This is a genomic window from Nocardia spumae (genome assembly GCF_020733635.1).
Classification (GTDB): domain Bacteria; phylum Actinomycetota; class Actinomycetes; order Mycobacteriales; family Mycobacteriaceae; genus Nocardia; species Nocardia spumae.
The window spans coordinates 6031885-6089555 of the sequence record NZ_JAJFZL010000001.1 but is presented as its reverse complement, the minus strand read 5'-3'; the positions used below and the strand labels follow the sequence as shown (position 1 = coordinate 6089555).

Annotated in this window: 54 protein-coding genes (2 of these 54 only partly in view); 31 read left to right on the top strand and 23 right to left on the bottom strand. The window is 67.8% G+C overall.

Annotated elements, in window-relative coordinates:
• The 7 genes from LKD76_RS27190 to LKD76_RS27160 all read left to right on the top strand — a co-directional run.
• Window positions 1-336, top strand: the 3' portion of a protein-coding gene (locus LKD76_RS27190; protein ID WP_227984252.1) for a hypothetical protein. Its footprint begins 1254 nt before the window's first position; only the last 336 of its 1590 coding nucleotides appear in the window; the start codon falls outside the window, past its left edge; the stop codon is at window positions 334-336.
• Between the two features lie 177 nt (window positions 337-513).
• Window positions 514-957, top strand: coding sequence for a 50S ribosomal protein L13 (gene rplM, locus LKD76_RS27185; RefSeq protein WP_227984251.1), 444 nt, complete (start codon window positions 514-516; stop codon window positions 955-957).
• Window positions 954-1466, top strand: a complete 513-nt coding sequence (gene rpsI, locus LKD76_RS32065; RefSeq protein WP_025347315.1) for a 30S ribosomal protein S9 — start codon at window positions 954-956, stop codon at window positions 1464-1466. Before rplM ends, rpsI begins: the two co-directional genes overlap by 4 nt.
• A 203-nt stretch (window positions 1467-1669) precedes the next feature.
• Complete coding sequence (gene glmM, locus LKD76_RS27175; RefSeq protein ID WP_227984250.1) at window positions 1670-3037, top strand: phosphoglucosamine mutase; 1368 nt, start codon at window positions 1670-1672, stop codon at window positions 3035-3037.
• A 290-nt stretch (window positions 3038-3327) separates the two neighbouring features.
• Window positions 3328-3729, top strand: coding sequence for a hypothetical protein (locus LKD76_RS27170; RefSeq protein ID WP_227984249.1), 402 nt, complete (start codon window positions 3328-3330; stop codon window positions 3727-3729).
• Window positions 3726-5084, top strand: coding sequence for a hypothetical protein (locus LKD76_RS27165; RefSeq protein WP_227984248.1), 1359 nt, complete (start codon window positions 3726-3728; stop codon window positions 5082-5084). The genes LKD76_RS27170 and LKD76_RS27165 overlap by 4 nt, the downstream gene beginning before the upstream one ends.
• Window positions 5071-6072, top strand: a complete 1002-nt coding sequence (locus LKD76_RS27160; protein ID WP_227984247.1) for a DUF8176 domain-containing protein — start codon at window positions 5071-5073, stop codon at window positions 6070-6072. The genes LKD76_RS27165 and LKD76_RS27160 overlap by 14 nt, the downstream gene beginning before the upstream one ends.
• A gap of 16 nt (window positions 6073-6088) precedes the next feature.
• Here LKD76_RS27160 and LKD76_RS27155 read toward each other — a convergent pair whose 3' ends face one another.
• Together LKD76_RS27155 and LKD76_RS27150 are read right to left on the bottom strand one after the other, a co-directional pair.
• On the bottom strand, window positions 6089-6523 hold the full coding sequence (locus tag LKD76_RS27155; protein WP_227984246.1) for a hypothetical protein: 435 nt from the start codon (window positions 6521-6523) through the stop codon (window positions 6089-6091).
• 64 nt (window positions 6524-6587) lie between these two features.
• Window positions 6588-8255, bottom strand: a complete 1668-nt coding sequence (locus tag LKD76_RS27150; protein ID WP_227984245.1) for an ABC-F family ATP-binding cassette domain-containing protein — start codon at window positions 8253-8255, stop codon at window positions 6588-6590.
• 148 nt (window positions 8256-8403) lie between these two features.
• Between LKD76_RS27150 and LKD76_RS27145 the strand changes: the two genes are divergently transcribed.
• From LKD76_RS27145 to LKD76_RS27125, 5 genes are all read left to right on the top strand, one after another.
• The gene (locus LKD76_RS27145; protein ID WP_227984244.1) at window positions 8404-8595 is read left to right on the top strand and encodes a PspC domain-containing protein; all 192 of its coding nucleotides are present in this window, start codon (window positions 8404-8406) and stop codon (window positions 8593-8595) included.
• Window positions 8596-8743: 148 nt separating this feature from the next.
• Window positions 8744-9052 (top strand): DUF6802 family protein, encoded by a 309-nt coding sequence (locus LKD76_RS27140; RefSeq protein ID WP_227984243.1) that lies wholly within the window; start codon window positions 8744-8746, stop codon window positions 9050-9052.
• A gap of 169 nt (window positions 9053-9221) precedes the next feature.
• Window positions 9222-9575, top strand: coding sequence for a hypothetical protein (locus LKD76_RS27135; protein WP_227984242.1), 354 nt, complete (start codon window positions 9222-9224; stop codon window positions 9573-9575).
• Between the two features lie 30 nt (window positions 9576-9605).
• Window positions 9606-11216: a WXG100 family type VII secretion target gene (locus LKD76_RS27130; protein ID WP_227984241.1), complete on the top strand. Its 1611-nt coding sequence runs from the start codon at window positions 9606-9608 to the stop codon at window positions 11214-11216.
• A gap of 33 nt (window positions 11217-11249) precedes the next feature.
• Window positions 11250-11576 carry a hypothetical protein gene (locus tag LKD76_RS27125; RefSeq protein WP_227984240.1) on the top strand — a complete coding sequence of 109 codons (327 nt, stop codon included), beginning with the start codon at window positions 11250-11252 and terminating at the stop codon, window positions 11574-11576.
• Window positions 11577-11850: 274 nt separating this feature from the next.
• On the opposite strand, the gene LKD76_RS27120 is transcribed toward LKD76_RS27125, so the two are convergent.
• The 8 genes from LKD76_RS27120 to LKD76_RS27085 all read right to left on the bottom strand — a co-directional run bounded on the left by LKD76_RS27120 (window position 11851) and on the right by LKD76_RS27085 (window position 22902).
• A complete protein-coding gene (locus tag LKD76_RS27120; RefSeq protein WP_227984239.1) occupies window positions 11851-12498 on the bottom strand; it encodes a hypothetical protein in 648 nt (215 codons plus the stop codon).
• A 327-nt stretch (window positions 12499-12825) separates the two neighbouring features.
• Complete coding sequence (locus LKD76_RS27115) at window positions 12826-13128, bottom strand: hypothetical protein (RefSeq protein WP_227984238.1); 303 nt, start codon at window positions 13126-13128, stop codon at window positions 12826-12828.
• 12 nt (window positions 13129-13140) lie between these two features.
• Window positions 13141-13416 (bottom strand): hypothetical protein, encoded by a 276-nt coding sequence (locus LKD76_RS27110; protein WP_227984237.1) that lies wholly within the window; start codon window positions 13414-13416, stop codon window positions 13141-13143.
• Window positions 13417-13538: 122 nt separating this feature from the next.
• Window positions 13539-14093, bottom strand: a complete 555-nt coding sequence (locus tag LKD76_RS27105; RefSeq protein WP_227984236.1) for a hypothetical protein — start codon at window positions 14091-14093, stop codon at window positions 13539-13541.
• Complete coding sequence (locus LKD76_RS27100; protein WP_504828449.1) at window positions 14093-21049, bottom strand: ADP-ribosyltransferase; 6957 nt, start codon at window positions 21047-21049, stop codon at window positions 14093-14095. Before LKD76_RS27100 ends, LKD76_RS27105 begins: the two co-directional genes overlap by 1 nt.
• Before the next feature lie 12 nt (window positions 21050-21061).
• On the bottom strand, window positions 21062-21376 hold the full coding sequence (locus LKD76_RS32435) for a WXG100 family type VII secretion target (protein ID WP_443678163.1): 315 nt from the start codon (window positions 21374-21376) through the stop codon (window positions 21062-21064).
• Window positions 21373-21897, bottom strand: a complete 525-nt coding sequence (locus LKD76_RS27090; RefSeq protein WP_227984233.1) for a YbaB/EbfC family nucleoid-associated protein — start codon at window positions 21895-21897, stop codon at window positions 21373-21375. The genes LKD76_RS32435 and LKD76_RS27090 overlap by 4 nt, the downstream gene beginning before the upstream one ends.
• Window positions 21898-22035: 138 nt before the next feature.
• Window positions 22036-22902, bottom strand: a complete 867-nt coding sequence (locus tag LKD76_RS27085) for a dienelactone hydrolase family protein (RefSeq protein WP_227984232.1) — start codon at window positions 22900-22902, stop codon at window positions 22036-22038.
• 130 nt (window positions 22903-23032) lie between these two features.
• On the opposite strand from LKD76_RS27085, the gene glmS reads away from it, so the two are divergent.
• A complete protein-coding gene (gene glmS, locus LKD76_RS27080) occupies window positions 23033-24901 on the top strand; it encodes a glutamine--fructose-6-phosphate transaminase (isomerizing) (RefSeq protein ID WP_227984231.1) in 1869 nt (622 codons plus the stop codon).
• Here the strand turns inward: glmS and LKD76_RS27075 are convergent.
• Complete coding sequence (locus LKD76_RS27075) at window positions 24888-26105, bottom strand: MFS transporter (RefSeq protein WP_227984230.1); 1218 nt, start codon at window positions 26103-26105, stop codon at window positions 24888-24890. The genes glmS and LKD76_RS27075 overlap by 14 nt on opposite strands.
• Before the next feature lie 138 nt (window positions 26106-26243).
• Here LKD76_RS27075 and LKD76_RS27070 point away from each other — a divergent pair, with 138 nt between their 5' ends.
• Complete coding sequence (locus tag LKD76_RS27070) at window positions 26244-26708, top strand: MarR family winged helix-turn-helix transcriptional regulator (protein WP_227984229.1); 465 nt, start codon at window positions 26244-26246, stop codon at window positions 26706-26708.
• Between the two features lie 6 nt (window positions 26709-26714).
• Here LKD76_RS27070 and LKD76_RS27065 read toward each other — a convergent pair whose 3' ends face one another.
• On the bottom strand, window positions 26715-27143 hold the full coding sequence (locus tag LKD76_RS27065; protein ID WP_227984228.1) for a cupredoxin domain-containing protein: 429 nt from the start codon (window positions 27141-27143) through the stop codon (window positions 26715-26717).
• A 184-nt stretch (window positions 27144-27327) separates the two neighbouring features.
• Here LKD76_RS27065 and LKD76_RS27060 point away from each other — a divergent pair, with 184 nt between their 5' ends.
• Window positions 27328-28782 (top strand): NAD(P)H-hydrate dehydratase, encoded by a 1455-nt coding sequence (locus LKD76_RS27060; protein WP_227985420.1) that lies wholly within the window; start codon window positions 27328-27330, stop codon window positions 28780-28782.
• A 28-nt stretch (window positions 28783-28810) separates the two neighbouring features.
• Here the strand turns inward: LKD76_RS27060 and LKD76_RS27055 are convergent, their stop codons facing one another.
• Entirely contained in the window at window positions 28811-29629 is an 819-nt protein-coding gene (locus tag LKD76_RS27055; protein WP_227984227.1) for an SDR family oxidoreductase, read from the bottom strand.
• A 185-nt stretch (window positions 29630-29814) separates the two neighbouring features.
• Between LKD76_RS27055 and alr the strand changes: the two genes are divergently transcribed.
• The 6 genes from alr (at window position 29815) to tsaD (ending at window position 35149) form a co-directional block, all read left to right on the top strand.
• Window positions 29815-30957 carry an alanine racemase gene (gene alr / locus LKD76_RS27050; protein ID WP_227984226.1) on the top strand — a complete coding sequence of 381 codons (1143 nt, stop codon included), beginning with the start codon at window positions 29815-29817 and terminating at the stop codon, window positions 30955-30957.
• A complete protein-coding gene (locus tag LKD76_RS27045; protein WP_227984225.1) occupies window positions 30957-32108 on the top strand; it encodes an alpha/beta fold hydrolase in 1152 nt (383 codons plus the stop codon). The genes alr and LKD76_RS27045 overlap by 1 nt, the downstream gene beginning before the upstream one ends.
• Window positions 32101-32595 carry a tRNA (adenosine(37)-N6)-threonylcarbamoyltransferase complex ATPase subunit type 1 TsaE gene (gene tsaE / locus LKD76_RS27040; RefSeq protein ID WP_227984224.1) on the top strand — a complete coding sequence of 165 codons (495 nt, stop codon included), beginning with the start codon at window positions 32101-32103 and terminating at the stop codon, window positions 32593-32595. The genes LKD76_RS27045 and tsaE overlap by 8 nt, the downstream gene beginning before the upstream one ends.
• A gap of 291 nt (window positions 32596-32886) precedes the next feature.
• Entirely contained in the window at window positions 32887-33588 is a 702-nt protein-coding gene (gene tsaB / locus LKD76_RS27035) for a tRNA (adenosine(37)-N6)-threonylcarbamoyltransferase complex dimerization subunit type 1 TsaB (protein WP_227984223.1), read from the top strand.
• Window positions 33585-34118: a ribosomal protein S18-alanine N-acetyltransferase gene (gene rimI, locus LKD76_RS27030; protein ID WP_227984222.1), complete on the top strand. Its 534-nt coding sequence runs from the start codon at window positions 33585-33587 to the stop codon at window positions 34116-34118. Before tsaB ends, rimI begins: the two co-directional genes overlap by 4 nt.
• Window positions 34115-35149 (top strand): tRNA (adenosine(37)-N6)-threonylcarbamoyltransferase complex transferase subunit TsaD, encoded by a 1035-nt coding sequence (tsaD, locus tag LKD76_RS27025; RefSeq protein ID WP_227984221.1) that lies wholly within the window; start codon window positions 34115-34117, stop codon window positions 35147-35149. Before rimI ends, tsaD begins: the two co-directional genes overlap by 4 nt.
• Window positions 35150-35165: 16 nt before the next feature.
• On the opposite strand, the gene LKD76_RS27020 is transcribed toward tsaD, so the two are convergent.
• Window positions 35166-36746 carry a DUF7159 family protein gene (locus LKD76_RS27020; RefSeq protein WP_227984220.1) on the bottom strand — a complete coding sequence of 527 codons (1581 nt, stop codon included), beginning with the start codon at window positions 36744-36746 and terminating at the stop codon, window positions 35166-35168.
• Window positions 36747-37383: 637 nt separating this feature from the next.
• Here LKD76_RS27020 and groES point away from each other — a divergent pair.
• Together groES and groL are read left to right on the top strand one after the other, a co-directional pair.
• A complete protein-coding gene (groES, locus tag LKD76_RS27015) occupies window positions 37384-37686 on the top strand; it encodes a co-chaperone GroES (protein ID WP_030513506.1) in 303 nt (100 codons plus the stop codon).
• 148 nt (window positions 37687-37834) lie between these two features.
• Window positions 37835-39442 carry a chaperonin GroEL gene (gene groL, locus LKD76_RS27010; protein WP_227984219.1) on the top strand — a complete coding sequence of 536 codons (1608 nt, stop codon included), beginning with the start codon at window positions 37835-37837 and terminating at the stop codon, window positions 39440-39442.
• Window positions 39443-39653: 211 nt separating this feature from the next.
• Here groL and LKD76_RS27005 read toward each other — a convergent pair whose 3' ends face one another.
• The 3 genes from LKD76_RS27005 to LKD76_RS26995 all read right to left on the bottom strand — a co-directional run bounded on the left by LKD76_RS27005 (window position 39654) and on the right by LKD76_RS26995 (window position 41244).
• Window positions 39654-39953, bottom strand: a complete 300-nt coding sequence (locus LKD76_RS27005) for an RskA family anti-sigma factor (RefSeq protein WP_227984218.1) — start codon at window positions 39951-39953, stop codon at window positions 39654-39656.
• Between the two features lies 1 nt (window position 39954).
• Window positions 39955-40530, bottom strand: coding sequence for a sigma-70 family RNA polymerase sigma factor (locus tag LKD76_RS27000; RefSeq protein WP_227985419.1), 576 nt, complete (start codon window positions 40528-40530; stop codon window positions 39955-39957).
• A 420-nt stretch (window positions 40531-40950) separates the two neighbouring features.
• Entirely contained in the window at window positions 40951-41244 is a 294-nt protein-coding gene (locus LKD76_RS26995; protein ID WP_227984217.1) for a WhiB family transcriptional regulator, read from the bottom strand.
• A gap of 647 nt (window positions 41245-41891) precedes the next feature.
• Here LKD76_RS26995 and LKD76_RS26990 point away from each other — a divergent pair.
• From LKD76_RS26990 to LKD76_RS26980, 3 genes are all read left to right on the top strand, one after another.
• Window positions 41892-42761, top strand: a complete 870-nt coding sequence (locus LKD76_RS26990; protein WP_227984216.1) for a hypothetical protein — start codon at window positions 41892-41894, stop codon at window positions 42759-42761.
• A gap of 141 nt (window positions 42762-42902) precedes the next feature.
• A complete protein-coding gene (locus tag LKD76_RS26985; protein ID WP_030513512.1) occupies window positions 42903-43481 on the top strand; it encodes a sigma-70 family RNA polymerase sigma factor in 579 nt (192 codons plus the stop codon).
• Window positions 43474-44667: an anti-sigma-D factor RsdA gene (locus LKD76_RS26980; RefSeq protein ID WP_227984215.1), complete on the top strand. Its 1194-nt coding sequence runs from the start codon at window positions 43474-43476 to the stop codon at window positions 44665-44667. Before LKD76_RS26985 ends, LKD76_RS26980 begins: the two co-directional genes overlap by 8 nt.
• 170 nt (window positions 44668-44837) lie before the next feature.
• Here LKD76_RS26980 and LKD76_RS26975 read toward each other — a convergent pair whose 3' ends face one another.
• A complete protein-coding gene (locus LKD76_RS26975) occupies window positions 44838-45251 on the bottom strand; it encodes a DUF5319 domain-containing protein (protein ID WP_025347353.1) in 414 nt (137 codons plus the stop codon).
• A gap of 392 nt (window positions 45252-45643) precedes the next feature.
• On the opposite strand from LKD76_RS26975, the gene guaB reads away from it, so the two are divergent.
• On the top strand, window positions 45644-47185 hold the full coding sequence (guaB, locus tag LKD76_RS26970) for an IMP dehydrogenase (protein ID WP_227984214.1): 1542 nt from the start codon (window positions 45644-45646) through the stop codon (window positions 47183-47185).
• 281 nt (window positions 47186-47466) lie between these two features.
• Window positions 47467-48630, top strand: coding sequence for a GuaB3 family IMP dehydrogenase-related protein (locus LKD76_RS26965; RefSeq protein ID WP_227984213.1), 1164 nt, complete (start codon window positions 47467-47469; stop codon window positions 48628-48630).
• A gap of 6 nt (window positions 48631-48636) precedes the next feature.
• Here LKD76_RS26965 and LKD76_RS26960 read toward each other — a convergent pair whose 3' ends face one another.
• Window positions 48637-49434: an alpha/beta fold hydrolase gene (locus LKD76_RS26960; protein ID WP_227984212.1), complete on the bottom strand. Its 798-nt coding sequence runs from the start codon at window positions 49432-49434 to the stop codon at window positions 48637-48639.
• Window positions 49435-49840: 406 nt separating this feature from the next.
• On the opposite strand from LKD76_RS26960, the gene guaA reads away from it, so the two are divergent.
• Entirely contained in the window at window positions 49841-51424 is a 1584-nt protein-coding gene (gene guaA, locus LKD76_RS26955) for a glutamine-hydrolyzing GMP synthase (RefSeq protein WP_227984211.1), read from the top strand.
• A gap of 80 nt (window positions 51425-51504) precedes the next feature.
• Here the strand turns inward: guaA and LKD76_RS26950 are convergent, their stop codons facing one another.
• Entirely contained in the window at window positions 51505-51729 is a 225-nt protein-coding gene (locus LKD76_RS26950; protein WP_227984210.1) for a hypothetical protein, read from the bottom strand.
• Entirely contained in the window at window positions 51722-53497 is a 1776-nt protein-coding gene (locus LKD76_RS26945) for a PspC domain-containing protein (protein WP_227984209.1), read from the bottom strand. The genes LKD76_RS26950 and LKD76_RS26945 overlap by 8 nt, the downstream gene beginning before the upstream one ends.
• A gap of 230 nt (window positions 53498-53727) precedes the next feature.
• Here LKD76_RS26945 and LKD76_RS26940 point away from each other — a divergent pair, with 230 nt between their 5' ends.
• Window positions 53728-55170 carry an ATP-binding protein gene (locus tag LKD76_RS26940; RefSeq protein WP_227984208.1) on the top strand — a complete coding sequence of 481 codons (1443 nt, stop codon included), beginning with the start codon at window positions 53728-53730 and terminating at the stop codon, window positions 55168-55170.
• A gap of 143 nt (window positions 55171-55313) precedes the next feature.
• Window positions 55314-55982: a response regulator gene (locus tag LKD76_RS26935; protein WP_227985418.1), complete on the top strand. Its 669-nt coding sequence runs from the start codon at window positions 55314-55316 to the stop codon at window positions 55980-55982.
• 25 nt (window positions 55983-56007) lie between these two features.
• Here the strand turns inward: LKD76_RS26935 and LKD76_RS26930 are convergent, their stop codons facing one another.
• Both LKD76_RS26930 and LKD76_RS26925 read right to left on the bottom strand, forming a co-directional pair.
• On the bottom strand, window positions 56008-57153 hold the full coding sequence (locus tag LKD76_RS26930) for a serine/threonine-protein kinase (RefSeq protein WP_227984207.1): 1146 nt from the start codon (window positions 57151-57153) through the stop codon (window positions 56008-56010).
• Between the two features lie 75 nt (window positions 57154-57228).
• A protein-coding gene (locus tag LKD76_RS26925) for a MerR family transcriptional regulator (protein ID WP_227984206.1) crosses the window boundary here: on the bottom strand, window positions 57229-57671 show its 3' portion. The gene runs 37 nt beyond the window's last position; 443 of the gene's 480 nt are visible here — the last part of the coding sequence; the start codon falls outside the window, past its right edge; its stop codon occupies window positions 57229-57231.

The window sequence follows — 57671 nt, the reverse complement described above, 5'->3', positions numbered from 1 at the left end:
AAGGACAATCTGTTCGGCGCGCCGGCCATCGCGGGTGCGGTCGCCCTCGCGGCGGTCGGCATCTACGCCGACAATGCCGATCTCGGCCGATCGGGTGCCGAATCGGCCGCATCGGGTGTGGTCGGAGTGGCCGATACGATCGCGATCGCGCCGTCGGCCTGGGCGGACGGCGCGGCGCCGAGGTGCGCGATGACCGCGAACACCGGCGGCGCATCCGGACGGGTCGCGCAGCCGGCCGCCGACAGCGGCTGTGCGCATCTCGCGATCGACAACCTGCGTTATCTGGTGCCGAACGTGCCCGGCAGCATCGACTCGGGCCCGCCGATGCACATCTGATCGCGACGAGGGCGATTACCGGGGGTCGATGCGGCACTGGTATCGTTCCTCTTCGGCGTGCGGTACGTCGCGGATTCTTCCGTGTCGTCCCATGAGCCCCGGGTCTCCACCGGCCGCCGGGATCACTCGACCGCTCGCCAGGCCGGCAGAAGCATCAACGACAGACAGGGAAGCACTGTGCCTACGTACAGCCCGAAGGCGGGTGACGTGACCCGGCAGTGGTACGTCATCGACGCCACTGACGTAGTGCTCGGCCGCCTTGCCGTGCAGGCAGCGAATCTGCTGCGTGGCAAGACCAAGCCGACCTACGCTCCGAACGTCGACGGTGGCGATTTCGTCATCATCATCAACGCCGACAAGATCGCGATCGCCGGTAACAAGGCCGATCGCAAGTTCATCCACACCCACTCCGGGTTCCCGGGCGGTCTGAAGACCCGGTCTGTCCGTCAGGTGATGGAGACCCATCCCGAGCGTGTGGTGGAGCGTGCCATCAAGGGCATGATCCCGAAGAACAAGCTGGGCAACCAGATCGCGCGCAAGCTGAAGGTCTACGCCGGCCCGGCGCATCCGCACGCGGCCCAGCAGCCCATTCCGTTCGAGATCAAGCAGGTGGCCCAGTGACCGCTCCTGAGGAATTCAACGAGGAATACGTCGAAGAGGCCGCTGTGGAGGTCGTCGACGAAGGTGCCGGCTACGAGGCCGAGTACACCGAGTCCGAGACCTTCGCCGCTCCGGTCCTGATCGACCGTCCGGTGCAGACCGTCGGCCGCCGCAAGGAGGCCGTGGTTCGCGTGCGCCTGGTGCCGGGCTCCGGTCAGTTCGTGCTGAACGGCCGCACCATCGAGGACTACTTCCCGAACAAGGTGCACCAGCAGCTGGTGAAGTCCCCGCTGGTCACCGTCGAGCGCACCGAGACCTTCGACGTGCACGCCCGCCTGGTCGGCGGCGGCCCGTCGGGTCAGGCCGGCGCGCTGCGCCTGGCCATCGCCCGTGCGCTGATCGAGGTCACCCCGGACGATCGTCCCGCCCTGAAGCGGGCCGGCTTCCTGACTCGTGACCCGCGCGCCACCGAGCGTAAGAAGTACGGCCTCAAGAAGGCCCGCAAGGCTCCGCAGTACTCGAAGCGCTGATCTTGCAGCGCGCGGCCGCTCCGTCCGGCGCCACTCGGTGGCACCGGACGGAGTCCGGTCGCCGCGACACCGGTACGAGAGCAGGCGCCCACCTCGGGCGCCTGCTCTCGTGCTGTATCCATCGACGGTAGGCCGGGGCGGGCAGCCTGCGTGATCACGCCGGGTCCCGCGCATACCGCAATGCAACCCGAGGGGCGAGAGAGATGGCGCGTTTGTTCGGCACCGACGGAGTCCGCGGTCTGGCCAACGAATCACTGAGTCCGGAACTGGCACTGCATATCTCGGCTGCCGCGGCACAGGTGCTGGGCCGGGGCAGGCCGCGCGCGGTGGCGGTGGTCGGCCGGGATCCGCGCGCCAGCGGCGAAATGCTGGAAGCCGCGGTGACCGCGGGCCTGACCGCCGCCGGTATGAGCGTGCTGTCGGTCGGCGTGCTGCCGACTCCCGCGGTGGCCTATCTGACCGCCGCCTACGACGCCTGCCTGGGCGTCATGATCTCCGCCTCGCACAACGCGATGCCCGACAACGGCATCAAGATCTTCGCTGCCGGCGGCCACAAGCTCGATGACAGCGCCGAGGACAAGATCGAAGAACTGGTCCGCGCGCGCACCTTCGTCCGGCCCACCGGCGCGGGTATCGGGCGGGTGCTCAGCCTGTCCGGCGCGGACGGCCATGTCGACGACCACTACAGTCTCGCCGGAACCCACGAGCGCTATGTCGAACATCTGGTGGAGGCGACGGGCCGGGATCTGTCGGGCATCACCGTGGTCGTCGATTGCGCACACGGGGCGGCCTCGGATGTCGGCCCCGCCGCCTATCGTGAAGCCGGTGCGCGGGTGGTGGCGATCAACGCCGAACCGAACGGGCTCAACATCAACGAGCGGTGTGGATCCACCCATCTCGAGCAGATCCAGAGCGCGGTGCTCGAACACGGCGCCGACCTCGGCCTCGCACACGACGGCGACGCGGACCGCTGCCTGGCCGTCGATGCCACCGGATCCGTCGTCGACGGTGACGCCATCATGGCGATCCTGGCGCTGGCGATGCACGAGTCCGGTGAACTCGCGCAGGACACCCTGGTCGCGACCGTCATGAGCAATCTGGGCCTGCACATCGCGCTGCGCGACGCCGGAATCACGGTGCGTACCACGGCGGTCGGCGATCGCTACGTGCTCGAGGAATTGCGCCGCGGTGGCTACAGCCTGGGCGGCGAACAGTCCGGACATGTGGTGTTTCCCGCGTACGGAACCACCGGGGACGGTGTCCTGACCGGCCTCAAACTCATGGCGCGCATGGTGGAAACCGGTCGCGGTCTGGCCGATCTGGCGAGCGTGGTGACCACCGTGCCGCAGGTACTGGTGAATGTTCCGGTTACCGACAAGGCCGCGGTCGCGGCGTCACCGGAGGTGCGCGAGGCGGTAGCCGAGGCCGAGCGAGCGCTCGGTGACAACGGTCGAGTGCTGTTGCGTCCGAGCGGGACCGAGCAGCTCATCCGGGTCATGGTCGAGGCCACCGAACCGCACCGGGCCAAGCAACTCGCCGACGACCTCGCCAAGTGTGTCGCCTCGGTGTGATCGTCGATGCGAACGGTCCGGACGATGGACGGGGTGCGCGAGCAGCGTAGGGGTGCGGCAGTGCCGTGGTCTGCCCCGGCCGCCGACGCGGCGCGTCCGATCGGATCCGGAGATGTCCGCGCTGGTCGAGGCGGGTCGTAACCGGCGGGAACGGGGAGTGCCGGAGGGCGTTGAACGGCGTCGCGGCCCCGGCGGTCCCGGAGATCGGGGCGCGACTGTCGGTTCCGGGAAGTATTGTGGGACGCGAATCATGATGCGACAGCGAAGCTTGATTTCCGTGAGGGGGAACAGTGGACCCGCTGAAGCTGGACCAGAATCCGACGCTCGACAATTCCACGAGTTCGCGGCCGCCCGAGCCCGTCACCACGCCGGATGCGGTGATGAGGGTCGATCCCGCGGCCATGGCGACCTATACCGCCATCGCGAATTCCGTTTCCCAGCAGCTCGCTTCGGCGGCCACCGTCACGGCGAGCGCGGTCGATCCGCAACAACTCGCGGCCGATCTGGGGCTGGTGGGTGCCGATTTCGCCGCCAAGTTCGCGGCCGCGGTCTCCGAGCACGCGGAGGCACTGTCCACCGCGGGGAAGCTGGTGTCGGCGTACGGGCATACGCTCACCACCTACACCGCGGGTGTGCAGGGCTCCGATGAGGATTCGGCCGCCGCGATCGCACGGACGGAGCAGCGGATATGAGGCGCGCGACAGGTCTGCGGCGGCGACCGTCCGCCAATCGTGGCGAGAGCGCCACGCCCGCAGCGAGTTCCGATCCGAATGTGGATCCGCCGATCGTCGCCACTCTGATGCGGCCATTGCTGGCCCTGCGCGCATCGCTGGGAACCGGTGTCGCCACTCCCAACGCGACCATCAGCGGCGCCCTGTCCAACGCGTCCACCCAGGCCGCCGATACCGAGGGTCCGCACCGCGACGGTGTGCACGCGCTCGAGTCGACCTGGACGGGCCCCGGTTCGGACGCGACCGTTCCGGCGTTGCGCACCACTCAAACTCAGATCGGTGATATCTCCGACCGCGGGCCCGCCTATCTGGGCGTGCTGTCGGATGCCCACGCCACCAGTGCGCGCGCGGCCGGCCGGGTGGATCGCATCATCGCCGATTTCCGGCGTGATGCGCGCACCATCCTGGGCAACGCCAGCTCCGCACCCGATACCGACGCGGTCATCACCCGGGCCACGCAGGCGCTGCGGGATGCCATCACCACCGTCACCTCGGCGCGCACCGAGATGGACGATCACTCGCGCCGGCTCGACGAGATGGGCCCGCTGACCGTCACCACTCCGGCCGGGCTCAGCTCCCATCAATCCCTGAGCGATACTCCCGACCTGCCGAGCTCCTACGGTGCGACTCCCGGCCAATACGCCGCGGTCCCCGGGCAACCCGGGGTTCCGGGGCAGCCGATCGATCCTGCTCAGCTCGCCCAGCTCCAGCTGCAGCAACTGCTGATCCAGGCGGGGGTCGACGTCGGCACCTCCGCGATCAACGCCGGGGTGGATATCGGTACCCACCTGATCGACAAGATCGCCGAGGTCGGCACGCACACCATCGATACCGTGGCCTCCTCGGTGGACCAGGCCATTCCCCAGCTGATCAACCCGGACAACGCCAACGGGGACAAGACCAATCCGGCGGGTACTTCCGGAAATTCGCAGGGGAAGCTCTTCGATTTCGGCCCCGGTGTCGGCCACGCCACGCCCGGAACGACCGGCCCCGGTTCGATCATCCCGGGAGCGAGTCCGCCCGCACCCGACAAGGGGGATAAGGCGCAATCGGACAAAGCGGATTCGGCCTCGCCTGCTCCGGCTCCGGCGCCGATGCCGAAGCCGTCCATCCCGGTACCCGCGCCGCCGCCCGCGCCGGCACCGGAACCACCGGCACATCCTGGCGGTGTGGCAGGGGGTATGGCCTTGCCGCCACCGAACAGTGGCGGGCAGGAGCACAAACCTCGCGACGGTCAGCTCGGTGTCACCGTGCCGGCGGCCGAATCCACTGTTCCCGCCGCTGTGATCGGCGACTTCGGCGATGACACGGTCTGAGCAGCAGGATCCGCAGCAGGACAACCCATTCGACCTCGGCCTGCCGATGGTCCGCACCCCCGTGGGGAAGCAGGGCCGCAAGCGGGGGCAAGGTCGGCGGACTTCGCGCCGCCCGGCCACCGCCGTACCCCGCGGTGCCGCGGCGGTTCCCACACCGCCCCGGCCCGTTCCGGGGTCACCGGTCTATCCGGCCGGGGATTGGGAACAGTGGCTCGAACCGGCACAGCGGGCGCAGGCCGAGCCGATCGTCGAGCCCGAGCCACGGCGCATACCGGTCGGTGGTCCGCTCGAGGATCCCGAGTTGGTGGACAAAGCGACACTGGTCCCGAAGATCGTCGATCGCTCGGGCGGGAATCCGGGTCCGGCGCTGCGTCATCCGCGGCAGCGGCAGACAGGACCCCGGCGCGACCGTCGTCGTGGTGAAAAGCTTCTGGCCGCACTGACTGTGGTCGGCGTGGGCATCGTGGTCGTCTCGGTGGTACTGACCGTCATCCACACCGGCAACCGATCCCAACCGGCTCCCACGAGGCCCCCGATGGTGGCGGCCGTCCCGGTGCCCACCTCCGCGCCTACGGCGTCACCGTCGGCCTCCTCGGCGCCGTCCTCGCCGATCGCCACCGACGGCTGCGAACAGCAGCGCTCCGCGGAGGTGGTGTCCGGGACGGATCCGGGCGGCACCGCCACCGGGCCCGACGCCATCCTGGCGTTCGAACGCGCGTATTACGTGCAGCGCTCCGGCTATGCCGCGCACGCCGTTGTCGCCGACGATTCATCGGTGCCGCCGGCCGACCAGATCCAGCGCGGCATCAATCAGGTTCCGGTCGGGACCCGCTACTGCGTACAGATCACCCGCACCGGGGACGAGGGGCAGTGGGAGGTTCGGCTCACCCAGCAGAAGCCGGACGAACAACCGCATGATTTCACCCAGATCATCAGCACCCGTAGTGAATCGGGCCGCACCCTCATCACGGGTATCGCCCCGGGCTGACGGCGGAGGCCGGCGATCAGAACCGGGCGTGTACGAATCCGGTGAACGGCACCAGGAAGCCGCCGATCTCGCACGCGATCAACGCATACATGGCCAGCCGTAGCGGCAGCGCGACCTCGCCGCGGAATTGGTTGGTGGTGTCACGGCGGAGGCCGTGCAGGCAATAGGAGGCGATGGCGCCGGCGAAGAACGTGAGCACGATCAGGGCCGCGACGAGATTCACCGCGGTCGGCCAGTCCGACAGTTCGACGAATACCGCGAGCAGCAATGCGGCGAAGCTGTAGAGCAGGGCGGCCCGATGTGCGATATCGACATAGGGATGGGCCTGTCCCCGCTCGGACGTCCGCATGCCGTGGTACTTCCAGACTCCCAGCAACAGGGCCCAGACGAAGAGGAGTCCGGCGATCAGCAGGGTGATCCGGGTGTCCACTCCCAGCGGGATCTGATCCAACGGGTTCTCCTGTGCGGCATTCGATGCGGGCGGACGCCCGGGCGGGGATTTCGATCGGTCGTGGTCAGTTGTCGTCGGCCAACCGTCCGCCGGTCATCCGCCAGCGCCGGGTTGCCCGCACCGTGTCGAGCATGCGGCGGTCGTGGGTGACCAGTATCAGTGTGCCGTCGAACGTTTCGACCGCCTGCTCCAGCTGTTCGATCGCGGGCAGGTCCAGATGATTGGTCGGCTCGTCGAGGATCAGCAGATTGACCCCGCGTGCCTGTAGTAGCGCCAGAGCCGCGCGGGTGCGCTCTCCCGGTGACAGGGTGTCGTTGGGCCGCAGCACATGAGAGCCGCGAAGTCCGAATTTGGCCAGCAGGGTGCGCACTTCCGACTCGGGCTGGTCCGGAACCTGAGCGCCGAATGTGTCGGCGAGTGGAGCAGTTCCGCGAAACAGCCCGCGCACCTGGTCGACCTCACCGATCGCGACACCGGATCCCAGTGTGGCGGTGCCGGAGTCCGGGGCGACCTTGCCCAGCAGCAGCGACAACAGTGTGGACTTTCCGGAACCGTTAGGACCGGTGAGTACGATCCGATCACCCCAGTCGACCTGTGTCGTCACCGGCCCGAGGGTGAAGTCGCCACGCGAGAGCACAGCGTTCGACAGCGTCGCCACCACCGATCCGCTGCGCGGCGCGGATGCGATCGACATCCGCAACTCCCACTCCTTGCGCGGTTCCTCCACCACCTCGAGGCGTTCGATGCGCCGCTGGGTCTGGCGGACCTTCGACGCCTGCTTCTCGGTCGATTCGGCCCGCATCTTGCGACCGGCCTTGTCCGAATCCACCTTTCGCGGGTCGCGCGCCTTGCGCCGGACATTGCGCACGCCGTGTTCGAGCCAGTTGCGTTGCATCACCTGCCGCGCCTCCAGACCCGCCCGGGTGTCGGCGTACTCCTCATAGGCCTCCCGCGCGTGCCGGCGCGCGATCTCGCGCTCGGTCAGGTACGCGTCGTACCCGCCGTCGTAGACGCCCACCTGTTGCTGGGCCAGATCGAGTTCGACGATGCGATTCACGGTGCGCGCCAGGAACTCCCGATCGTGGCTGATCACCATCAGCGGCGTGCGCACTCCGGTGACGAAGTTCTCCAGCCGGGCCAGACCGTCGAGATCGAGATCGTTGGTCGGCTCGTCCAGTAGCAGGATGTCGAAACGCGACAGCAGCACCGATGCCAGGCCGGCACGCGCGGCCTGGCCACCGGACAGCGCGGTCATGGGGGTTTCGAGTCCCCGCGGAAGGCCGGCGGAGAGGCCGAGTTCGGCGGCTACCTCGTCGGCCCGTGATTCCAGATCGGCGCCGCCCAACGCCAGCCAGCGCTCCAGTGTCGCCGAATAGTCGTCGGCCACAGGGCCATCCGGTGCCGTCGCGAGACGTTCGGCGGCGGCATCCATCGCCAGTTGTGCCGCGGCCACACCGGTCCGGCGGGCCAGGAACCCGGCCACCGTCTCCTCTGGCAGGCGTTCGGGCTCCTGCGCCAGATAGCCGATCGTCGCGTCCGGTGGGCTCAGGGTGATCCGTCCCACCTGCGGCCTGCCCTCGGCCAGCATTCGCAGCAGCGTCGACTTACCGGCGCCGTTCATCCCGACCAGCCCGATCACATCGCCGGGAGCCAGCACCAGGTCCAAACCTTCGAACAGCACCCGATCCCCGTGTCGCGCCGACAGGTCGTGCGCATGCAGAGTCGTACTCACTCATACGAGTCTGCCGGGTTCGGGGTACCACCCTGAGCCCGGCCCGGTGGAAATCAGGGTGCGGATGGGTCTCGCGCCCGATGTGGGTGGGGACGCGTGGACGGCACAGTGGAATCACCGCGAACGACCGTCACCGAAGGAGAGCGTCATGACCGCCCCCACCCGCCGCCTCACCCGATCGACCTCAGACAAGTGGATCGGTGGTGTCTGCGGTGGCCTCGCCGACTATTTCGGCTGGAACGCCAACATCATTCGCCTGCTCTTCGTCCTGTCCTGCCTGCTGCCGGGCCCACAGTTCATCATCTACCTGGTCCTGTGGCTCATCATCCCGAAGCAGTAGAACGGAACGCTAGTTATCCACAGGCAACCGTCCCGGCGCACCTCGTCTCGGCTGAGTTATCCACAACCTGACCGGCAGGGGATGCGCCGCACGGTCCCCGGATGCCAGGATGGAACAAATTCCCGCACGTCCCTCGAGGAGCACGCACATGATCCATTCGGGCGATCTGCCGGGCCTGGACCTGCCGGAGGTCGACGCACACTCCGACCTCGGCGGCATCGGCGCCGTGGAGCTGAACCATCCGTCTCAGGACATCAACGGTGACGGCATTCTGGATACCGAGACCTTCCACGGTGACCATTCCATGGAGGTCTGGTCCGATATGGACCACGACGGCTTCGCCGACCACGTCAGCATCGTCGACGACGGCGGGGACTACTCGGCCTGGGAGTTCCACCACTACCCGGACGGGAGGACCGAGTGGGTCCAGGTGGACAAGGGCAAGATGGGCAAGTGATTCGGAGCCGATTGTCCGATTACCGCATCGACCAGTAGATTCGCTCGTACGGTGAGTCGGAGGAGCGCTGTGGGTAAGCAGGGGAACCTGAGGCGCTTCGCCTGCGTCGAAAAATAGAGATGGCACAGCCAGGTTGCTGTGGCGGGCCGATAACGGAGGGGAAGGTCGGATGGCTTCGGGTGGTCACATCAAGGTCGATACGGTCGCGTTGCAGCAGATGGCGACGAATCTCAAGGGCTCCGCTGGCGTTGTCGACGGGAAAGCCGCACTGCTGACCTCACACACCTTCGACGGCCCACAAGCCGGTCGCGAGTACACCGCCGACGGCAAGAAGGTGCACAACTCGCTGAGTCGTCTGACGACATGGCTGAAGAATTGGCAGACCGCCATCGCGAAAACTGGCGAAACGATGAGCACCAGCGCAACAAACTATGGAACGGTAGACGACTCCAGCGTCGAGAAGTTCACTGCGCAGGGTGTCAATCTGACCGTACCGCCGCCCCAGACCACAGATCGAGTCTGATGTGCGTCTCTTCTGGTGGAGTGGGAACAAATGACGCTGAACGTTTCAAGTGATGCGAGTGCGAACAAGATCCTGGACGCAGGTTCTTCCGGGTTGATGTATTTCGAGGAATACCTGCCGCGCTACGAAAGAGTGCATCAGGACCTCGGTTTCGGCAGGGGTTCGTTGCCCACCCGGGACACTATGTGCGACCTCTACGACACCGAGCGGGATATGGACATCGCCGCTCTGGAAAGCCTCGCGCAGGATGTCAGCAGAGTGGTGTCGGAAACATCCGGCGAATTGGATCTACAGAAAACCCAGCTCGGGGCCTTGCAATCGATTTGGCAAGGTGGTGCCGGAGACGACGCGCATACGTTGCTGGATCAGCAAGTTCGACGTGCCCAAACCGACTACGACCAGGTGAAGCAAGTGGCGTCGGGTCTCTCGGTTGCTCCCGAGGCGCTTCGGAGGGCGGTAACGCACAAGGCGGATACGGTCAAAGCTTTCTGGAAGGACGACGGGCCGGATATCGACAACACCAGTCGAAACAATATCGACTGGCTCACGATGGTCGCCGTCGAATACAAGAAGCCAGGAACCTACACGGCTTTCGTTCCATTGAGCGCTGCGCAGCAACAAGGTCCGCATGCCCTGGATTGGCTGGAGCACACATTTGTTCCGCACGTCGAAAAGACCGTAGACAGCTTCAAGCTGCTGTGTACGACGACGAAGGCTCAGGTCCAGAATGTCTACAGCGTGATCTCGACCGCGCTCGAGCGAATGGATGTCTCGGCTTATCCGATGCCCGCGGGTACTCAGCAGCCCAGTCCGTCACCCTCGCCGAGCCCGAGCCCGAGCCCCAGCCCCAGCCCGAGCCCCAGTCCGTCGACGCCGAGCAACACCGTTCCCTCGTCGGTATCGCCGACCACCACCACGGGGCTGGATGGCCTGGCGCAGCTCAGCCAGGTCGCCAGTCAGTTGTCGCCGGTCGCCAGCACGATCGGACAGTCGTTGAGTCAGGGCGTCACCGCCTTGTCGACGGCGATCCAGCAGGGTGTCGACGGTGTTGTGCAGCAGTTGCAGAGTTTGACGCAGCCTCACGACGCGAAGGGGACGGACGACGGTAAGCCGAAGGCCGAATTCGATATCGCCGGAAGGCATCTCACATTCGAGATGGGCCCGAACGGCGAGCTGAAGGTGATGATGTCCGACGGTGCGGGCGACAACAAAACCTACAGCATGAAGTTGGACGAGCACGGTAATCCGGTGATCAACACGGAGGATACAAAGACGGGCGACGGGGGAGACCCTGGACGCGCCGGTGATCCCGCAGGCGAAGAACACAAGCCCGCAGATCCCGGCCAGCAGCCGGGCGGCGGTGCGGGGAATGCGGGCGGCGGTGAGCGGAAACCGGATCAGCTGGCGCCGAAGCCGGACGACCCGAGGCCGAACGACCCGCAGCCGCAGAACTCCGGCGGCCAGCCGGGCAACAGCGGTGGCGGGCAGACGAATCCGGCCACTCCGCCGACAACACCACCGCCTCCGCCCCGTCGTCAGTCCGACACCGAGCACAAGCCACAGGTAGTCCCACCACCACAGGGCCCGCCATCCGACCCCAGCGGTTCCGGCGCCGAACTGGCCGAGGCCGGTCCGCTGTGATCCGTTCACCGTTGAGCACCTGGGAGAACTGAGATGGATCTGGAACGCCACCTCGAAGAACTCATGTACGAGCACGACCGCTGGATGCGAAACCTCAGGGCCGACTACGAAGATGCCACCAGCCGGCTCGTCGGCGGTGGCGCGGAGTTGGCCGCTCAAATCGAGCAAAGCATCGCCGACGCGGAACGCCAGGCCAATGCCGAGGCCGATGAACGCGCGCGGGAGGAAGAGGAGGCCCGCGAACAACGCGAGGCCATCGCCCGTTCCGCCGCGGCACGAATGGCCAACCAGTCCGTCGCCCCGATCGACGACGAAGACGAGGACGACGCGTTCTACCGCCGCAAGAGCTGGTTGGTCTGAGCAACCGAGGCACCGAGCCCGTCTTCGAATGTGGCGTGCGGTGGGGCCGGATCGGTCAGCGGTGGGGTTCCTCTCCACGATGACTCTCGATCGCTTGATACGCGCATGCACGAGAGCACACCCACCTGCCATCTGTGACGAATGAGGCCGAGACCAGTTTCCCTTTCGACGCATCGATCCTGTCCGGCTTCCCTCCGCTCGTCCGCATCACAATCTTGCCGCCTGTGAGAAAGCGCACGACACTTTCTATTTCGGTCCGAACCTCGCCGTTTCGCTATTGCTGCGCCAAAGATGTCAGCTGCTCCAGCGATGGAAGTTCGCCGTACTCGGCGTTGGGCTGGATCATTCCCGAGAGGCGGTCTTCAGGATGGTGACGGTTGTCCTGAAGTGCTCGGAGTGGCGGGATGTGCTGCCCGTACCCCTGGCTGAGTCGCAATTGCCAGAGACCGGCTGCGGCTTGCGCTGTCTCGCCGGCCGCGCGAAGCGGGAGGTAGTCGGCCGCGTCGTTGTCGACCGATGCCCAGAGATAGCCGATGTGCCGGCCGTCCTTCACTATCGGAAGGAAGCGAACAGCGCCGGATGTGGTTGTCGCATAGCGGCGTAGAGGTGCGCTGACCAGCGGCCCCCAACCCTGCGAGCGGTCGACCGGCGTGCCGTCGGGGTACATGCCGTCCTGCACCAGCGGGTTCGGCGGGGGTGGTCCTCCGGGATTCACCAGTTCGTAGAGTGCGGTCAAGCTGTCGGCGCGTCGGACCCGGCTGTTCGATGAAATTCCGCCGCCCTCCGGATGTTCCGGTGCGCCGATCCACTGCTGTACCGCTCGCTGGGCCGGGAGCCCGTCGGCATACGCGGCGGCCAAGCGGTCGGCCCACGTGTCGATGGCGGTCCACGACGGGTCGGACAGTGGATCGCCGCCCGACATCTTGCGGATGAAACCGGCGGAATTGTGCGTCTCCGATGCCCAGAGGCAACCTAGGAATTCACCCTGTCGCGTGACAGTCACATAGATGACCGGTTGCCTGGTCCAACCGTCGTATGTTGCTCGGGGTGCGATCGGCGCACCCGGTCCGCCGGGCGGACCGTAGCCGGGCGGACCGGCGGTCGGTCGATCATTCGTCGGCGGCAGCGGAGGCTCGTAGGGACCGGATGGCCCCTGCGGCGACGCAGTCGCGGGATACGCATTCCACGGCTCTGCCGGCCAGGACGGGTCGGTCATCTGTCGGTCATTCCTCTCACAATGCCCTCGATCCTAGATGCGATCGGTGCCCGCATCGCCGTCGTCGATCTCGGACTTCCGGTAGTGTTCGCGAATTTCCCCCGGCTGAAGCATGTTCTCCGGAGTGTTGGGACCGAAACCTTTTGTGAACTTGGGATTGTTGTCTGTAATGCGCTCGTCCGTCGGCACCGTGTCCCGCGCACGGACATCGGCGGCCACCTCACGGTCGAGCTCATGGAGCTGCTCCACTGTGATGCCCATGCGCGTCGCGATCTTTTCGTCGATCTTGCGCTGTTCCTCGGGGCTTGCCGACTGTAGCCATGGTTGATCGGTCATGATGGCTCCGATTCAGAAGTAGGCGGATATCGCGTCGTCGAATTCGGGCGCCGAGGCGTCGACATCGTCCACGGGCCGGTAGTCGCGGCTTTGGACGTGGTCGAGAAATTCCTGGGGAATATCGAGCGAGTAGTGGCGAAGGTAGTGGACCGAGTCGAGGCGCCAGATCCACGCGCCATCCGATAGGAGCGTCGGACCGCTTCGGATCCACTCGCGACCGTCGACGAGGTCTACGACGTCTTCGAGGACATCGAAGACCGGAGTGCAGGCCTCCATGTAATCGGCCACTCTCTGGCGATCGCCTATTATGCGCATAGTGTATGAATCCGACAATCTAGGCAACTCGACTTTTGGTGTGGAATACATCTCCCGGTATATGCCCAATGGCTTTATCTCTCGCATTATGTGCCTCAGTCGTCGTATCGGGCGTCGGCCGCTTCTTTCGGTGTCGCAGAGGGTAAGCGCCACCACCAATGGCTATCGGGTATTCCGGGGGGAATCATGCTGGCCGGTAGTGGTTCTATGCTGGTCGCCAACTCTTCGAAGATCTCGTCGATCTCGTCGATAAATTCTCGATCTTCGTCGTCCAAGACTAGATCGATACCTTTGAAATTGTCCTGCAAGAACTGGATAGCGGAGCGGTACAGGCACGGTGTGCGCCATCCATCGGTGATAGCGCGGGAAGTTCTGTCGAATACCTCGAACAGGAAATTCTTGAACGTGGCCGCGTTGGCCTGCACTAGCTGGGACACCTGGTGTCTATAACTGAATATCTGACCATCGGAAAGCTGACTGTCGCGAGGTATCTGCGATTCCGCTCCTGTGAGCATGACCATAGCTCGAACGAAATAGGTGATACGGCGTGTGTTCTTCACTCCATCGCTCTGGAAGATCTGATCGGAGACTTCCAGGTCGCGGATGACCTGAGTAATGCATTCGGTTGTGGACGGAAATTCGTCGCTCATTACTTCACAGCCTTCGGCTCGCCGTAGGACGCCATCCGCGCACTACCGTCCGCTGCAACTTTCACGATGGCTTCCATCTTGGTGTTTTCGTCTCCGTCTATGATACTGCGGTGATATACAAGTTTAACGGTGCCGTCGGATTCCGTCTCTCTGGCGACCAGAGTTCCAGTTCGTACAGTTTGGGCCGCACTCGCATGGTATGCCTCTATGGTCGAAAGCCCGTCGCGCTCGACTATCGGTAATTCCTCGATGTGTTTTGCCGCGTGATAGGCGGCGCCGGCTGCTTCCTGGAAGCCGAGCTTTTCGATCTGTCGCACCGAGTCCTGTAGGCCATCGCCCATCGCATCTGGTTCGATGGTGGCAGCGTGAAACCCGAGTTCAGCTACTTCCTGCATATCGGCCGACAGGTCCGACGCAACGTCCGACAAATTGAACATGCGTGCCGCATATGCCTTGCCGGACTCGTTGGCTGGCTTTTCCGAAAGATCGATTTGCCGCTGAAATTCTGTGAATTTGGCTCGGGCATACTCATATCGGTCGACGAATGATATGGGATCTCCCGGCGTGCTGGAATCTGCGACAAACCGCGCTACTCGGGCAGGTAGATCCCCAGCTTGCCTCGGAAATCTGGTATTGGCGATTACACCGGCTAGGCGTACGCGCTCGGGGTGGTTGCTCGGCAGATCTCCGTGCACTGTGGTGGGATCGATTCCGGACTCACGGAGAAAGAGATCGGAATCGAGCACACGCTGGTGGGTCTTTTCGGAAAGTGTCGGGTAGTCCGGATCTTCGCCGGGGCGATGCTCGTTGCCGCCCGAATCCTCCGGCGGCGGCCCACTGTCCATGATGTCCCATTCATCAAGGCGACCGTCGGTGGTCGACCTGATGGACTCCCCATCGCTCGTCGGTTCATGGTGTGTTGGCTCAGGCGCCTGGGTGGGTTCGCCGGGATGGAAGGTAACCCAGTGCCCACCGTCGTGGACAACTGCGGGCGAATCGGGGGACTGCCGCACGCCGACCGTGTCGGACGGTGCGCGTACCGGCGCACCCAGCTCATTGGCGAGTTGCTGGGCCCAGCCGATTTCGTTTCCGGCGTGGCAGGAGACCAGCCGAACCGGGGTGCCGGGTTCGTAGTGGGGATTGTTGCGAATGGCCTCGGCGACGCGTTCTGGACTGGTCTCGTTCTCGTGGCCTGGGGTCGGGCGACCGAAGCGGTTTCCGTGGACGATGACGTCGTGTTCGCCTTCGTTGCGGAGGTTTTCGTAGACACGGCGGGTCTGTGGGTCGTCGCCGATTGCGGTTCGGTCGGTGCCGTGCGCAACCGGATGCTCGGGATCGGCGGGGTGCGCCGGCTGCTCGTCCGTGTGGTCGGCATCCGGCTGCTCGTGGTCGCCAGGGTGCTCCACGGGGTTGTCGCCCACGTGCGGCGGAGTCTCGTAGAGGTAGATGCGTGTGCGCCCGAACAAACCAGCGTTGGGGTCGTGGACGACGCCGCGAACCTCGAAGGTCGTATTTCGGTCGAAGAGGACTTCCTGTTCTCCAGGGCGCAGAGAGTGGCCGGAAATGTCACGGCCGGTACTGGAGTGGACGACGAACTCGACATTGCCGGTGAAGATGCGTCTGGGATCGCGTGACGTGCTGGTGAAGGCGGCTTCTGTCACGGTCTCGCCAGGTACGTACCTCGCGATCTCTTCGGGCGTCAGCGAGGTGCCGCGCCAGACGGTACCGGTGTGAGGCGGCAAATTGTCGAGAGCAGCCGAAATATCCTGGGCTAGTTGATGTTGTGCCGGGTCGAGATCGATGCCACCGCGCAGGCGGGTGTTCAGGTCGGTGTAGAGGTGGGCGTCCGGGTCGGTGTAGGCACGCAGTGCACGCCGTTGATCGCCCGTGGTTTCGTCGACTCGACGCGGATCCGCCTCGTTCGATGAACGATGTTCGGAACGCTCGGCTTCGGTTCGGCTCGGCTGTTCCTCTCGGTGTGCCGGCTCCGATGGTGAGCGCCCGGCCTCGTGATGAGCATCATTCCGGTTCGCGGGGTGATCATTTCGCGACGGCGTCTCGCCGTCGTGCCGCGCGGGTGGTTCCCGATGTGACTGTCCGGTGCTTGCCGGAGTTGTATCACTGTCCCGTCCATGTGGCTCGGGGCCGAGTCGCGCCGCGGAGTTCGGGTGAGCGGGTTCTATACCGCGTGTCGGTTGCTCGTCGATCGGGCTGGTCGTTCGCGGGGCCGCCGAGGGCGCAGACGCTGATGAATCGGATGCGTGCGATGCAGGTGGTTCGCCGTTGCGGACTGCCGGCGATTCGTGAGGCTGCCCGGCCGGAGTGGTCTCTGCGGGGGCCCGCCCGACTGGGTGCGTCGTCGTCGGACCGGGGGTGCGCGGTTGTTCGGTACGGCCGGGCTGCGGAGTGGTGTGCGGTGGATGACCGGTTGCCGACGGGTGTGGTGCTCTGTTGCCGGGGGTGGCAGGCGTGCCGGAATCGGGGTTTTCCGGCCGAACCAGCCTATGTGCAGGCGCGCTATCGGTGCCGCGTTCCGACGATTCGCGGCGACCAGCGGGATTCGTATCGGCGCGGTTCGTTTCCCGGCCTGGCGAATTCGAGTGGTTCGAGTGCTCCGTAGCTGATGCCGGCGAATGTTGTGGCTGGGAATGGGGGACGACTTCGGCGTGGATCTCGTATACCGGACGGCCGTTCGCCCAGCCGGTTTGCGTCACATCGAGAATTCGATACTGCGTCTGGCGGGGCAGTATCAGTTCACGCTGGTCCGGGTACGCACTCTCACGTCCCATCCAGAGCCCGTGCGTCCCGGCCGGAAGATCGAGTCGCACACGGTATTCGAACGGTTTGCCGTCCACGACAGTAGGGTTGGCGCCGAGCGAGGTCGACATATATCCCTGCTCGGTTTGCGTGGCGCCGATCAGCGCCCGAGGGTCGCGTCCCCCGAGAGGACGCCCGTCCGCGGCGGTGAGGAAAGAGACGTCGTGCACGCCGCGGATTGCACTGACGGGCTCCGGAAGTGGGTGGTTCAGTGCGTTGTCGATCGCCGTGATTCGGCGACGGAAGGCGTCGACAGTCGGTGGCTCACCGAAGTAGCTGTGCAGCTGCTGGTTTCGCTCGTAGTTGCCCCACATCTCGCGTAGTCGCGCATTGACATCTGGTGCGCTGAGGGTGTGATGCATCCACGCCCGCTGCGCGTCGGTGGCGTGCGGGTTGCGCCACATCTGCTCTAGTTCCGCGCGCGTTCCGGGCATTCTGCCGCCGTTCAAGGGCGCCAGTGCATGAACGCCATTGCTTTCGTTGTGCAGATGCTGAAAGTACTGTCCGACGCTGCCGATCGGATCCGGTGCGCGAAGAAAACCGTTCGGCAGCGATTGAACGGTGTAGGCGTGAACAGCTTGGCGCAGATGTTCCGGAAGGCCCGCGTATACGTGGCCGAGTTGGTGCTCACCGTACTGTTCGCCCGCGATATCGCTGGCGAAGTGACGATAGCCGTCTCTGCCCAGGTAGCCCTCATCTCTGGGTGCAGAGTGACTGTGCTGCTGATCGTGGCCACCGGCCGGGTGCGCTGGGGGATGGCCGTTCGGAGACGGATGCGTTGCGCCAACGTTCGGATCGGGGACTGGATTCGGATGCCGGGGCGGGTGACTCGCAGGATGCGAGGGATTGGGTTCCGGCCGCGTTCCTGTCGGCCGAGCCGACGGTGCGGCGTCTCTCGGGGGTGCGGCGGGATGCCGGCGCGGGGTGGGGTCCGGATGGGGCCGCCCCGTGTTCTCCGGGCGTGTCCGGGGACCGTGCTCCGGGCGGGGGGTGGTCGGCTCGCCCGGTCGGTGGTTCGGACGGGGGTTTTCCGGGTGGGTTCGGTTGGGCCGGGGGGTTTCCGGGCGTGGGGTTTCCGCGCGTGGGGTTTCGGGGCGTCGAGTTTCCGGGTGCGGGCGGTTCGGGTGAGGCGATCCCGTGTTCGGCCGATCGGTCGGCCGGTGGGCTTCGGGACGGGGTGCCGGGTGCGGGTGATTGCCGGCCGGGTCGTTCGCGCCGCGTCGCATGAACTCCGGTGGGCGCATCGAATTCGCCATGAAGTTCGGGTCGTGGTGGGCCCAGCGCGGTGGGGTGGCCGGTTCGGGCTCACGGCGCGGTGCGGTGGTCTCCGGACGGCGGGGTTGGTGTTCGGGATCGGTGGTGTGGTCGCGTGGGGTGGAGGCGTTTTCGTTCGGGCGGTCCGACGGGTGCGATGCCGGTCGGTCGGCGGCCGGATCGTGGGAATTCGGTCGTTCGGCCTCGTGCGCCGGCACGGTTTCCCGGGCCGGTGCGTGTGCTGCGGCCGGTGAGTTTTCCTGTGGGGCCGTGGCTTCCGGTGTTTCGGCGTGGTGGTCCTCCCAGCGGCGCACTTCCACGTCGTGCGGACTCTCGCCCGGTGGATGGGCGCGAGCCGCCGAGATCTCTTCCATGGTGGGCTGGTAGCGGTCGAGATGCGGGCTGTAGCCGCCGGCGTAGAACGGGTCGGGAAGGATGATCTGCCCGTTGTTGTCCCGGGCGACGTACTTGTGCACCGCGGGGTCGAAGCCGGGACGGTCCGGCGGCTGGGTGGGCGGATTGTGTTCGGGCGCGGGAGTTTCCGCCGGGGGTGTGGTGGCGGCTTCGCCGTGGGGGTGCGAACTCGGTTGATCCGGTTGCGGGCCCTCGGGGCGCGGTGCGGTGCCGGCCGGGTTGCCGTCGCGCGGCCCGGCTGCCGGACGGTCGGTGTGCGGCGCTGGGGCATCCGACCGAGGCCCCGGCGGGTCGGTGTGAGTTGTACTGGCCGGCGGGGCTTCCGGTGCGTGCGTGCTGTCGGCCGGTCGAGCGGAATCGGTGACCGGGGGGCGCTCCGGCGTCGTGGGCCGGCCTTCGTTCGCCCGTGGCGTGTTGTCGCTGCGCGGGGCCGGGCGCGGTTGCTCACCGTTCGGGGTGGGACGGGGGGTGGGCGCCGGGCGCGCCGGTTCCGGTCGCGCGGTGTTGTCGGGGGAGGCGCGGCCGGTGTCCGGGCGTGTGGGGGTCTCGGCCCCGCGCGGCGGAGTCCGGCCGTCCACAGCGGGGGTCTCAGGCTGGGAGGGACTGTGATTCGGCGTGCTGGACTTGTGCGTGCCTTCGCCTCCGGACGAGCCGAGGGAACCCATCGAGCCCATCGAGGGCGTTCCGGACGATGGTGTCGCGGCGGATGTGTCGGTGGTGGCCGCGTGGGTCGTCGCCGGTGCGGTGTCCGTCGGTGCTCTGGTGTCGCCGGCGGCGGATGAGCTCGGGTGGTCCGCCGAACCGCCCTGTGCCGGTACGGATTGCGCGTCGGTGGGGTGATTCGGCTGTCCGGCGGGGGCCTCCGGCGCGGAGGCCGGCGGCTGGGTGGGCGCGTCGGGATGCTGTGCGGGCCCGGGTGTGCCGGCGTCGGGCTGATGCGATGCCGGCTGATCGCTGTGCGCGGGCGGCGGGGTGCCGTTCGACGCCGGTTCGTGCGGCGTCGTTCCGGTGTCGGCCGGGCCGTCGGGAGTGGCGTTGCCCGGTTCGGTGTGTGCGGGGGTGTCGTAGTCCCAGTTCAGGCTCGAACCGCTGGGGGGCGACGGTTGCTCGGGGGTGGTCGGGTGAGCGGCCGACGGTTGGTCGTGCCCGCTGGGCGTGCCGGTGGAGTCGGGTGTGTTGTGCTCGGGCACCGAGCGGTCGGCGGGTGGAGTCGTGTCATGGTGTGGCGCAGCGGATTCCGGAGAGTGGCTACCGGATTCGGGTTGGCTGTCGCCGGTGTGAGCCGGGTTCGCGGGCGTGCTGTCGTGCGGAGGGGTGGCGCTGGTGCCGTCGGTATGGGCGGGATTCGCCGGAGCGCTCTCGTGCGGTGAGGACGGCGCCGAGCCGGAGCTGGGTGGCGTCGTATCGTGCTGTGCCGGTGGAGGGTTGTCGCCGGTGTGCGAATTGCTCGGGGTCTCGTGGGTGCCGCTCGGTTGCGTGGGAGCCGAATTCGAGGGTGAGTTCGGGTTGGGGCGGTCGTTGTCCGACGCGTTGGAGTCGCCGTTCTCGTGGCCCGCGGTGTTGGTATGTCCCTCTCGTACCTGGCCGACCGCGCCCTGTGCGGCGCCCGCGATCGACGAGGTCGCGAGCGTGGTGGGATCGACTTCGAATTTGCCGCCGAAGGGAACGCTCGCGGCGGTGCCGGCGACCGAGCCGACCGCACCGCCGACCGCATCGCTGGCCGTGCGGGCCGCGAATTTGCCCGCTGTCGATTCGGCTCGGTCCACCAAACCCTTCGCGAGTCCGTCGGAGCCGAGTTTGGCGCCCACGGCGCCACCTACCGCGCCCGAAACGCTCTCGGCGACCAGTCCTTTCACTTCTTCGCCGGTGAATCCGCCGCGCTTGCCCTGCGCCATCTGCAGCAGGCTGGCACCGGCGTCGACACCGGCGCTCTGTGCGACACCGATGATCGCGGCTTTGGCGAGAGCCCGGGTGGAGATCTTCTCGATCAGCCATTTGATGGCCTGCCGGATGGTGAGCCGGGTGGCGACCTGGGCGGCCGCTTCCTCCGCGGCCGCCACCGGTGCGCCGATTCCGGTGCAGGCGGTGGCGATCGCCTGGATCATCTGGATCGCGAATATCACCAGGGTCGCGATGATCACGTACTTCGTATGCTCGATATCGGTGGCGGTATCGCCGAGGTCCTTGCTCAGGCCCTTGGCCTCTTCGATGAGGCCAGGCCACAGCCCCTTCTCGCCCGCGACCTGATCCCAGAGCTCCTTGATCGCGTCGTGGGTCTGGCCGTCCACGGCGGCGAGGGCGGAATCGGTGACCGAACCCGCGTCCGTCTTGATCTCGGTCAGCGCCTCGGCGAGCTGATCCCATCCGTGCGCGAGCCGCCGCATCGCGGTCTCATCGCCCTTCGGCCAGTCACCCGCGCCGACAACGTATTTCGCCACCCACTGCAGTTCGGTGGGGATTTCGATACCCATGGGAGGTGCCGGTCAGAATTCGGTCTGAGCGATCGACCCGGCATTGGATTGATCCTGCTGCTGCAGGGTCTCGGCGGCCGACGCCATATTGCCCGCCATACTCGAGAGGATGGCGCCGAGATTGCCGCCGGTGGTGACGGCTTTCCCCGCGGGGTCGACGTAGCCCTTGGCGAACTTCTCGCCGATCTCGTCCGCCCCCCAGCATTCGCCCTCGGCCTCGACGATCTGCTTCAGGCTCTGCACGGCCGTGATCACCCGGTCCGAGACGTCGTTGTACTTCGGTTCGGTCGCCCGCAGTGCGGCGGGATCGACCTTGAACGTGCTCACCGGTTGTCCCCCTGGAGATATCCGCGATTGCGGTAGTAGTCGTCTTCGTCTTCGTCGTCGAAGGCCGGCGGCTCGGGCCGCTCGTCCGCCCCGGGGGCGGCCGGATCGGGAAGAAGTGTGCTCATCAGGTCTTTGAGGCTGGGCGCGCCCGGAACGATGTCGGACAGGTCGGGTACATCACCGGCGACGTCCTGGATCGGGGCGAAGGCGCGTTGCGACAGTTCGGCGGCCTGGCGGGCGGCGGCCTGGGCGGCTTCGGCCATCGACTTGCCGAGTTTGTCGGGAGTGGATCGCTTGAACGCTTCCGGAATCAGATGGACTTCCAGCACGACACCGGCGACGTTGGCGACCACCCGCACCAGACCGTCCGACGACCAGGCCTCGGCGGTCGTCTCCGCCAGTTGCCGCTGCACCTCTGCGAGTTCACGACGCTGCTGTTCGAACGTCTCCAGCAACGAGTCGACCTGCAGGCGTAGTGCCTCGTTGCGCGCCCGCGCCGCTTCCTGCTCGGCGTCGGCCATCTGTCCACCCCCTCCGTCGGGAAAATCCGGCTGTCAACATATCCGACGTGACGGCCCGCCGATCGGTTCCCTTCGACTCCGATCGACCCGGGAACGTCGCCGGGCCGGGCGCTGCGGATCAGCCGATCCGGACGGCTCCTATTTACGCAGCGCGCGGGCGACGTGAACCAGCTGGAGCGGTGACAACCGCTCGGGCTCGGGCTCTTCCGTCGCTTCCGGATCGACCACACGGGTGTGCGGGATATCGGCTTCCGGATCCGCGAAGGCCTCGTACTTCTTGTCGCCGAGAAGCTGGTAGCTGAGATAGCCGACCAGGAGGGCGCGGGTGATGCGCTCGGTCTTGGGCTCGTATTTGGCGGCGCCCAGCGCCGCCAGTGCCCGGCGGCCTTCGACGATGCCGTTGTGGGTGGCCTTGTCGACGGTGCGCAGCGAGCGCGGCCCGCCCCACGCGGCGGCCAGTTCCACGGCATCGCAATTGTTGGTGGACACATCGACCCCACCGGCCAGGATGAATGCCGGGGTGTCGATCTCCGGTGCCAGGCCCTCGGCGCTGGGCGCGGTGGGCGCGGGATAGAGCGCGGCGACGGCGGCCACCCTGCGCTGGGAGGCCGCGATGACGGCCGCGCCGGCACCCATGCCGTGCCCGGCCAGAGCCAGTTTGTCCGGATGCACGCTGATATCGCCGCCACCCAGGCGGACGCCGACGCAGATGTCGAGGGTGGTGAGCAGGTCGGTGGCCAGGTTCAGGTGCGAGGGCAGCGGGCCGCGTTCGGTGTCGGGCGCGGCCGCGACGAAACCCCAGGACGCGAGGTGTTCGAGCAGTCTGCGGTAGTTGCCCACACCGGCGAGCCAGCCGTGCGCGAAGGCGACCGCGGGCAGATTGTGGCCCGTTTCGGGGGTGTAGACCACGCCGGGCTGGCCGGCGATGCCGAGATTGCCGCGCTTGACCCGGTGCGGACCAGGGCTGGTCAGAATGCTCAGGAGCGATTTCACAGACACCGACACGAGGGTGAACTCTACCGATGCGCGCCCGGATTGCCGCACCGTCGGACCGCGGTACCCCGACAGGGCGCGCCACCAGTATTGATAGCAGTCCGATTCGCGTGTCCACGGCGCCCAAGTAGGCTGGGACACCATGTGCGGAATCGTTGGCTACGTCGGGTACCGGGACGCGCTCGGCGTCGTCGTGGACGCACTGCGCCGCATGGAGTACCGAGGCTACGACTCCGCGGGCGTGGCGATCCTGGACGGCGCGGGCACCATCGCGGTCGAGCGGAAGGCCGGTCGGCTGGCCAATCTGGAGGCCGAACTGACCGAGGCGGGCGCCGTCGCGTTCGGCGGGACCACGGGGATGGGCCACACCCGCTGGGCCACCCACGGTGCGCCGACCGATCGCAACGCCCACCCGCATCGTGACGTCACCGGCCGGGTCGCGGTGGTGCACAACGGGATCATCGAGAACTTCGCCCCGCTGCGGCGCGAACTCGAGGATGCCGGGGTCGAACTGCGCAGTGACACCGACACCGAGGTCGCGGTCCATCTGGTCGCGCGAGCCTATGCCGACGGCCCCACCGCGGGTGATTTCGTCGGCAGCGCCCTGGCGGTCCTGCAGCGGCTCGAGGGGGCGTTCACGCTGGTGTTCACCCATGCCGATCATCCCGGCACCATCGTCGCCGCGCGTCGTTCGACCCCGCTGGTGGTCGGCGTCGGCAAGGGCGAGATGTTCATCGCCTCCGATGTGACGGCCTTCATCGAGCACACCCGCGAAGCCGTGGAACTGGGCCAGGACCAGGCCGTCGTGATCACCGCCGACAGCTATGTGGTGACCGATTTCCACGGCGATACCGACAGTGTGCGGACTCGTCCGTTCACCATCGACTGGGATCTCGCCGCCGCCGAGAAGGGCGGTCACGACTACTTCATGTTGAAGGAGATCGAGGAGCAGCCCGCCGGCGTGGCGGAGACGCTGATGGGGCACTTCGACAACGGCCGCATCGTGCTCGACGAGCAGCGCCTGGCCGATCAGGAGTTGCGCGAGTTCGACAAGGTCTTCGTGGTGGCCTGCGGCAGCTCGTATCACGCCGGTCTGCTCGCGAAGTACGCGATCGAGCACTGGACGCGGGTACCGGTCGAGGTCGAGCTGGCCAGCGAATTCCGCTACCGCGACCCGGTTCTGGACCGGTCCACGCTGGTGGTGGCGATCTCCCAGTCTGGTGAGACGGCCGACACCCTCGAGGCTGTGCGCCACGCCAAGGAGCAGAAGGCGCGCGTGCTCGCGATCTGCAATACCAACGGCGCCCAGATTCCGCGGGAATCCGATGCCGTGGTCTACACCCGCACCGGCCCGGAGATCGGCGTCGCCTCCACCAAGGCGTTCCTGGCTCAGATCACCGCGAACTACCTGGTCGGCCTCGCCCTCGCGCAGGCTCGCGGCACCAAGTACCCGGACGAGGTGGCCCGCGAATTCGGCGAGCTGGAGGCGATGCCGAAACTGGTGTCGCGCGTGCTCGAGACCGCGCCTCAGGTGCGCGAGATCGCGCGCCGGTTCGCGCATCAGTCGACGGTGCTGTTCCTGGGCCGCCATGTCGGCTATCCGGTCGCGCTGGAGGGTGCGCTCAAGCTCAAGGAACTCGCCTACATGCACGCCGAGGGTTTCGCGGCCGGTGAGCTCAAGCACGGGCCGATCGCGCTGATCGAGGAGGGGCTGCCGGTCATCGTGGTGATGCCCTCCCCGAAGGGGCGCGCGGTACTGCATTCCAAGCTGCTCAGCAACATTCGCGAGATCCAGGCCCGCGGCGCACGGACCATCGTGATCGCGGAGGAGGGCGATGACACGGTGCGGCCGTTCGCCGATCATCTGATCGAGATCCCGGCCGCGCCAACGCTTTTCCAGCCGCTGCTGTCGACGGTGCCGCTGCAGATCTTCGCCGCGGAGGTGGCGCAGACGCGTGGCTACGATATCGACAAGCCGCGCAACCTCGCCAAGTCCGTCACGGTCGAGTAATCGCCGCCTCCGGTCGATCTCTCACCGCCACAAGCTCTTCGCCGGGAGCGACGATGGTCGCGGTGCGCCGTTCCAGCGCACCCGACCACACCGCCAGGGCGAGAGCGCTGGCGGCCAGGACCACTCCGACCCAACTCGGTGCGGTGTAGCCGAACCCCGCGGCGATGACCAGGCCGCCGAGCCACGCTGCCAGCGCGTTCCCGAGATTGAAGGCGCCGATGTTCAGAGCGGACGCCAGTGTCGGCGCCGCCGCGGCCTGATCGAGCACGCGCTTCTGCAGCGGCGGTACGGTCGCGAAGCCCAGCGCGCCGATCAGGACGACGGTGATCGCCGCCGCGATCTTGTTGTGCGCGGTGACGGTGAACAGCGACAACACCACCGCCAGGCCCGCGAGGGTGATGTACAGCATCGGCAGCAGATGCCGATCGGCATAGCGTCCGCCGACCAGGTTGCCGATCAGGAAGCCGAGGCCGAACAGCACCATGATCCAGGTGACCGATGTTTCGGCGTATCCGGTGACCTCGGTCATCATCGGCGCCAGATAGGTGATGGCGGCGAACACCCCGCCGAAACCGAGCACGGTCATCGCCATGGCCAGCAGGACCTGCGGGTTCCGCAGCACCGCCAGCTCACGGGTGAAGCGAGCGTCGCGCGGGGCGGGCTGATCCGGCACCAGTGCCAGCACTCCGGCGAAGGCGAGCGCGCCGACCGCGGCGACCAGCGCGAAGGCGAGCCGCCAGCCGAAGTGCTGGCCCAGCATGGTGCTCAGCGGTACGCCGACGACCGTCGCGACGGTCAGGCCGGTGAACATCATGGCGATCGCACCGGCCCGCCGATTCGGCGCCACAAGTGCTCCGGCCACCACGGCGCCGATGCCGAAGAAGGCGCCGTGGGCCAGCGAGGCGACGATGCGGCCGGTCAGCATCAGCCCGAAAGTCGGTGCGGCGGCGGACAGTACGTTGCCGCCGATCAGCAGGAGCAAGCTGATCAGCAGCATGCGTTTACGGGAGATACGGGTGCCCAGTCCGGTCATCACGGGTGCGCCGACCAGCACGCCGAGGGCGTATCCGGTGACCAGCCATCCGGCGGTGGGAATCGAGACCGCGTAACTGTCCGCGACCCCGGGCAGCAATCCGACCACGATGAATTCGGTGGTACCGATCGCGAAGGCGCCGAGGGTGAGGGCGAGGAGTGCGAGTGGCATGGGGTGAGGCCTCCACACAGAGTTGTACCAGGGCATTACAGGCGTCAACAATAATTGCAGACGCGGGATAATTGCAAGCGCTTGCTATTGCGGAAGCGGGTTATCCTGGTAACAGTCCCGCAAGACACAGGAGGGCCGATGACCGCAGACGCCGCGCTGACCGGGCTGGCGGACGGCTGGTACGCGCTGTCGGTGCTGCACGACCGCATCGAGGCGCGGATCGAGCGCGCACTGCAAACCGGACACGAACTGAGCGTGCGCGAGTACTCGCTGCTGACGGTGCTGAGCCGCCAGCACGATGGGCCGGGCGGTCATCTCCGGATGAACCAGGTCGCGGAGTCGGTCGCGCTGAGTCAGAGTGCGACGACACGCCTGGTGACCAGGCTCGAGGATCGTGGCCTGCTGCAGCGCTATCTGTGCCCCGATGATCGGCGCGGAATCTATACCGATGTCACGCCCGCCGGACTGGAATTACTGGACCGGGCGCGCCCCACCAACGACGCGGCGCTCTCGGAAGCGCTCGGCGAGGCCGCCGCCGATCCCGAACTCGCTCCGCTGGTTACCGCGGTCGAGGCGTTGAATCGGCAAGTAGCGCCGCGATAGCGGCGGCTATCGGACGGTGACGGTGCCGCGCATCTCGGGATGCAGCGGGCACAGATACCGATAGGTGCCCGCGACGGTGAAGGTGTGGCTCCATTCGCCGTCGGAGATGATCGGGCTGTTGATGCCCATCGCCGAATCGCCGATCCCCTGCACGGCATGCGGCACTTTATCGGAGAACTTCCAGGTCACGGTGTCGCCGACCTTCACCGTGATGTTCTCGGGCGAGAACTTCATCTTGTGGACGTCGACCGTGACCGCCGCGGGTTGGGTGGCGGTCGGCGTGGCCGCGACCGTCGTGGAGGGCGCGACGGTGGTCGTCGACGGCGTGGACCCGGTTGTGCCCGAACCGCATCCGGCGACCAGACCGGCGGTCGCCAGCGCTGCGACGATGAGGGCGAGGCGCGGTGCGCGGCGCAATGGGGTGCCGATCGACATGCGCACGAGCCTAGTCCCCGCGGCGGTGCCCGATCCGCCTGCCCGATCGCGCACCTGTCGTCGAAACGGCCGGATCCCTCTCGTCCGCCGCGATCGAGCCGTTCGATTCGGGCGTAATCTGCTGTGGATTCGCCCATCGTGAACGGATCGGCCGCAGAGGAGGATGCGAACCATGGCACCGGTACTGCGTGGGTACTACACCGCCGACGAGGTGCGTGCGGCGGAAGCCGGGCTCTTCGAACGAGTCGCCGAAGGAGTTCCGATGCGGCGCGCGGCCTACGGGCTCGCGAATGTGGTGGCCGGTGAACTGCGCGAACGGACCGGCGGCGTCGCCGGTCGCGCGGTGACACTGCTGGTCGGATCGGGCGACAACGGCGGGGACGCGCTGTGGGCGGGTGCGATGCTGCGACGGCGCGCGGTCGCGGTCACCGCGGTGCTGCTGTCGCCGGATCGGGCGCATCGGCGCGGACTGGCCGCACTGCGGCGGGCCGGCGGCCGGATCCACGACGCCGCAACCGGATCCGCGGCCGACCTGCTCGGGACACCGGATCTGATCATCGACGGCATAGTCGGTATCTCGGGGCGGGGATCGCTGCGTCCGCGGGCCGCCGAACTCGTCGCGGCGACCGAGGCCCCGATCGTGGCCGCCGACTTGCCCAGCGGGGTGGATCCCGATACCGGCGCGGTCGACGGACCGGCGGTGCGCGCGGCGGTGACGGTGACCTTCGGCGCCCGCAAGCCGGTCCACGCCCTGGCCGCGCCGTGGTGCGGCCGAATCGAGCTGGTGCCCATCGGGTTACATCTTCCGGATCCCGAACTGGCTGCGCTGGAACCGATCTCGATCGGCGCCGACTGGCCGGTGCCCGGATCGCGCGACGACAAGTACTCGCAAGGTGTGACCGGGATCTGCGCCGGCAGTGACGTCTATCCGGGTGCGGCCGTGCTGTCCACCGGCGCCGCGGTCGCCGCCACCTCGGGCATGGTCCGATACACCGGGACCGCCGCGGCGCAGGTGCTGGCTCGCTACCCGGAGGTGATCGCCGCCGACAGTGTGGCCGATACCGGTCGGGTGCAGGCCTGGGTGTTCGGGCCGGGCGCGGGAACCGGCACCGCGGCCCGCGACCGGCTCGCCGAGATCCTGGCGACGGATCTGCCCGTGCTCGTCGACGCGGACGGTCTGACGCTGCTGGCCGCCGAACCGCGACTGATCGCCGATCGGCGCGCACCGACCGTCTTGACCCCGCACGCGGGCGAATTCGCACGCCTCACCGGTCACGAACTCGGCCCCGACCGGGTGGCGGCGGTGCGTGCGCTGGCCGGCGAGTGGGGGGTGACGGTGTTGCTCAAGGGGCGGGCCACCCTGGTGGCGGCCCCGGACCGGCCGACCCTCGTCAACGAGGCGGGTGGTTCCTGGGCGGCGACCGCCGGTGCGGGGGATGTGCTGTCCGGCGTGATCGGCGCACTGCTGGCCGCCGGCCGCGAGCCGTGGTGGTCGGCGGCGGCCGGAGCACGCGTGCACGCCCTGGCCGCCAACCTCGCCGCGCATGCGAACGGCACTGTCGGAGCGCCGGTTTCGGCGTCACCGCTACTGCGGCACCTGCGGGCCGCCGTCCGGACCGTCCGCGAGCTTCCGGGGTGACGGCGGCGCCGCCGTCACCCGCCGCGAATCATTCGCCCTGTGCCGCCTTGGAAACCGGCTCCCATTCCCGCCAGGACGCCAGCCGCGACTCGTAGTCGGCGGTCGCGATCTGCAACGGAGCGGTACCCAGGAACAGCCGCAGCGGCGGCTGATCGGCGTCGACCAGGGCGAGGATCGCCGCCCGGGTGGCGGTCGGCTCGCCGGCCCGCTGCGCCGAACGGGTGCGGTTGCGTGCCTCCCGCACCTCGGCATAGGCCGGATTCTCCGTGCTGTGCACCGAGGAGGGGCCGGCCCAGTCGGTGCTGAACCCGCCCGGTTCGATCAGTGTGACGTGGATGCCGAAACCGGCGACCTCCGCGGCCAGCGACTGCGAGAACCCTTCCAGCGCCCATTTCGACGCGTGGTAGGCGCCCAGGTTGGGGAAGGCGCTGATCCCGCCGATGCTCGACACCTGGAGGATGTGCCCGCTGCCCTGTGCGCGCAGGATCGGCAGGGCTGCCTGGGTGACCCAGAGGGCGCCGAACACATTGGTCTCGAGCTGTGCGCGGATCTCGTCCTCGGTGAGTTCCTCGATCATGCCGAAATGGCCGTACCCCGCATTGTTGACGACGACGTCGAGACGCCCGAAGTGCTGTGCCGCCTCGGCGACAGCGGCGAAATCTCCGGCGCGATCGGTGACATCGAGTGGCAGCGGCAGGAACGTATCGGGATAGGCGGTGACCAGATCGTCGAGTGTGTCCAGTTTGCGGGCGGTACCGGCGACCCGATCGCCGCGTTCCAGGGCGGCCACCGCCCATTCGCGACCGAATCCGCGCGAGACGCCGGTGATGAACCAGACCTTGCTCATGAAAACCCCTTGCTCACGAAACTCTGCACACGGGAACCCTCTGGTCGAGGGTGGTGGCGGGCGTGGTCTGCCCGTGCCGACCACGCTAGTCAGCTGGAGTGCACTCCAAGCAACCGTTGATTTCGTCCGAATTCCGCCGGGCGCGCCGAGTGGCCCCGGCGCGCCGCGTGGCAGGATCGGTAGGCGTGAGTAGCGCTGATCCGCAGGTGGAGACCGTCGTCGATCTGGATGCCATCGCGCACAACGTGCGGATATTGCGCGCACACGCAGGCGATGCCGCGGTCATGGCAGTGGTCAAGGCCGACGCGTACAACCATGGCGCGGTCCAGGTCGGGCGGGCCGCGCTCGCCGCGGGCGCCACCGAACTCGGCGTCACCACGATCGACGAGGCGCTGGAATTGCGCGCCGCCGGGATCACCGCGCCGATTCTGAGCTGGCTCAACACCTCCGATGCCGACTATGCCGCCGCGATCGCCGCCGGGATCGAGATCGGTGTGTCGTCGACCGCGCATCTACGGGCGGTGGAGCGCGCCGCTCGTGCGACCGGCGCCAGCGCGATCGTGACGCTGAAGGTCGACACCGGTCTCAATCGCAACGGCGTCTCCGCGGGGGAGTATCCGGAGGTGCTGACACTGCTGGGCCGACTCGTCGCCGAGGGCGTGGTCCGCTTCCGCGCGATGTTCTCCCACCTCGCCCACGCCGATCAGCCCAGACATCCGGTCATCGATGTACAGCGCGATCGCTTCGTCGAGGCCATCGCCACCGCCAAGGATCACGGTCTGCAGCCCGAACTGGTCCACCTGGCCAACTCGGCGGCCACTCTCACCCGTCCAGATCTGGCGTTCGACATGGTCCGGCCCGGTATCTCGGTGTACGGGCTCAACCCCGTTCCGGATATCTCCGACGCCGACCTGCGCCCGGCCATGACCTTCCGGGCGCGGGTCGCCCTGGTCAAGCGGGTGGCGCAGGGGGAAGGCGTGTCCTACGGCCACGAGTGGATCGCCCCGCACGACACCACCGTGGCCCTGATTCCCGCCGGATACGCCGACGGTGTTCCCCGCGGTCTCGGTGGCCGCATCGCGCTGCGGATCGGGGATGCGGACTATCCGAATATCGGCCGGGTCTGCATGGATCAGCTGGTCGTGGATCTGGGCGAGAATCCGCACCGTGTCCGCGAGGGCGATCGCGCGGTGCTGTTCGGCGGCGCGCCCGGAGATCCGCACGCACAGCAATGGGCCGACCTGATGCACACCATCCACTACGAGATCGTGTGTTCCCCCCGCGGTCGAGTCGTGCGAGGCTATAGCGGACAGGCAGGGGTGGTGTGATGAAACCGGAACGGCCACAGCATTTTCGGGAGGGCCGGCGAACGCACTGGTCGGCACCGCTGCGCTCGCGGGTGTTCCGGGGCGGAGTTGCTTCGGCGAGTGTGCTGGCCGCGCTGGCGGGTGCGCAGGCCCTGCGGCGGATGGGCGCGGCGGTCGCGTGGCCCGCTCGCGGCGACGATCTGCGCGACGAGGATTTCACCCTGCTCGATCGCGACCCCGCGCGCCGGGTGCTGACCGAGGACGGCGTGCCGCTCGCGGCTCGTGTCGTCGGCGCCGAGAATGCCGATGCCACCGTCATTTTCGTCCACGGCTTCTGTAACAGCATGCAGTCGTTCCACTTTCAGCGCCGCGATCTCGCCGAGCTGTGGGGGCCGCGAGTGCGCATGGTTTTCTTCGATCTGCGAGGACACGGCAGTTCCGGCACCCCGAGCAGTGCCAGCTGCACGGTCTCGCAACTGGGCCGCGATCTGGTGCGGGTGATCGAGGAGTGCGCGCCGTCGGGACCGCTGGTGCTGGTCGGGCACTCCATGGGCGGGATGGCGATCCTGGCCGCCGCCGCGCAGTTCCCGCAGCTCTTCGAGAGCCGGCTGCTCGCCACCGCACTGCTGTCGACCACCGCGGCCGGGGTCACTCGCGCGGGCGCGGCGCAGCTGTTGCGCAGCCCCGCCATCGACGGGTTCCGCATGCTCGTGCACACCTCGCCGGCCCTGGTCCAGGCCGGGCGCGTGACGGCGCGCCAGGTGATCACCCCGGTTCTGCACGTCAGTTCGTTCCACGGCGACGTGAGTCCCACGCTGTCCCGGTTCACCACCTCGATGATCGATAGGACTCCGGTCGAGACCATCGTGAAATTCCTCGAAGCCCTGGAAGTGCACGACGAATCGGCCGCGGTGCCGATGCTCGCGCCGTGCCCGGCGCTGGTCGTCGGCGGCGGGCACGATCTGATCATCCCGTTCCGCAACTCCCGCGAACTCGCCGCCCGGCTGCCCGGAGCCGATCTGGTCCGGGTCACCGATGCCGCGCACATGGTGCATCTGCAGTATCCGGAACTGGTCAACGCCGCACTCGATCGGCTGTTGTTGCGCGCCGGGGTTTTCGGCGCGGCCCCGGCCGCATCCGGAACGAGCGACCGAGAGGTGAGCAATGGCTGATCAGCGTGATGCCACCCCGGCCACGGCCGACGATTCGCCGACGGCCCAGCGCCGGCAGCTGCCGACGGTCGCCGACACCGAGGCGCTCGGGCGTGAGCTGGCCGCCGATCTGCGGCCCGGTGACCTCGTGGTTCTCGACGGTCCACTGGGCGCTGGTAAGACCGCGCTGACCCGCGGTATCGCGGCCGGGCTGGGCGTCGAGGGCCGGGTCAGCTCGCCCACCTTCATCATCGCCCGGCAGCACCGTGCCGGCGCGCGCGCGGGTTCGATCCCGCTGGTGCACGTCGACGCGTATCGACTGGGCGGTGATCTGGACGAGCTGGACGCGCTCGACCTCGACGCCGATCTGCACGAGGCGGTCGTGGTCGTGGAGTGGGGGCTCGGGGTCGTGGAACATCTCGCGGATCGCCATCTGCGGGTGCGGTTGCGGAGGGAGCCGGAGTCGGAGATCCGCACCGCGATCTGGGAGTGGGTCGGGCCCTACTGACCGTCATCGGCGCGCTGTGATGCTCGCCACGGTGCCGCCCCCCGCGTGCGTACGGGCGAATACCCGGCAGTGCCGAATCGGTTCCGCCGTCCGCGTGCGAATGTCGTCGCCGTGCCGCCCCGCTATGGCAGTTGTTGCGGCACTTGATTGTTGGCGCGGGTCGTGAACCCGCCGCATCCGGACCTGGTGACATCGGTCGGCGGGCGGGTAGCCGGACGGTCGCGACATGCGGATACACCGGCGGCGCTGATGGCATACGGGAGGTGACCAACCGGTATCGTTGAGGCAATCATGCTTGTACTTGCTGTCGACACCGCGACGCCTGCCGTTACAGCAGGACTGGTGGAACTGGAGCAGGCCGCCACACAGCCGCAGGTCCGTACCCTTGCCTCCCGGGTGACCGTGGACGCACGTGCCCACAACGAGGTGCTCACGCCGCAGATCCTCGCCTGCCTCGAGGAGACCGGTCGTTCGCGAACCGATATCGCCGCGGTGGTGGTCGGCATCGGCCCGGGCCCGTTCACCGGGCTGCGGGTGGGGATGGCCACCGCCGCCGCCTTCGGCGATGCGCTCGGCCTGCCGGTGCACGGTGTCTGCAGTCTGGACGCCATCGCCGCGGAAGCGTGGCCGGAGGTGCCCGTCGGTCCGGAACCGGTGGCGGACGGCGAATCCGGCGCCGAACTGCTCGTGGTCACCGACGCCCGCCGCCGCGAGGTCTACTGGGCGCGGTACCGGCGCACCGGCCGCGTCGACGGACCCGGCGTGTGCAAGCCCGCCGATCTGGATTCCGGTGACGCCACCGCTATCGCCGGATCGCCCTCGCACGTCGATTTTTTCGATCTGCCGGTGCTTCCGGTGGAAACGCCGTCGGCCGCGGGACTGGTGCGCTGCGCCGCCCACGACATCCTCGCGCGCGCGACGCCGGAGCCGCTGGTTCCGTTGTATCTGCGCCGTCCCGATGCGGTCGAACGCAGCTATCAGGCGGTGCGATGAGTACCGCGTCGTCGTCGGCGGTCCGGATCGAGCCGATGGGCCCGGCCGACATCGCGCGCTGCGTCGAGCTGGAGCTGCTGTTGTTCCCGGAGGACGACCCCTGGCAGGACGTGGCCTTCCGCTCGGAGCTGGCCGGATCCCACAACCGCTATCTGGTCGCACGCGACGCCTCCGGCCGCATGCTCGGCTACGCCGGTATCGCCCTGCTCGGTAACGGAGAACATCCGGAAGCGGAGATCCACACCATCGGTGTCGATCCGCAGGTGCACCGCGGAGGTATCGGGACCGCTCTGCTGCGGGCCCTGCTGTCGGAGGCCGGTCAGCGTGGTGGTCCGGTCTTCCTCGAGGTGCGCACCGACAACGCACCGGCGATCGCGCTCTACGAGAAGCACGGCTTCCACATCATCGGCCTGCGCAAGAGCTACTACCAGCCCAGCGGTGCCGACGCGTTCACGATGCGCCGCCCCGCGATGACCGGATTCCCGCATCCGGGCACCGCGTTCGCACCGGATTCCGAGGTCGTCTCATGATCGTGCTGGGCATCGAAAGCTCCTGTGACGAAACCGGAGTCGGCATCGTTCGCCGACATCCGGACGGTACCTGTGAGCTGCTCGCCGACGAGGTGGCCTCCAGCGTCGATCAGCATGCGCGATTCGGGGGTGTGGTTCCCGAGATCGCCTCCCGCGCACATCTCGAGGCCATCGTGCCCGCCATGCGCCGCGCGCTGTCGACGGCGGGTATCGCGAAGCCGGACGCACTGGCCGTGACGATCGGACCGGGTCTGGCCGGAGCGCTGCTGGTGGGCGTGGCGGCGGCGAAAGCCTATGCGGCGGCCTGGGATATCCCGCTGTACGCGTTGAATCATCTGGGCGGACATGTCGCCGTGGACACCCTCGAACACGGTCCGATGCCGCCGTGTGTGGCATTGCTGGTCTCCGGTGGGCACACCCATCTGCTGCACGTCACCGATCTGGCCCAACCGATCGTCGAACTCGGCAGCACGGTCGACGATGCCGCCGGTGAGGCGTTCGACAAGGTGGCGCGGCTGCTCGGCCTCGGCTTCCCGGGCGGTCCGGCATTGGATGCCGCGGCTGCGCACGGCGATCCGGCCGCGATCGCGTTCCCGCGCGGTATGACCGGTTCGCGCGATCCGCGCTACGACTTCTCGTTCTCCGGACTCAAGACCGCCGTCGCCCGATATGTCGAGGCGGCGCAGCGGAACGGAACCGAACTGCCTATCCCGGATATCGCGGCCTCGTTCCAGGAGGCGGTCGCCGATGTGCTGACCATGAAGGCGGTGCGCGCGGTACAGGATGTCGGGGTGGACACGCTCGTGCTCGGCGGTGGCGCCACCGCGAATTCCCGGATCCGCTCGATGGCCGAACAGCGTTGTGCTGCGGCCGGTCTGACCTTGCGGGTGCCGAAGCCGCGGTTGTGTACCGACAACGGCGTCATGATCGCCACTCTCGGTGCCCATGTGATCGCGGGCGGCGCTACGCCCGCTCCGCTGACCGTCGCCACCGATCCCGGACTGTCGGTGTCCACCAGCTATATCGCCTGAACCGGATCGCGGCCACTCAGTCCTCGGGCTGCACCGTGGTGGTGGACTGCGCCGGGGTGGTCGGCTCGGCGGGCGAAACCCGTTCGGAATCGGCCGAACCCGAACTCGAACGGGGGAGTACCGGTACACGGGAGTGGCCGGGGGTGGTGGGCTTGGTCGGCGCTGCCTCGGGCGTCCGGTTCTGTGCCTCGGGCGAGTCGGGTTGTTCCGGTGTGCTCGTTCCCAGCAGCGGGCCCAGCAGATGCGGCAGGTTCGGCAACGGAATCTGCGGCAGATTCGGATCGGGTCGCAGCGTCGGCCCGCTCGTGGTGGGTGTGACCGTCGGCGGCTGATCGGTACTGCTGGTCGGTGCCGAGCCCGGTGTGGTACCGGGCGCGGGGCTACCCGGTGTCGTTGTGCCGGTGACGGTCCCGGCGGGCAGCCGATCGGTCCGGCTTCCCGGAATGCTCGTCGGAGTGCTCGCCGGACCCTGGCTCGGAGTGGGCGCGACGGTGGTGAGCTGGGCGGTATTTGTCGTTCCCGCCGGTGTCACATCCTGATGGGCCGTTGGCACCAATTCCTTGACGCCGTAACCGACCACCAGCCCCACCACCACGATGGCGCCGGCCAGCGTGCCGATCAGTTTGGTGAACGTACCGGCCGAGCCGTCGCTGCCCAGGGTGATCGGGGAGAAGGGCGAGGGCTGGACGGAATCGGCGACCAGCGCAGCGCCTTTCGCGGTCGCGGACTCCGGTTCCGGTACCGACAGCACCGGGATGTCGAGCAGTGACTCGAGTCCGTCGACCACCGCGGTGATATTGGCACCACCGCCGATCACGGTGACGGCCGCGGGGGATTTCGGCGCCCGGGCGAAGACCGCGCGAGCGTAATCGGCCGCCTCCTGCAGCAGACCGGCGATCAGTTCCCCGAAATCGGCCCGCGTCAGCTTCAGTGGCTGTCCGGCGACGTGATCGATGGTCACGGCCGGTGCGATGGACAGGTGCTCCTTGGCGGCGCGGCTCCGGTTGATCAGCATCTGCCGGTTGGGGCGGGTGCCGCGACGGGAGAAATGGCAGTCCAGCAGATGGTGGTAGATCAGTTCGTCCACGGCGGCACCGCTGATCGCGTCGGTGCGCTCGGACCGCAGCACGGTGTCGTCGGCGAGATCGGCCACCGTGACGGTCATTCCGGAGGCGCCCAGATCGATGACCGCCACCGTCTCGTAGCGATCGAGCAGACCGGTGTGGCGCAGATAGGTGAGGGCCGCGGTGCTCTCGGGGATGAGTTGCACATCACGGCGTTCCCGCCCGATCGCGGCACGAATCGCCATGGCCTGCTCGCGATCCCGGTAGGCGACCGCGATGGCCCCGGGCGGCACCGGCTGGGATTGCGGCACCAGAGCGCCGGGAGTATGCGTGCCGACGCGGTGCAGGTAGTCGCGAGGCATCTGCGTGGTCATCAATTCGATCGACGAGGCCACCAGATCACCGGGGTCGGAATGTGCCACATCCGCCGAGACGACGCGATAGTCGAACGTCTGGGCGCCGTTGGGCGCGGTGGTGACGACGGCCGAGCAGACGACCTCGTTCCCCGCGGAGATACCGAGGGATGTTCGCATGTTCACCTCCCTTCTCGAGCTGGTCGAGCGCGGACGGTCCTGGTGTGCCGACCGTCTCGAACGGACATCACGGGCATTCGCTGTGTGGCGAAGGCTCCGCGCGCGGATCGGATCGGTGATCCGCCGCCGGGGTGCGTTCCCGGATGGGGTGCGTTCCCGGCAGGGGAGTCGGTCCCATCAGTTGCGATCCGTTTCGGGTCGGGACCGGCCGTCGATCACGTGCGGTCTGGTTCTCGTCTCAGGCGTGCGCGAGGTCGTCGCGCGGTGGGTGAAGCGGTTGTGGTGCTGTTCGGCGGATCGCGTGACGGTCACGGCCGATGGCAATGCTGAAGGCATGACCGATCACGGAACCGTCTTACATATTGTCACATTCCGTTATCCGAACGTTACAGATTTTTCCGATCAATTGCCACGGCTTCGGGTGTGTCGCCGTGTCAGCACTGCCCACCCTTGAGCGCTGGCACTCTCGTGTATAGAGTGCTAGTCGGCACTGGTTGTGCTCAGGTGCCATCGACTTCTGGGCAGGTGTCCCGGCACCCGCGACGACGGGGCTATGCCACAGGGTCGGCAAGACCGAAACCGTGAGTCCGGGGAACGGCCCCGGACGACCGAATCCCCTGAAAGTGGAGGGCTCAACGTGGCGAGCGTGAACATCAAGCCGCTCGAGGACAAGATCCTCGTCCAGGCCAACGAGGCCGAGACGACGACCGCCTCCGGCCTGGTCATCCCCGACACGGCGAAGGAGAAGCCCCAGGAGGGCACCGTCGTCGCAGTCGGACCCGGCCGGTGGGACGAGGACGGCGAGAAGCGCATTCCGCTGGACGTCAAGGAAGGCGACGTCGTCATCTACAGCAAGTACGGCGGCACCGAGATCAAGTACAACGGCGAGGAGTACCTGATCCTGTCGGCGCGCGATCTGCTGGCCGTCGTCGACAAGTGACGATCGACCGATGATCCACGCGGTCGTCGCACCGTAACGACCACTGCCCCGGTGCCCACGCGTGGGCGTCGGGGCAGTGGCCGTCAAGGGCCGGCGCGGGGTCGTCGCGAGGCTCGTCCACCACTCCCACCCCAAGGACATCCCAACCATGGCAAAGCAGATCGAGTTCGACGAGAAGGCTCGTCGGGCAATGGAACGCGGCGTCGACAAGCTGGCCGACGCCGTCAAGGTCACCCTCGGCCCCCGTGGCCGGCACGTGGTGCTCGCCAAGGCGTTCGGCGGCCCGACCGTCACCAACGACGGTGTCACCATCGCGCGTGACATCGACCTCGAGGATCCGTTCGAGAACCTCGGCGCCCAGCTCGTCAAGAGCGTCGCCACCAAGACGAACGACGTCGCCGGCGACGGCACCACCACCGCGACCGTGCTCGCGCAGGCGCTGATCAAGGGCGGACTGAAGAACCTCGCCGCGGGTGCCAACCCCATCGGCCTCGGCGTCGGTATGAGCAAGGCCGCCGACGTCGTCTCCGAGGCGCTGCTGGCGGCCGCCACACCGGTCTCCGGTGAGAAGGCCATCGCCCAGGTCGCCACCGTCTCCTCGCGTGACGAGGAGATCGGCGAGATGGTCGGCAAGGCGCTCACCACCGTCGGCAAGGACGGCGTGGTCACCGTCGAGGAGTCCTCGCTGGTCAGCACCGACCTGGAGATCACCGAGGGCGTGCAGTTCGACAAGGGCTACCTGTCGGGCTACTTCGTCACCGACCACGACAAGCAGGAAGCGGTCCTCGAGGACGTCCAGGTGCTGCTGCACCGGGACAAGATCTCCTCGCTGCCGGACTTCCTGCCGTTGCTGGAGAAGATCGCCGAAGCCGGTAAGCCGGTGCTGATCATCGCCGAGGACGTCGAGGGTGAGGCGCTGTCCACCCTGGTCGTCAACGCCATCCGCAAGACCCTCAAGGTCGTCGCGGTCAAGGCGCCCTTCTTCGGTGACCGGCGCAAGGCGTTCCTCGACGACCTCGCGGTCGTCACCGGTGGCACCGTCATCAACCCCGACCTGGGCATCAGCCTGCGCGAGGCCGGACTGGACCTGCTGGGCCAGGCCCGCCGGGTGGTCGTGACCAAGGACGAGACCACCATCGTCGACGGTGCCGGCACCCAGGAGGCCATCGACGCCCGCGTCGCGCAGCTGCGTGGCGAGATCGAGGCCACCGACTCCGACTGGGACCGCGAGAAGCTCGAGGAGCGGCTGGCCAAGCTGTCCGGCGGCGTCGCGGTGATCAAGGTCGGCGCGGCCACCGAGACCGCGCTCAAGGAGCGCAAGTACCGGGTCGAGGACGCGGTCAGCGCGGCCAAGGCCGCGGTCGAGGAAGGTATCGTCTCCGGCGGTGGCACCGCGCTCGTCAAGGCGGCCACCAAGCTCGTCGAACTGCGTGATTCGCTGACCGGCGATCAGGCGGTCGGCGTCGAGGTCGTGCGGCAGGCGCTGCAGGCGCCGCTGTACTGGATCGCCACCAACGCCGGTATCGACGGCGCGGTCGTGGTGAACAAGGTCAGCGAAGGTAAGGACGGCTTCAACGCCGCCACCCTGACCTACGGCGACCTGATCACCGACGGCGTCGTGGACCCGGTCAAGGTGACCCGTTCCGCAGTGCTGAACGCCACCTCCGTGGCCCGCATGGTGCTCACCACCGAGAGTGCCGTGGTCGACAAGCCGGTCGAGGAAGAAGCCGACGACCACCACGGTCACGCGCACTGAGGTATCGGCCGCGGCTCCGCCGCGGCGGGTTGTGGCCCGCTAGGGCTCAGCGCGGGCGACCACACGGTCGAAAGACGACGGCCCGTTCATGTTTCATTCGAAACGTGAACGGGCCGTTCGTATTCGGTGATCGTGGCCGCGGCGCGGATGCTGCGGCGTGTGTCCCCGCGCTACTCGCCACAGCGGGTGCGTGGACCACAGCGGCCGCGGTTCAGCCGATGGCGGTCGGATCCGCCTCGTCGCGCGGATGGGGGCGAGGGTGGCGGGCGGCGGGTGCGCTGCCGTCGGCAATCGCGGCCAGCAGGCCGGCACGCAGGGCGGCGGGCGGCTGGACCGCCGACGCCGAGGCGAACAGGCTCAGAGCTTCTCTTGTCAGTTGCACTTCCGTGTCGAAGTCCGCGCGCAGTACCGGATCCCCGGAATCCAGGAGGTCCTGCACCGCACGCTGGTCCTCGTCGCCGATCGATCCGAGCGCGACCGTATGCGCGAGATCGATCTGGCTCTCGTTCATCTCAGGTCACTCCCAAACTCTTTTTCAGTCGTGTCAATCCGTCCCGAATGCGGGACTTGACGGTCGGTAACCCTACGCCGAGGTAGGCAGCCACCTCGGCGTACGTCCGGCCGCCGAAATACGCCAGCGTGATGGCCTCTCGCTGCGTATCGGTCAGGGTGGCAAGGCTGTCGCGCACGGCCTGTTGGTCGAGCCGGCGACCGACTTCCTCGGTGACTTCGTCGAATTCGTTGCCCAGGGTGCTCGCGCCGTAGGTGACCTCGCGTTGCGCGTGGGCTTGCTCGGCACGGACGCGGTCGACGGCGCGACGATGCGCGAGCGTCATCAACCAGGTCACGGCCGTGCCCTTGGTGGAGTCGAAATTGGCTGCGGTGCGCCAGATCTGGAGATAGACCTCCTGGGTCGTCTCCTCCGCGTAACCGGAATCGTGCAGTACACGCAGTACCAATCCGAATACGCGGGCGCAGGTGCGGTCGTACAGCTCGGCGAATGCCTGCTGGTCGGCCTGGCCGCAGCGCTCGAGAAGGGCGGCTAGTTCGAAACTTTCGGCTGCGCGTGCCGTGATCGCAGAGTCCACACTCGGTGTGGCCACCCGACCGTCCCTGATGGATCCTTGGAACGAGTCGCCCTCTGCGGCCGGCGGCCGCGTTGTCACAACGCTCCATACTGTGTCATCGGCCACTACCGTAGCGTGCCGCTATGACCTCCTTTCGGGTGGGGTGCGTCAAGCAAGGCACCTGTGGCCCAATCGATTTCGCGCGAAATTCGACACGCCGGGCGGTGTGCGGAGACACGCCGTGACACGCCGATGGCATTACGAATCGCTGAGGCTTGGGTGCGGCTGCTGGCAAAACATGCGGCAGGCGGATCGGGGTGGCCGAAGACCTGCGGCTGTACCGGTGTCGCCGGCCCTGTTCAGTGGCCGGTTGTTTGCTAGGTATTCGGCGCCCCGGCGGATTCGGATTGGACGGGTGCGACCGAATTTCGCGGGCGCCGCTCAGACGGCCAAGCGGCGGCGATTGCGCCGCGCGTGGAGCTCGCGTTCGGTCTCCGACATGCCGCCCCAGATGCCGTACGGCTCGCTGACCTTCAGGGCGTGGCTGCGGCACTGCATCAGAACCGGGCAGGTGCGGCAGATCTCCTTGGCGCGCAGCTCTCGCTGGGTGCGCGCGCGCCCGCGTTCGCCGTCGGGATGGAAGAAGACGGAGGAGTCCACACCGCGACACGAGCCGCGCATCTGCCAATCCCAGATGTCGGCATTGGGACCGGGGAGGTGGGTGGGCATGGGCATGGTGAACTCCTATGGTGCGAGCTCGTCGGCGTTGTCGAGCGGTGCTTGGCAGCAGCGGTCTGTCCGGACCCTGGGCGGGGGCGGCAGTGACCTCGCCGAGATCGGGCTCGGACCGTATCGCCGATCTCCGGCGATCGCAGTACGCGGTCGCCGCAATTTCACACGGCGCCGACGACGGCGATGAAGTACGTTAGGTCGCGCGGTGAAATTACGTCAATAGTTACCCCGTCGGTGATCGCAATTCCGGCAGATCTCAGATTTAACCTGCATGGTGTTTACTTTCTGCCTCGGGAAAGCGATACTGTCCGGTTGGCTGTGTTTCGCCAGCATTGCGACATGTCTGTCATTCTCCATGTTTTCCCAGCTAGTGGCGTATTTAGCGGAAGAAATGACATGTAATGCTTGCCAATGCTGGGAGGTGTGATATGTGATCCGGCACACTGTCCGCTGTGGCGCCGGAGAAGCTCGGATGGCCGTGTCGGGGCGCGTAGGTTAATAATCCGAAAAGGATCCGAATTTCTGTTCGGCGCGCTGATGGTTAGCTCGCCGCAGATTTACGAGATCGAAACACAGCGCGGTCCCTTTTTCGCTGAGAAATAGCTTGTGCTGCGTGCCGTGCCCGGTCGGTATCCGGATAAGGTGCGCTGGTGTTGGATTCGTCCCCGCGGGTGGAGTGGTTGCTGGACCCGCGGCATGCGCTCTTGGCCGAGGCAGCCTTCGGCTCCCGTCCCGATATCGGTATCCCGGACCTCCCGCCCGGCACCGACCCCGCCGCGATGTGGTTGCGCGCGGTCGTCCTCGGTGGTCGTGGATGGTATTCCGCGGCGCGCGCCGAACTGCTCGACGCGGCACGGCGCACCCGCGATCCGGTACTGGCCTCATTGCTCGCGTCGACCGAAGCGTCGCTGCTGCGCCAGCTCGGCTGGCATGCGCGCGCCGCGGTCGTGGACGGGCGGGCATTGGCGCTGGTCATGGGCGTATCGGCGGGAGACGATGCCGGCTCGATGCGCGGTGAGGCGGTGTGCGACGCGCTGATCGGGCTGGCCGCCGATGCGCTCGGAACCGGTCAGCCGCAGGTTTCCGCGCGGTTGCTGCGGCGGTGCCGAGCCGAGATCGACCGGCTTCCCGACAGTTCGCGGTCACTGGTGCGCTGGCACTGGGTCAGCGCCGAAACCGCCCTCGCCGCCCCGGGCGCCGGGCTGGTGGCCGAGCCGGCGATGGCCCATGCCGAGGCGGCCGTCGCCGCGGCCGGGGAGCTGCGGTCGATCCGGCATCAGGTGAAATCCCGGTTACTGGTTGCCGCCGCGGCGGCCGGCGCCGGTGACATCGATCGCAGCCGGACTGTTGCCGGACAAGTGGATTCGGACTGCGCGGCCTACGGCTTACTGCCGCTGCGCTGGGCCGCCGCGATGTTGCGCTCCGGCGTGTGCGAACCGCGCGTCGCGGGGCGTGCGGCGCTGGATGCGGACGAGTACGCGCGGATTCTGGCTGGTCGCGGGGGACTGCTGCGGATCTGAGTCGATTTCGTGTGAGCAGTGATCCCCCATGTTGTCCGACTCACATAGCCGAGCCGCTATTGTTGTTTCCGTTCCGCCTACCGGCGGAAGCACTTGCCGAATCCGGCCGTGCCACTTGTAACGCCAGGAATATCTCTGACGATGACGCACTCGGGCGAGGAGTTGGACGCCGCCGTAGCTGCCGCAGCTCAGGGCGACCGTTCGGCTTTAGCTCAGGTACTGGAAATCATCCGCCCGTTGGTAGTGCGCTATTGCCGTGCGCGGATCGGCTCTGCGGAGCGTGGGCAGCTCTCCGCGGACGACGTGGCGCAGGAGGTCTGCTTGGCTGTGATGACCGCCCTGCCGCGTTATCAGGACCAGGGGCGGCCGTTCATGGCTTTCGTGTACGGAATCGCTTCACACAAGGTTGCCGATGCACATCGCAACGCCGCCCGTAACAAGGCGGACGCGATGGCCGAAGTACCAGATGTCATATCCACCGACCAGGGGCCGGAGCAGCGCGCTCTCGAATCCGAAACGAGCCGGCAGATGAACAGTCTGCTGGCGACACTTCCGGAGAAGCATCGAGAGATCCTGATCCTCCGCTTGGTCATGGGTTTGTCAGCAGAAGAAACTGCTGTCGCCGTGGGCAGTACGGCGGGAGCTATACGAGTGGCTCAGCATCGGGCGCTCGCGAAACTGAAGTCACAAGTGGCGAGGGCAGGTGAAATGTATGGCTAGGGATGGCGAGCGCGGTCGGGGCGACTGGAAAGCGCGACTTGGATCGCCGAACAGCGGTCCCTATGCCGAGGCGTCCGGAGCGTCCGGTGATACCGGGCCGGTGGACATCGCCGCGGTTCGCCGCGACGATGCGCTGATCGACGCCATTGCCGGTGATGGTCCCGTCGCAACCGACAGTGCGGAGGAGTACCAACTCGCGAGCCTGCTCGCCAATTGGCGAGCGGATATCGTCGAGACTCCGATGCCGGCCGGTCCCGATCTCGACGCCGTGGTAGCGGCCGTCAATCAGGAGATCGGTGCGCGCGAGGCAAGGGTCAACGCCAACCGGCGCGGCAGGTTGCGATTGGTTCGTCCGTTGATGGGCGCCGCGGCTGCGGTCGCGGTCATCGCGGGCGGTACCACGGCATTCTCCTACGGCGCACAGCCGGGAGATCCGTTGTGGCGGGTGAAGGAGGTCGTGTTCAGCCAGCAGGCGCAGACCACGATCGCCCAGCGCGCCGACGACGATATGAGCAAGGCGCAGACACTGATCGATCAGGGTCATCCGGAACAGGCCAAGGCGCTGCTGGAGAGCGCGTCCACCAATACGACCCAGGTCGACGACCACGGGCGTAAGCAGGATCTGCAGGTGCGCTGGCAGCATCTGCTCGATCAACTCCGCACGAAGGCGCCCGAGGTGGCCTCCGCGCTGGAGTCGCTCGAACCGAAGCCGTCGGCGACGCCCACCACACCTCCCGTGGTGGCACCATCGATTCCGGGCCGCACGGTTGAACCGGGCCGGCAGGAGACCACCGGTTCCAAGCCGTCGACACCGGGTCCGGAGATCATGCGCAGCCAGACCGCGCCGGGTACGAACGAGAACGGTTCCGGCCCTGGGATTCCGGGCTCCGAGACCGGTGCCAAGCCGCCGACTCAGCAGCAACAGCCGCCGACGACAGCCGAGCCGCCGATCACCGCCCCGCCGACGCAGCAGCAGCCGCCCAGCGAGGATTTGCCGACGCACGAGCAGCCGCCGACGATTCAGCCCACCGCCGCCCCGCCGACCACCGTCGGTGGGGGGCCGGTGGTGCCGCCGACGCATCAGCAGCAGCAGACCATCGCTCCGCCGGTGTATCCGACGGGTCCGGCGGTTCCGACCGTCGCGCCTCCGGCCGGTGGTGGGATGCTGCCCGGCGGCATCAAGTAGGAGCTGAGTTCCGAAACAGGAGAGCCGATCGCCGAATTCTGGCGGTCGGATTCTTTTTGTCTGCTGACGATCAGCACTCTCGGGCGCAGCAGAGACTCCGGCGGTGCCGAATTTCACACACGAGCCAGCCGCGTGCCACCGCTGCAGCGGGCACCGCGTGCCGTGACGACTCAGGCGTCGAATCCGTCGAATCCGTCGCCGTGCAGGGCCTCGTTCATCGAGGCATCCGCGTAACCGCGGCAGTAGTCCCACGTGACGTAGGCTTCCGGCGTCGGATCGTAGGCTGGCTCGTGCGGGCGGACCGTGCCGTCGACCAGCAGTTGCAGCAGGTTGGCGCGCAGCATGTCCCAATCGTGGTAGTGGTCCTGCCTGCAGTCCTCGCAGCTCACCACGAGACCGCGGATACCACGGTGGGACAACAATGCCTCGTAGACCGCGAGATCGGCGAGATCTTCCTCGACCGCGAGGCGCTCATGGGGATCCAGCGGCTCCCCAGGCTCAATGGCATCGAGCGCGGCCGACGGGTCGGAGGGGTCTCCGGCGAAGGGGTCCGGCGGCAGGCCAGGTGGTAGATGGTCACGCACATTCCCACGGTACGCAGAACCACCCCCTCCGCGCCAGCGCTGAAGGTATTTCGACACGCTTGTGGCGGCGTTTCGACGGATCATCCTACGGATCCGCACACCGGTTCGCCGACCGGGTGGCGCGCCGTACTCGCCGTGGGGCGCGGCCGGTTCCGGTGTCCGGTGACTGCCGTGGACGTGCCTGATCGCGACCGTGGCGAGGCCCGGCCGCGAGTGTGTCGGAGGCGACGAGGTCCACGCAGTGGGGGGCCGATACCATGGATACACCGGCGCCGGATAGCACACTTCGGCTCCACCATCCATCAGTTGTTCTCGATTCGGTACCGAGGTTCCGGGATCTCCGGACCGCCGTACCGCATCGGTGCTTTCGAGGTCCAGGAGGGGTCGATCAGATGAGTAGTCCCGTGATGGGCGAAGCCGTCCGCCCGCATACGGGTGGCGACGATCCGAACAAGATCGCCATGCTCGGCCTCACGTTCGACGACGTGCTGCTGCTGCCGGCCGCCTCCGATCTGATCCCCAGTTCGGTCGAGACCTCCAGCCGGCTGACCCGTGAGATCACCTTGCGGACGCCACTGGTGAGTTCTGCGATGGATACCGTCACCGAGGCCCGGATGGCGATCGCCATGGCCCGGGCCGGCGGTATGGGCGTGCTGCACCGGAATCTGGCGGCCGCCGATCAGGCCGCTCAGGTGGAGACGGTCAAGCGGTCCGAGGCCGGAATGGTGACCGATCCGGTCACCTGTCGCCCGAGCGACACCCTCGCCGAGGTCGACGCGATGTGCGCGCGGTTCCGGATCTCGGGTCTGCCGGTCGTGGACGAGACCGGTGCGCTGGTCGGCATCATCACCAATCGCGATATGCGCTTCGAGGTCGATCAGAACCGCCGGGTCGCCGACGTGATGACCAAGGCCCCGCTGATCACCGCTCAGGAGGGCGTCACGGCCGAGGCCGCGCTCGGCCTGTTGCGCCGCCACAAGATCGAGAAGTTGCCGATCGTCGACGGTAACGGGCGGCTGCGCGGCCTGATCACCGTCAAGGACTTCGTCAAGACCGATCAGTACCCGAACGCCACCAAGGACCGCGACGGCCGGCTGCTGGTCGGCGCCGCCGTGGGTGTCGGCGAGGATTCGTGGTCGCGCGCGATGAGCCTGGCCGATGCCGGGGTCGATGTGCTGATCGTCGATACCGCGCATGGCCACCAGGCACAGGTGCTGCAGATGGTCGCCAAGGTCAAGAACGAGGTCGGGGACCGGATCCAGGTCGTCGGCGGCAATATCGCGACCCGCGAGGGTGCGGCGGCGCTGGTCGAGGCCGGCGCGGACGCGGTCAAGGTCGGTGTGGGACCGGGTTCGATCTGTACCACCCGGGTGGTCGCCGGTGTCGGCGCGCCGCAGATCACCGCGATCCTCGAGGCGGTGGCCGCGTGCCGGGCCGCCGATGTGCCGGTGATCGCCGACGGCGGCATCCAGTTCTCCGGTGACGTCGCCAAGGCCATCGCCGCCGGCGCGTCGACGGTCATGCTCGGCTCGCTGCTGGCCGGAACCGCCGAATCGCCGGGTGAGCTGATCCTGGTGGGCGGCAAGCAGTTCAAGAGCTACCGCGGCATGGGTTCGCTGGGCGCCATGCAGGGGCGCGGGCAGGGTAAGTCCTACTCCAAGGACCGCTACTTCCAGGACGACGTACTGGCCGAGGACAAGCTGGTGCCCGAGGGCATCGAGGGCCGGGTGCCGTTCCGCGGTCCGGTGAACCAGGTGATCCACCAGTTGGTCGGCGGTCTGCGGGCGGCCATGGGGTACACCGGTTCCCAGTCGATCGCCGATCTGCAGCAGGCGCAGTTCGTGCAGATCACCGCGGCGGGTCTCAAGGAGAGCCACCCGCACGACATCACCATGACGGTCGAGGCGCCGAACTACACCGGCCGTGGCAAGTAACGGTCCGCTGATTCCGTAAACCCTTCCGCGGCAAGAACTGTCGCCGGCGTCCCGACGGGAACGCCGCTCGGACCGGATGCGGGTGCGGATGCGACCCGGCGCATCCGCCCACCCGGGGTCGCCGCATGCGCCACGCGCGGACCGCCCCGGGCGTATGGCGTACGCCGAGAACTGGGAGGATAGGGGTGCGTCGGCGTGCGATCGCCGGGACGACGGCGGGTACCGAGCACCACGGCGCGGCAGTACCCACTGCGGCAGTACACACTAAGGAGAGACATCAAGTGCGCGACATGGTCGAGATCGGAATGGGTCGGACCGCCCGGCGTACCTACGAGCTGGACGATGTCGACATCGTCCCGTCGCGGCGCACCCGGTCGTCGAAGCAGGTGTCGCTGGCATGGCAGCTGGATGCCTACCGATTCGACATCCCCTTGGTTGCGCATCCGACCGACGCGCTGGTGTCGCCGGAGTTCGCCATCGAACTGGGCCGTCTCGGCGGACTGGGCGTCATCAACGGTGAGGGTCTGTGGGCGCGCCACGCCGATGTGAGCGCTCGGATCGAGCAGTTGGTCGAGGTGGCCGAGCACAAGGGTTCCGAGGCGGCGGTCGAACTGCTGCAGGAGCTGCACGCCGCACCGATGCAGCCCGATCTGCTCGCCGCCGCGGTCGCCCAGGTCCGGGCCGCCGGAGTGACCGTCGCGGTCCGTGTGAGCCCGCAGAACGCGCGGGCGCTGACCCCGAGTCTGGTGCAGGCCGGAGTCGACCTGCTGGTGGTGCACGGCACCATCATCTCCGCCGAGCATGTCGCCGGTGCGGTGGCCGCACAGGACGACGGGTCGCCGGTGGAGCCGCTCAACCTCAAGACCTTCATCGCCGAACTCGATGTGCCGGTCGTCGCGGGTGGGGTGAGCGATCACCGCACCGCGCTGCATCTGATGCGCACCGGCGCCGCCGGAGTGATCGTCGGCTACGGCTCGATGCCCGGCGCCACCACCACCGGTGAGGTGCTCGGTATCGGGGTGCCGATGGCCACCGCGATCGCCGATGCCGCTGCCGCCCGGCGCGACTATCTGGACGAGACCGGCGGTCGCTACGTCCACGTGATCGCCGACGGCGATATCGTCACCTCCGGTCAGCTGGCCAAGGCCATCGCCTGCGGTGCGGATGCGGCCATGCTGGGAGTGCCGCTGGCGCTGGCGCAGCAGGCTCCCGGTCGCGGCTGGTACTGGCCCTCGGCGGCGGCACATCCGTCGGTGCCCCGGGGCGCGATGCTGCAATTCGCCGAGCCCGATGAGCAGCCGTCACTGGAGAAGGTGCTCTACGGACCGTCCAACGATCCCTGGGGCTCGGTGAATCTCGTTGGCGGCCTGCGTCGTTCGATGGCCAAAGCCGGCTACTGCGACCTCAAGGAATTCCAGAAGGTCGGCCTGAGCGTGCGCGCCTGACCCGGATCAGTTGGTCCGGGTCAGCACATCACCGCGCAGGAAATCGCGGATCACCGCGTTGACCTGCGCGGGATGGGTCATATTGACCGCCTGCCGGGCGCCCTCGATCTCGAGGAATCGCGATCGGTGCAGCCGCCGCGCCATTTCCAGGACGTGCGGCCGCGGAACACCTGCCCGCGCGGGATGGATGACCAGTGCGGGACACGTGATTTCGGTCAGCCGGTCCAGAATCGAGTCACGTGCCAGCAGGCATCCGGCGGCGACCTCCAGTTCGTGCGGATCGCGCGCGAGCCAGCGCTCGGTCCAGACTTCGCGGTGCCCGGCGTCGTCGCCGATCAGCCAGCGCGCCAGGTGTTCTGCCAGTGCGTGCCGGATATTCGGCTTTCGCCAGTGGTCGAGGAAGCGGCGTGAGGTCTCGAGTTCTTCCCGGGTCGGACTGTGCGCCTCTGTTGAGATGAGGATCAGCGCGGCCACCCGCTCGGGAGCGAGCAGCGCGGTGCGCATAGCGCTGAATCCGCCCTGGGAGGTGCCGCCGACCACGGCACGCTCGATGCCGAGCTGATCGAGCACGGTCAGCGCGTCGCGCGCGGCGGTCCAGTACGTGAACGGCAGCCCTTCGTCGCGGGTGCGGCCGTGTCCGCGCGCGTCCCAAGTGACGATGCGAAACTCCGGTGACAATGCGGCCGCCTGCGAGGCGAACATCGTTCGGTCCATGAAGAATTCGTGCCCCAGTAGGACCACCGGACCACGACCGCCGGTGTCCTCGTAATGGATCTCGGCATCGATCGCATGGGCGAATGGCACGAGCACGAGGATAGCTGGCGTCGCCACCCGTTGCTCCGGCTTCGGCTCCGGCGAGGGCGGACATGCGGTGTGCCAGGTGTTTTCCGGGCGTTGCGCGCGGCTGTCCGCCGCGGCGACCCCGATGATCGCGGCGTCGCGGTATCGGAACACGTTGCAGGATAGTTCGTTTCGCAATATTGCGTTCTGCGGTCGACGCGGTACCGAGGGCGGGAGCGCGGGGGTGCCGCGGCGCCGTCACAGGTGGCGTTTTCCCGCCGCCGAGGGACGCCGATGGGCGCACCGGCAGCTCCGATCGGGCCGATCCCGGGGGGCACTCCGAGACGTCTGCGAGTGGGGTCGGTCACCGCCGCGGGTATCGAACTCGCCCGGCCTCGAGGTGCGCGAATGCGCTCACTAAACTGGGCGGGTGGCAGAAACCCAGCGACCAGTCCTCGTCGTCGACTTCGGGGCGCAATACGCGCAGTTGATCGCGCGGCGCGTGCGCGAAACCAGCGTCTACTCCGAGGTGGTACCGCATACCACGACCGTGGAGGAGATCGCCGAGCGCCGGCCGCTCGCGGTGATCCTGTCCGGCGGTCCGGCCAGTGTGTACGCCGAGGGCGCACCGCGGCTGGATCCCCGCCTGTTCGATCTCGATATCCCGGTCTTCGGCATCTGCTACGGATTCCAGGCCATGGCACAGGCCCTCGGGGGGACCGTCGCCCACACCGGCACCCGCGAATACGGCCGCACCGAGTTGAATATCGACGGCGGTGTCCTGCACGGCGGACTGCCCACCGTGCAACCGGTGTGGATGAGCCACGGCGACGCGGTGACCGACGCTCCGGCGGGTTTCGAGGTCACCGGCACGACCGCCGGTGCGCCGGTGGCGGCCTTCGAGAGCCGGGAGCGGCGACTGGCGGGTGTGCAGTATCACCCGGAGGTGCTGCACTCCCCGCACGGTCAGCAGGTGCTGAGCCGCTTCCTGCACGAACTGGCGGGAATTCCCGCGTCCTGGACTCCGGCCAATATCGCCGACGCGCTCGTCGAACAAGTACGCGAGCAGATCGGTGACGGGCACGCGATCTGCGGCCTGTCCGGCGGCGTGGACTCCGCGGTGGCGGCAGCGCTGGTCCAGCGTGCCATCGGTGACCGGCTGACCTGTGTCTTCGTCGATCACGGTCTGCTGCGCGCCGGCGAGCGTGAGCAGGTGCAGCGCGATTTCGTGGCGGCCACCGGAGCCAAGCTGGTGACCGTCGACGCGGTCGACAAATTCCTCGGGGAGTTGAAGGGGGTCACCGATCCGGAGGAGAAGCGCAAGATCATCGGCCGGGAGTTCATCCGGTCCTTCGAGGACGCGGTCGCCGAGGTCGTGAAGGCCACCGGCGCCGAGACCGGTTCCGACGGGTCGGCTCTCGCGGTCGAATATCTGGTGCAGGGCACGCTGTACCCGGATGTGGTGGAATCCGGTGGTGGTTCCGGTACCGCCAACATCAAGAGCCACCACAATGTCGGCGGGCTGCCCGAGGATCTGGAATTCGAGCTGGTCGAGCCGCTGCGGTTGCTGTTCAAGGATGAGGTGCGCGCGGTCGGCCGCGAGGTCGGGCTGCCGGAGGAGATCGTTGGGCGCCAGCCGTTCCCGGGCCCGGGGCTGGCGATCCGGATCATCGGCGAGGTCACCCCGGACCGGCTGGACACCCTGCGTCAGGCCGATGCGATCGCCCGGGAGGAGCTGACCGCGGCCGGGCTCGACGCGCAGATCTGGCAGTGCCCGGTGGTCCTGCTGGCCGATGTGCGCAGTGTCGGTGTGCAGGGGGACGGCCGTACCTACGGTCATCCGATCGTGCTGCGCCCGGTGTCCAGCGAGGATGCCATGACCGCGGACTGGACCCGGCTGCCCTACGAGGTCCTCGAGCGGATCTCCACCCGGATCACCAACGAGGTCGCCGAGATCAACCGGGTCGTCCTGGATGTGACGAGCAAGCCGCCGGGCACCATCGAATGGGAATGAGCCCGCTGCCTCGGTGACGAGTCGCGACGACGAGGGGCCCGCCGAATGCCGGCGGGCCCCTCGTCGTTCGAACGGCTCGTCTACTTCTTGTTCCGGCGCGGCGAGACCACCAGGGCGACGCCGACGACGATCGCCGCTCCCACCACGATCCAGCCCACCGGGATCGCGGTGTGGATCGGCCAGGACGTGGGTCCGATGAAGGCCCAGACGCTCACCAGCAGGGCGAGTGCCCCGGCCAGCAGCAGGGAGAACGACGGTCCGCGACGGGTTTCGGCCCCCGTGTCGGCCTGAGTGTTGTCAGCCACGTTTCACCTCCGCGTTTCCGGCGTGGACATCGACATCGAGAGTGAGGACCGGCCCCTCGGCCGGGCCGGTGAGGCCCTGTGGGCACTGCACATCGCCCATGGTGGCGTTGCAACTGGTGTGCAGGCGCATCGTTTCCGGCACCAGCACCCGGAAATCGCCCATCTGTACCCGCACGTGGACCGTGCGATTCTCGGTCAGCGGCAGTTGGCGCAGGTCCAACGTGCCCGAACCCATCGTGATCGCGTAATCGGAGGCCAGCTCGGTGGCCGCCGTCGGGGTCCAGACGTGCTCGCCCATCGCGCCGCGGTCGAATTCGACGGGACCGACCATCGAGGCCAGGATCACGAAACCCGCCAGTGGGGCCAGTACCACCATCAGGCCGTATCCGCGTCGCAGGAAGGCGCCGATGATCAGGCCGATACCGACCACCGCCAGCGCCACCGCCGCGATCCTGGCCGGGGTCATCCAGTCCGCGCCGGCGGCGGCCAGCGCGCCGGCGGCGGCCGCGGCCAGCACCGCCAGTCCGATCACCACCGGGGTGAGCCGGGAACGGGGTCGTGGTGTGGGCAGCACCGCGACCGGGCGTTGCGGGGCGGAGGCGGGCAGATCCCACGCCAGCGGCGCTACGCCGAGCGGATCCCAGCCGGATGGGGTCGCGGCGAAATGCGCCGGATCCGGTGTCCTGCGGGCGGTGCCGGTGACCGGGTCCGGTGTCGGGGTGGGCCGATCGAGCGGTGCGGTGCCGAGGCCGAGGCCGTCGCCGCTGTCCGGGTGCGTGGGATCGTCTTCGGCCGCTGCGGTTTCCGTGTCGGGCGCCTCCGGCTCGGCGCGCGGAGTCGCCGGCCGGGTGAGTGCGGCGGTGGGGCGATCGTCGCCCGCCGGTTCGGCGGCGGTCGCCGAATCCGGTTCGGCCGCCGCGTGTTCGGGGGAATCGCCGGCCGCGGGGGCGTGCGGTACCTCGGTCGTCGCGGCTACCGATAGCTCTGTGGCGGTATCGGGCTCCGCCGTGGCGGTATCGGGCTCTGCCGCATCGGCTTTCGGGCCGGTATCGGGTGCGGCTGTCGACGTGGACGCGGTGGCGGGTGTCTCGGTCGCCGGCGGCTCTGTCGGGGTCGCCACCGGGACCCCGGTTCCGGCGGGAGAGTGCGGATCCGGTTCGTAGTGATCGGGCAGGGTGGTGAACGGACCGTATTGGCTGCCGTTCCAGGGCTGAGTTCCGCTCCACGGTGATCCGCCGGGGAAACTCGCCCCCGGATAACCCGTGGCCGCGATACCGCCCTCGGAGGTGAGCGGATACGAACCGTCGAGCGGCGGCTCCGGCTGCCGCATGTACAGCAGCCACCAGCCGGCCACCATCAGCGCGAAGCTGATCACCCCGGAACCGCCGAGCCCGACTCCCACGGGACCCATGGTGGTGACCGCGATCGCCAGCGCCACGATCAGCACGATGGTCTTGGTCGGCGACTGCGAACTGCGGCCGCGGTTGATCAGACCCTCCGCGGGCGATACCGGATCACCCGCCGCCGGCAGCAGCAACCAGGCCGCCAGATACAACACGATGCCCGCACCACCGAAGATCGTCGACACCACGAACGCGACCCGGATCAGCACCGGGTCCACGCCGTAGCGCCGGCCGAATCCCGCCGCCACACCGGCGACCGGGCTCTGTCCGGGCAGTCGCATCGGACGCGTCCGCCACAGGTGCTGGAGCTGTTCACTGAATCCCGTCCGGCTCGTGCCGCCGGCCCCGCCGCTCGCTGTGGTCATAGCTCAATAGTGGCGGTGAGCAGCGTCGGATGACATCGGGGTTCACCCTGAAAACGAACCTGAACTACACCTGGACCGGATCGCCCGGGATGGTGCCCGCCCCGCTGTCACCGGGATCGGCAGCTCGACGCGGGCATGCCCGATCCGCGGACCGCGCGATATCACCGAGATCGGAATTCCGGGTATTTCCCGATGGTCGGTTGTCGGTGCGACGTGCCAGTATCGAAGGCATGTACCCCACCATGCCCGCCTTCGACGCGCGTTCGGGGTTCGATGCTCGCGCGGGGTTCGAACCGCGCGCCGGTCTCGGGCCGGACGGTCGCGGCGCGGAGCCGGTCCCGGCGCAACCGCGGCTGCTGCGGCGGTCCGGTGGCCGGGTCGTCGGCGGGGTGGCCGGTGGTATCGCCGACCATCTGGGGGTCGACGTCTTCAAGGTCCGGATGGCGTTCGTATTGCTGTCGGCCTTGATGGGGGCGGGCATCGTCGCGTACGGGATGCTCTGGCTGTTCACCTCCTCCGGTGCGGACGGGCCGCCACCCACCGCGTCGGAGCGGCGGCAAGCGGTGGGCCTGGTCCTGCTCGGGCTGGCGCTGTCGGTATCGATGGCGTGGTTGTTCAACGGGACCGCGGCCCGGGTGGTGGCGCCGATCATCGTCGTGGCGATCGGTGCGGCGCTGGTGTGGCGCGAATTCGATGCCGAGGGACCGCGTTCGGTCCTCGGCCTGCCGGCGCGGCCGTCGGTGCTCACCTGGACGCGAATTCTGGCCGGGGCGACGTTGATCGTGGTCGGACTGGGCGTGGTGGTCCTGGCGCGCATCAATCTGAGTTCGCTGGGTTCGGCGCTGATCGCGGTCGCGGTCACCCTCATCGGAGTGGGCCTGCTGACGGTGCCGCTGTGGCTGCGCATGATGCGTGCCCTCAACGCCGAACGGTCGGCCCGCATCCGCAACGAGGAACGGGAAGAGATCGCCTCTCATCTGCACGATTCGGTCCTGCAGACATTGGCGCTGATCCAGCGTCAGGCCGACGATCCGCAGGAGGTCGCCCGGCTGGCTCGCAGTCAGGAACGGGAACTGCGGAAGTGGTTGTTCGAGGACTCCGTGCCCGCGCAGTCGAGTCTCGCCGCCGCGCTGCGCACCATCGCCGGTGAGGTGGAGGATCAATACAGCGTGCAGGTCACACCGGTGACCGTCGGCGATGTCTCGATGGATCCCGGCGATACCGGATTCGGTCTGCCGAAGGAACATTTCACCGCACTGCTCGGCGCCACCCGGGAAGCGTTGGTCAATGCCGCCAAACATGCCGGCGTGCCGACCATCGACGTCTTCGCCGAGGTGGAGCCGCATCAGGTCGGCATCTTCGTCCGCGATCGCGGCTCCGGATTCGATCCGGCCGCGGTGCCCAACGATCGGCAGGGCCTGGCGAAGTCGATCCATGCCCGCATCGAGCGGCGGGGCGGCACCGTCGAGGTGCAGACCGCGCCGGGGCGCGGCACCGAGGTACGGATCACGATGCCCCGCACCGATTCCGAGGGGCAGCAGGAATTCTCTGCGGAGTCCGATGGGGCCGGAGGTTCCGACGCCGAGATGTCCGATGTGCCGGATCCGGCCGCATCCTCCACGCAGCCGCGCACCGCGGCCGCCGATACCGGCTCCGGACCCGGGGCGCGGTAGCCGTCCGCGCGTGTGGCGCACGGATGTGGTTGTCCCCACCTGCCCGTTCGGGCTTCCGGCACCATGGCATGCGATGTGGTACCGATGAGGTGGTGCTGCCGCGCCCGGTTGCGGGTCGGCTCGAGGTGAGGAGAACTGTGACGATCCGGGTTTTTCTGGTCGACGACCACGCCGTATTCCGGTCCGGGGTACGGGCCGAGTTGAGCCGTGAAGCCGATATGGATGTGATCGGGGAGGCGGGTACCGTCGCCGAGGCTGTGGCCGGGATCGATTCCGCCCGTCCCGATGTGGTGCTGCTGGACGTGCACATGCCCGACGGCGGTGGTGTCGCGGTGCTGCAGGGCATCGAGGACCGGCGGGGTGCTCCGGGGGCGCCGGGCGGTAACGGGCCGGTGTGTCTGGCGCTGAGCGTTTCCGATGCGGCCGAGGATGTGATCGCGGTGATTCGCGCGGGTGCGCGCGGCTACGTCACCAAGACCATCTCCGGTTCCGAACTGGCCGAGGGGATTCGACGGGTTGCCGGTGGGGATGCGGTGTTCAGTCCGCGGCTGGCGGGATTCGTCCTGGATTCGTTCACCGGCCGGTCTCCGGCGCCGGAGCCACCGCTCGATCCGGAACTGGATTCGCTGACCCCGCGCGAACTCGAGGTGCTGCGCCTGCTGGCCCGCGGCTACACCTATCGCGAAATCGCCGAGAGCTTGTTCATTTCGGTGAAAACCGTCGAGACACATGCCTCGAACGTGCTGCGCAAGACACAGCAGTCCAATCGCAACGCGCTGACCCGGTGGGCCCACCGCCGCCGCATCGACTGACGTCGCGGGTATTGCGCCCGGCGACTCACATCGCGGCGACCAGGATGACGATCAGGATGAGCAGTCCGATCAGCAGTCCGACCGCGATCGCCAGCGGCGCCGCATTCGGGCCGAATGTGGTGAAGTCGATGTCGACCAGCTTCGACTTCCCCAGTCTCGGTTGTGCCGCAGCGGCATTGGGCGCGGCGACTCGCTGTGGCCGCGGCAGCGGCGCGGAATGCGGACTGCGCAATCCGGCGGCGGAGTTGCGGGCCGCCCAGGCCGGGATGGTGCCGTCCTCGGTGCGGATCGGAGCGCCGAGAATATAGGGCCCGGTGCCGGGACCGAATGCGGCGGTGAGGATTTCCTCACGCGCCTCGGCCATGGTGGGGCGTCGTTGCGGCGCCGGTTCCATCATATGCAGCAGCACCTCGGTGAGCGGCCCGCTGCGGGTGGGCGGGATGATCTGTGCCATCGCCGCGCGGGTCACGATCACATCGTTGTCGTCGTCGAATCCGTACGGCGGCTGTCCCTCGATCGCGGTGTACAGCGTTGCGCCGAGCGAGAATACGTCACTGGCCGGACCGGGCTGGGCCCCGCGCGCCACCTCCGGCGGCAGATACGAAGGGGTGCCGGTGATCACGTCCTCGGGTTCGTCGAATGCCTCACCGGCGCTCGAGATGCCGAAGTCGCTGAGTTTGGCCATCCCCACCTCGGCGCCGCGATCGGCGACGAGGATATTGCCCGGTTTGATATCGCGGTGCACGATGCCGGCGGCATGGGCGGTCGCCAGCGCGTCGGCCACCTGCGCGCCGATCTGGGCGACCTCGACGGGGGAGAGGGTGTCGGCCAGCGCCAGCGCCTTGGCGACGCTGCGCGAGGGCAGGTACTCCATGACCAGCCACGGCTCACCGGCCTCGAGCACCACGTCGTAGACGGCGATGGCGTGCTCGTGCGAGAGCTTGGCCGCGACCCGGCCCTCGTGCACGATCCGATTGCGTACCTCGGTCGCCTCGGCCTCACTGAGCCCGGCGGTGGTGAGCACCTGTTTGATGGCGACCTCGCGGTTGAGCAGCCGGTCGGTGGCCAGCCATACCGCGCCCATACCGCCGCCTCCGAGTTTGGACTGCAGGCGGTAACGGCCGGCGACGAGGTAGTCGGGGCCGACGATGGGGCGGGCGCGTTCGGTCACGGCGCGAGGATAGCCGAAAACCAGGACGACCGGCCTGCTTCGGGCTGCGGTTGGCCACCGTCACAGCCGGCCGGGTCAGTCACCGGTGTGCCCGCCGTAGGTGGCGATCTTGTATTCGGTGGCCGCCAAAGACAGTGTGAGCTCCCTGATTTGGCGTTTGATCGTCTCCCGATGTTCCAGCAGCATGTCGAGCCGGTCGTCGACGGTGTGCGCACCGGCGTCGACCAGCTCGACATAGCGTTGCAGGTCCGTGATCGGCATTCCGCTCAGGCGCATCCGAGTCAGGAAGACCAATCGCCGCACGGCTTCGGTGGAGTAGATCCGGCGATCGCTCGCGTCGCGATCGACCGCGACCAGGCCCAGCTTCTCGTAATAACGCAGCGTGGCCGGTGAGACGCCGAGAAATTCGGCCACTTCGGCAATCGGGCGCGGGGCCGTGTGGTCGGCCTCGTCGGGGTCGGCGACCAGGAGATGCAGCGCATCGACGGTGGAGCCGGCCCCGGCCTCTACCGATCGCA

Coding starts and splice junctions, on each gene's coding strand:
- LKD76_RS27125 (WP_227984240.1), top strand. CDS start 11,250: ATGGATCTGGAACGCCACCTCGAAGAACTCATGTACGAGCACGACCGC.
- LKD76_RS27020 (WP_227984220.1), bottom strand. CDS start 36,746: ATGCGAACATCCCTCGGTATCTCCGCGGGGAACGAGGTCGTCTGCTCG.
- LKD76_RS26995 (WP_227984217.1), bottom strand. CDS start 41,244: ATGCCCATGCCCACCCACCTCCCCGGTCCCAATGCCGACATCTGGGAT.
- groL (WP_227984219.1), top strand. CDS start 37,835: ATGGCAAAGCAGATCGAGTTCGACGAGAAGGCTCGTCGGGCAATGGAA.
- LKD76_RS27075 (WP_227984230.1), bottom strand. CDS start 26,105: ATGCCACTCGCACTCCTCGCCCTCACCCTCGGCGCCTTCGCGATCGGT.
- LKD76_RS26980 (WP_227984215.1), top strand. CDS start 43,474: ATGGCTAGGGATGGCGAGCGCGGTCGGGGCGACTGGAAAGCGCGACTT.
- LKD76_RS27065 (WP_227984228.1), bottom strand. CDS start 27,143: ATGTCGATCGGCACCCCATTGCGCCGCGCACCGCGCCTCGCCCTCATC.
- LKD76_RS27140 (WP_227984243.1), top strand. CDS start 8,744: ATGATCCATTCGGGCGATCTGCCGGGCCTGGACCTGCCGGAGGTCGAC.
- rimI (WP_227984222.1), top strand. CDS start 33,585: ATGAGTACCGCGTCGTCGTCGGCGGTCCGGATCGAGCCGATGGGCCCG.
- glmS (WP_227984231.1), top strand. CDS start 23,033: ATGTGCGGAATCGTTGGCTACGTCGGGTACCGGGACGCGCTCGGCGTC.
- tsaE (WP_227984224.1), top strand. CDS start 32,101: ATGGCTGATCAGCGTGATGCCACCCCGGCCACGGCCGACGATTCGCCG.
- LKD76_RS27055 (WP_227984227.1), bottom strand. CDS start 29,629: ATGAGCAAGGTCTGGTTCATCACCGGCGTCTCGCGCGGATTCGGTCGC.
- LKD76_RS26945 (WP_227984209.1), bottom strand. CDS start 53,497: ATGACCACAGCGAGCGGCGGGGCCGGCGGCACGAGCCGGACGGGATTC.
- LKD76_RS27160 (WP_227984247.1), top strand. CDS start 5,071: ATGACACGGTCTGAGCAGCAGGATCCGCAGCAGGACAACCCATTCGAC.
- LKD76_RS27105 (WP_227984236.1), bottom strand. CDS start 14,093: ATGAGCGACGAATTTCCGTCCACAACCGAATGCATTACTCAGGTCATC.
- LKD76_RS27090 (WP_227984233.1), bottom strand. CDS start 21,897: ATGGCCGACGCCGAGCAGGAAGCGGCGCGGGCGCGCAACGAGGCACTA.
- LKD76_RS27165 (WP_227984248.1), top strand. CDS start 3,726: ATGAGGCGCGCGACAGGTCTGCGGCGGCGACCGTCCGCCAATCGTGGC.
- tsaB (WP_227984223.1), top strand. CDS start 32,887: ATGCTTGTACTTGCTGTCGACACCGCGACGCCTGCCGTTACAGCAGGA.
- LKD76_RS27045 (WP_227984225.1), top strand. CDS start 30,957: ATGAAACCGGAACGGCCACAGCATTTTCGGGAGGGCCGGCGAACGCAC.
- LKD76_RS27115 (WP_227984238.1), bottom strand. CDS start 13,128: ATGACCGATCAACCATGGCTACAGTCGGCAAGCCCCGAGGAACAGCGC.
- tsaD (WP_227984221.1), top strand. CDS start 34,115: ATGATCGTGCTGGGCATCGAAAGCTCCTGTGACGAAACCGGAGTCGGC.
- guaB (WP_227984214.1), top strand. CDS start 45,644: ATGAGTAGTCCCGTGATGGGCGAAGCCGTCCGCCCGCATACGGGTGGC.
- LKD76_RS27145 (WP_227984244.1), top strand. CDS start 8,404: ATGACCGCCCCCACCCGCCGCCTCACCCGATCGACCTCAGACAAGTGG.
- LKD76_RS27120 (WP_227984239.1), bottom strand. CDS start 12,498: ATGTCGGGCGGCGATCCACTGTCCGACCCGTCGTGGACCGCCATCGAC.
- LKD76_RS26940 (WP_227984208.1), top strand. CDS start 53,728: ATGTACCCCACCATGCCCGCCTTCGACGCGCGTTCGGGGTTCGATGCT.
- LKD76_RS26985 (WP_030513512.1), top strand. CDS start 42,903: ATGACGCACTCGGGCGAGGAGTTGGACGCCGCCGTAGCTGCCGCAGCT.
- LKD76_RS27005 (WP_227984218.1), bottom strand. CDS start 39,953: ATGAACGAGAGCCAGATCGATCTCGCGCATACGGTCGCGCTCGGATCG.
- LKD76_RS27100 (WP_504828449.1), bottom strand. CDS start 21,049: ATGGGTATCGAAATCCCCACCGAACTGCAGTGGGTGGCGAAATACGTT.
- LKD76_RS27135 (WP_227984242.1), top strand. CDS start 9,222: ATGGCTTCGGGTGGTCACATCAAGGTCGATACGGTCGCGTTGCAGCAG.
- LKD76_RS27070 (WP_227984229.1), top strand. CDS start 26,244: ATGACCGCAGACGCCGCGCTGACCGGGCTGGCGGACGGCTGGTACGCG.
- glmM (WP_227984250.1), top strand. CDS start 1,670: ATGGCGCGTTTGTTCGGCACCGACGGAGTCCGCGGTCTGGCCAACGAA.
- LKD76_RS27130 (WP_227984241.1), top strand. CDS start 9,606: ATGACGCTGAACGTTTCAAGTGATGCGAGTGCGAACAAGATCCTGGAC.